The 57,671-nt window shown below is 22.6% G+C and carries 43 protein-coding genes and 4 tRNA genes (1 of these 47 only partly in view); 9 read left to right on the top strand and 38 right to left on the bottom strand.

Annotated features, from left to right (window positions below):
* From Q8777_RS00355 to thrS, 4 genes are all read left to right on the top strand, one after another.
* Positions 1 to 502, top strand: the end of a protein-coding gene (locus Q8777_RS00355; protein ID WP_318676269.1) for an extracellular solute-binding protein. It extends 1,073 nt beyond the left edge of the window; only the last 502 of its 1,575 coding nucleotides appear in the window; its start codon lies beyond the left edge, outside the window; it ends in the stop codon at positions 500 to 502.
* A gap of 130 nt (positions 503 to 632) precedes the next feature.
* Positions 633 to 1,616 (top strand): bifunctional oligoribonuclease/PAP phosphatase NrnA, encoded by a 984-nt coding sequence (locus Q8777_RS00350; protein WP_318676270.1) that lies wholly within the window; start codon positions 633 to 635, stop codon positions 1,614 to 1,616.
* Positions 1,617 to 1,662: 46 nt separating this feature from the next.
* The gene (gene mnmE, locus Q8777_RS00345; protein WP_318676271.1) at positions 1,663 to 3,030 is read left to right on the top strand and encodes a tRNA uridine-5-carboxymethylaminomethyl(34) synthesis GTPase MnmE; all 1,368 of its coding nucleotides are present in this window, start codon (positions 1,663 to 1,665) and stop codon (positions 3,028 to 3,030) included.
* 31 nt (positions 3,031 to 3,061) lie between these two features.
* Positions 3,062 to 4,993 (top strand): threonine--tRNA ligase, encoded by a 1,932-nt coding sequence (thrS, locus tag Q8777_RS00340; protein ID WP_318676272.1) that lies wholly within the window; start codon positions 3,062 to 3,064, stop codon positions 4,991 to 4,993.
* A gap of 62 nt (positions 4,994 to 5,055) precedes the next feature.
* Here the strand turns inward: thrS and Q8777_RS00335 are convergent, their stop codons facing one another.
* The 5 genes from Q8777_RS00335 to Q8777_RS00315 form a co-directional block, all read right to left on the bottom strand.
* On the bottom strand, positions 5,056 to 6,822 hold the full coding sequence (locus tag Q8777_RS00335; protein ID WP_318676273.1) for an ABC transporter ATP-binding protein: 1,767 nt from the start codon (positions 6,820 to 6,822) through the stop codon (positions 5,056 to 5,058).
* Complete coding sequence (locus tag Q8777_RS00330; protein ID WP_318676274.1) at positions 6,815 to 8,497, bottom strand: ABC transporter ATP-binding protein; 1,683 nt, start codon at positions 8,495 to 8,497, stop codon at positions 6,815 to 6,817. Before Q8777_RS00330 ends, Q8777_RS00335 begins: the two co-directional genes overlap by 8 nt.
* Before the next feature lie 261 nt (positions 8,498 to 8,758).
* A complete protein-coding gene (groL, locus tag Q8777_RS00325) occupies positions 8,759 to 10,372 on the bottom strand; it encodes a chaperonin GroEL (protein ID WP_318676275.1) in 1,614 nt (537 codons plus the stop codon).
* A gap of 60 nt (positions 10,373 to 10,432) precedes the next feature.
* Positions 10,433 to 10,693: a co-chaperone GroES gene (locus Q8777_RS00320; protein WP_318676276.1), complete on the bottom strand. Its 261-nt coding sequence runs from the start codon at positions 10,691 to 10,693 to the stop codon at positions 10,433 to 10,435.
* 283 nt (positions 10,694 to 10,976) lie between these two features.
* The gene (locus tag Q8777_RS00315) at positions 10,977 to 12,155 is read right to left on the bottom strand and encodes a malic enzyme-like NAD(P)-binding protein (RefSeq protein WP_318676277.1); all 1,179 of its coding nucleotides are present in this window, start codon (positions 12,153 to 12,155) and stop codon (positions 10,977 to 10,979) included.
* A gap of 705 nt (positions 12,156 to 12,860) precedes the next feature.
* Between Q8777_RS00315 and rny the strand changes: the two genes are divergently transcribed.
* Genes rny through efp form a run of 4 tightly spaced genes read left to right on the top strand, consistent with a single transcriptional unit; the run spans position 12,861 to position 16,740 of the window.
* Positions 12,861 to 14,438, top strand: a complete 1,578-nt coding sequence (rny, locus tag Q8777_RS00310) for a ribonuclease Y (RefSeq protein ID WP_318676278.1) — start codon at positions 12,861 to 12,863, stop codon at positions 14,436 to 14,438.
* A gap of 35 nt (positions 14,439 to 14,473) precedes the next feature.
* Positions 14,474 to 15,247 (top strand): TIGR00282 family metallophosphoesterase, encoded by a 774-nt coding sequence (locus Q8777_RS00305; protein ID WP_318676279.1) that lies wholly within the window; start codon positions 14,474 to 14,476, stop codon positions 15,245 to 15,247.
* A 41-nt stretch (positions 15,248 to 15,288) separates the two neighbouring features.
* Positions 15,289 to 16,164, top strand: coding sequence for a tRNA (adenosine(37)-N6)-dimethylallyltransferase MiaA (gene miaA / locus Q8777_RS00300; protein ID WP_318676280.1), 876 nt, complete (start codon positions 15,289 to 15,291; stop codon positions 16,162 to 16,164).
* Positions 16,165 to 16,740 carry an elongation factor P gene (gene efp, locus Q8777_RS00295; RefSeq protein WP_318676281.1) on the top strand — a complete coding sequence of 192 codons (576 nt, stop codon included), beginning with the start codon at positions 16,165 to 16,167 and terminating at the stop codon, positions 16,738 to 16,740.
* Positions 16,741 to 16,851: 111 nt separating this feature from the next.
* Here the strand turns inward: efp and tuf are convergent, their stop codons facing one another.
* The 23 genes from tuf to Q8777_RS00180 all read right to left on the bottom strand — a co-directional run bounded on the left by tuf (position 16,852) and on the right by Q8777_RS00180 (position 40,712).
* Complete coding sequence (gene tuf, locus Q8777_RS00290; protein WP_318676282.1) at positions 16,852 to 18,042, bottom strand: elongation factor Tu; 1,191 nt, start codon at positions 18,040 to 18,042, stop codon at positions 16,852 to 16,854.
* 59 nt (positions 18,043 to 18,101) lie between these two features.
* A complete protein-coding gene (fusA, locus tag Q8777_RS00285; RefSeq protein ID WP_318676283.1) occupies positions 18,102 to 20,171 on the bottom strand; it encodes an elongation factor G in 2,070 nt (689 codons plus the stop codon).
* Between the two features lie 60 nt (positions 20,172 to 20,231).
* The gene (gene rpsG / locus Q8777_RS00280) at positions 20,232 to 20,702 is read right to left on the bottom strand and encodes a 30S ribosomal protein S7 (protein WP_318676285.1); all 471 of its coding nucleotides are present in this window, start codon (positions 20,700 to 20,702) and stop codon (positions 20,232 to 20,234) included.
* Between the two features lie 38 nt (positions 20,703 to 20,740).
* Complete coding sequence (gene rpsL, locus Q8777_RS00275; protein ID WP_318676286.1) at positions 20,741 to 21,160, bottom strand: 30S ribosomal protein S12; 420 nt, start codon at positions 21,158 to 21,160, stop codon at positions 20,741 to 20,743.
* A gap of 223 nt (positions 21,161 to 21,383) precedes the next feature.
* Complete coding sequence (gene rpoC, locus Q8777_RS00270) at positions 21,384 to 25,478, bottom strand: DNA-directed RNA polymerase subunit beta' (protein ID WP_318676287.1); 4,095 nt, start codon at positions 25,476 to 25,478, stop codon at positions 21,384 to 21,386.
* Between the two features lie 15 nt (positions 25,479 to 25,493).
* Entirely contained in the window at positions 25,494 to 29,219 is a 3,726-nt protein-coding gene (locus Q8777_RS00265) for a DNA-directed RNA polymerase subunit beta (protein WP_318676288.1), read from the bottom strand.
* Positions 29,220 to 29,359: 140 nt separating this feature from the next.
* Positions 29,360 to 29,746, bottom strand: coding sequence for a 50S ribosomal protein L7/L12 (rplL, locus tag Q8777_RS00260; protein WP_318676289.1), 387 nt, complete (start codon positions 29,744 to 29,746; stop codon positions 29,360 to 29,362).
* A 55-nt stretch (positions 29,747 to 29,801) separates the two neighbouring features.
* Entirely contained in the window at positions 29,802 to 30,299 is a 498-nt protein-coding gene (gene rplJ, locus Q8777_RS00255; RefSeq protein ID WP_318676290.1) for a 50S ribosomal protein L10, read from the bottom strand.
* A gap of 73 nt (positions 30,300 to 30,372) precedes the next feature.
* Complete coding sequence (gene rplA, locus Q8777_RS00250) at positions 30,373 to 31,077, bottom strand: 50S ribosomal protein L1 (RefSeq protein ID WP_318676291.1); 705 nt, start codon at positions 31,075 to 31,077, stop codon at positions 30,373 to 30,375.
* An 84-nt stretch (positions 31,078 to 31,161) separates the two neighbouring features.
* On the bottom strand, positions 31,162 to 31,587 hold the full coding sequence (gene rplK / locus Q8777_RS00245; protein WP_318676292.1) for a 50S ribosomal protein L11: 426 nt from the start codon (positions 31,585 to 31,587) through the stop codon (positions 31,162 to 31,164).
* Between the two features lie 151 nt (positions 31,588 to 31,738).
* Positions 31,739 to 32,362, bottom strand: a complete 624-nt coding sequence (nusG, locus tag Q8777_RS00240; RefSeq protein ID WP_318676293.1) for a transcription termination/antitermination protein NusG — start codon at positions 32,360 to 32,362, stop codon at positions 31,739 to 31,741.
* A 19-nt stretch (positions 32,363 to 32,381) separates the two neighbouring features.
* The gene (locus tag Q8777_RS00235) at positions 32,382 to 32,783 is read right to left on the bottom strand and encodes a hypothetical protein (protein ID WP_318676294.1); all 402 of its coding nucleotides are present in this window, start codon (positions 32,781 to 32,783) and stop codon (positions 32,382 to 32,384) included.
* 25 nt (positions 32,784 to 32,808) lie between these two features.
* Positions 32,809 to 33,027, bottom strand: a complete 219-nt coding sequence (rpmG, locus tag Q8777_RS00230) for a 50S ribosomal protein L33 (RefSeq protein WP_318676295.1) — start codon at positions 33,025 to 33,027, stop codon at positions 32,809 to 32,811.
* A gap of 38 nt (positions 33,028 to 33,065) precedes the next feature.
* Positions 33,066 to 33,770 carry a 23S rRNA (guanosine(2251)-2'-O)-methyltransferase RlmB gene (rlmB, locus tag Q8777_RS00225; protein WP_318676296.1) on the bottom strand — a complete coding sequence of 235 codons (705 nt, stop codon included), beginning with the start codon at positions 33,768 to 33,770 and terminating at the stop codon, positions 33,066 to 33,068.
* Between the two features lie 96 nt (positions 33,771 to 33,866).
* Complete coding sequence (locus Q8777_RS00220) at positions 33,867 to 36,149, bottom strand: HAD-IC family P-type ATPase (RefSeq protein ID WP_318676297.1); 2,283 nt, start codon at positions 36,147 to 36,149, stop codon at positions 33,867 to 33,869.
* 74 nt (positions 36,150 to 36,223) lie between these two features.
* Positions 36,224 to 37,543, bottom strand: a complete 1,320-nt coding sequence (cysS, locus tag Q8777_RS00215; protein WP_318676298.1) for a cysteine--tRNA ligase — start codon at positions 37,541 to 37,543, stop codon at positions 36,224 to 36,226.
* Positions 37,544 to 37,601: 58 nt separating this feature from the next.
* A complete protein-coding gene (gltX, locus tag Q8777_RS00210; protein WP_318676299.1) occupies positions 37,602 to 38,939 on the bottom strand; it encodes a glutamate--tRNA ligase in 1,338 nt (445 codons plus the stop codon).
* Between the two features lie 48 nt (positions 38,940 to 38,987).
* A complete protein-coding gene (gene rpsI, locus Q8777_RS00205) occupies positions 38,988 to 39,380 on the bottom strand; it encodes a 30S ribosomal protein S9 (RefSeq protein WP_318676300.1) in 393 nt (130 codons plus the stop codon).
* Between the two features lie 6 nt (positions 39,381 to 39,386).
* On the bottom strand, positions 39,387 to 39,869 hold the full coding sequence (gene rplM, locus Q8777_RS00200; RefSeq protein WP_318676301.1) for a 50S ribosomal protein L13: 483 nt from the start codon (positions 39,867 to 39,869) through the stop codon (positions 39,387 to 39,389).
* A gap of 392 nt (positions 39,870 to 40,261) precedes the next feature.
* A tRNA-Gly gene (locus Q8777_RS00195) sits at positions 40,262 to 40,336 on the bottom strand.
* A 32-nt stretch (positions 40,337 to 40,368) separates the two neighbouring features.
* A tRNA-Pro gene (locus tag Q8777_RS00190) sits at positions 40,369 to 40,445 on the bottom strand.
* A 41-nt stretch (positions 40,446 to 40,486) separates the two neighbouring features.
* A tRNA-Arg gene (locus Q8777_RS00185) sits at positions 40,487 to 40,563 on the bottom strand.
* A gap of 73 nt (positions 40,564 to 40,636) precedes the next feature.
* A tRNA-Glu gene (locus tag Q8777_RS00180) sits at positions 40,637 to 40,712 on the bottom strand.
* An 830-nt stretch (positions 40,713 to 41,542) separates the two neighbouring features.
* On the opposite strand from Q8777_RS00180, the gene Q8777_RS00175 reads away from it, so the two are divergent.
* Positions 41,543 to 42,376, top strand: a complete 834-nt coding sequence (locus Q8777_RS00175; RefSeq protein ID WP_318676302.1) for a Bax inhibitor-1/YccA family protein — start codon at positions 41,543 to 41,545, stop codon at positions 42,374 to 42,376.
* A gap of 326 nt (positions 42,377 to 42,702) precedes the next feature.
* Here Q8777_RS00175 and Q8777_RS00170 read toward each other — a convergent pair whose 3' ends face one another.
* The 10 genes from Q8777_RS00170 to Q8777_RS00125 all read right to left on the bottom strand — a co-directional run.
* Positions 42,703 to 43,902: a cysteine desulfurase gene (locus tag Q8777_RS00170; protein WP_318676303.1), complete on the bottom strand. Its 1,200-nt coding sequence runs from the start codon at positions 43,900 to 43,902 to the stop codon at positions 42,703 to 42,705.
* 1,460 nt (positions 43,903 to 45,362) lie between these two features.
* Positions 45,363 to 46,955: an ATP-binding cassette domain-containing protein gene (locus Q8777_RS00165; RefSeq protein ID WP_318676304.1), complete on the bottom strand. Its 1,593-nt coding sequence runs from the start codon at positions 46,953 to 46,955 to the stop codon at positions 45,363 to 45,365.
* Positions 46,956 to 47,174: 219 nt separating this feature from the next.
* Positions 47,175 to 48,260, bottom strand: a complete 1,086-nt coding sequence (locus Q8777_RS00160; protein WP_318676305.1) for a DUF2130 domain-containing protein — start codon at positions 48,258 to 48,260, stop codon at positions 47,175 to 47,177.
* Positions 48,261 to 48,285: 25 nt separating this feature from the next.
* Positions 48,286 to 49,905, bottom strand: coding sequence for a glutamine--tRNA ligase (gene glnS, locus Q8777_RS00155; RefSeq protein WP_318676306.1), 1,620 nt, complete (start codon positions 49,903 to 49,905; stop codon positions 48,286 to 48,288).
* A 96-nt stretch (positions 49,906 to 50,001) separates the two neighbouring features.
* Positions 50,002 to 51,003: a tRNA (adenosine(37)-N6)-threonylcarbamoyltransferase complex transferase subunit TsaD gene (tsaD, locus tag Q8777_RS00150; RefSeq protein ID WP_318676307.1), complete on the bottom strand. Its 1,002-nt coding sequence runs from the start codon at positions 51,001 to 51,003 to the stop codon at positions 50,002 to 50,004.
* 184 nt (positions 51,004 to 51,187) lie between these two features.
* Positions 51,188 to 51,757: a tRNA (adenosine(37)-N6)-threonylcarbamoyltransferase complex dimerization subunit type 1 TsaB gene (locus tag Q8777_RS00145; protein ID WP_318676308.1), complete on the bottom strand. Its 570-nt coding sequence runs from the start codon at positions 51,755 to 51,757 to the stop codon at positions 51,188 to 51,190.
* Between the two features lie 21 nt (positions 51,758 to 51,778).
* Positions 51,779 to 52,288: a tRNA (adenosine(37)-N6)-threonylcarbamoyltransferase complex ATPase subunit type 1 TsaE gene (gene tsaE, locus Q8777_RS00140; RefSeq protein WP_318676310.1), complete on the bottom strand. Its 510-nt coding sequence runs from the start codon at positions 52,286 to 52,288 to the stop codon at positions 51,779 to 51,781.
* 124 nt (positions 52,289 to 52,412) lie between these two features.
* Entirely contained in the window at positions 52,413 to 54,926 is a 2,514-nt protein-coding gene (gene gyrA, locus Q8777_RS00135) for a DNA gyrase subunit A (protein WP_318676311.1), read from the bottom strand.
* Positions 54,927 to 54,988: 62 nt separating this feature from the next.
* Positions 54,989 to 56,905: a DNA topoisomerase (ATP-hydrolyzing) subunit B gene (gene gyrB / locus Q8777_RS00130; RefSeq protein WP_318676312.1), complete on the bottom strand. Its 1,917-nt coding sequence runs from the start codon at positions 56,903 to 56,905 to the stop codon at positions 54,989 to 54,991.
* Between the two features lie 317 nt (positions 56,906 to 57,222).
* On the bottom strand, positions 57,223 to 57,671 hold a 449-nt coding region (locus tag Q8777_RS00125), incomplete at its 5' end, for a hypothetical protein (protein ID WP_318676313.1).

Below are 57,671 nucleotides of genomic sequence, written 5' to 3'. Positions count from 1 at the left end.
TCAAGAAAATAAAAAAAATAAAGAAAAAAAACAAAAAAATATTGTCCAAGGCCCGAATATTAATTTATTTTATTCTAAAAATAAAGATGAAATGCTAGCTTCTTGGTTGCTTTTAAAACATTTAACATCTTTCAAATCATATAAAACATTATTAGAAAACGGGAAAATATTTAATATTTGTCATAAAATTAATGATACAGATATTAAAGAAATTGAAGAAATTGTTGAAAAAAATTATAGTTTCGATTCAACAACAAACCAACATTTAAAAAAAATAAACACAACAATTAAAGATTTTTTTAAAAAAATTATTATAGAAGATGCAAAAAGAGATGATTATTTTTTTATTAGTCCAATTTTTGAAAATTCTAATTATTTAAGAACTATTTTGAGAGATTTATTTGTAGATATTTTTTCAATAAAAGAAATTTCAGATGTAGAATTAAAAGAAAGAATAAAAAAAATATTTAAAGAGGCTTACGAAAGATTTCAAACAAATTAAAATATTTAATATAATTAATGAAGAATATAATTTACTAATTAAAAAATTTTAGAATTTTGAAGAATTAATGTATTTAAAAAATAATTAAGAAATATAATAATACTTTATCAAAAAAAGGAAGTTATAAAAAATGATAGAATCTATATCAGAAAAAATAAAAAATAAATTAAATTTTATTAAAGAACAAATTGAATCTTTTGAAACAATTATTATTCATGGTCATAAAAAACCTGATGGAGATTGTTATGGTTCTCAATTAGGTTTAAAAGATATGATAACAGCAACTTATAATAATAAAAAAGTTTATGTTGTCGGCGAAGAAGAAGAAAAAATATCTTTTTTAGGAAAAATGGATCATATAACAAATGATATTTACCAAGATGCTTTGATTTTTATTGTTGATTGTGGACAAGAAATTATTATTAGTGATTCTCGTTATAAGTTAGGTAAAATGATTATCAGAATTGATCATCATTTATTTATTAAAAAAATAGGAAATTATGAATGGATAGATAGTAATTTCAGTTCTTGTTCAGAAATGATTTATTATTTTAAAAAATATAACAATTTTCAATTAACTAAAGAAGGTGCTTTATCTATTTGTACAGGAATGATAACGGATACAGATAATTTTCGTTTTGACAGGGTAAACTCTAATACTTTAAGAATAGTCGCTTCCTTATTAGAATATGATGGCGTAAATATAACTGAAATAAACAAAAAAATAAATAAACAAAATATCGATATTTTAAAATTTAAAGGTTATGTTTGTAACAATTTTATATCTGAAGAAGGTTTTATTTATTTTAAATTTTCAGAAGAAATAATAAAAAAATTCAATTTAAATTTGGAATCAGCTTTTTCAATTGTTAATATTTTGAGTGATGTTGAACATCATTTAGTATGGGCTTTTATTTGTCAGTTAAACAACAGCATTCAATACAAATTAAGTATTCGTTCTCATGGACCGCAAATAAGTCATATTGCTAATCAATTTGGCGGTGGTGGACATCAAAAAGCTTGTGGAGTAATAGTTAAAAATATAAATGAAGTAAATAAAATTATTGAATTAATAAAAGAATCGATTAAAGAATTTAAAAACCAAAATAATTAAATAAATAATATAATATTTAAATTTCTAAAAATAAGGAAAATGAAATATGTTTCAAAACGACACTATAGCAGCTATTGCAACTCCATTAGGTAATGGAAGTATTAGTGTAATAAGAATTAGTGGGCCAGACGCAATTAAAGAAATAAATAAAATTTTTTCTAATAAAAAAAAAGATTTAAACAAAGTAAATGGACATACAATTCACCATGGTTTTATTTTAGATGAAAAAAAAAATATTTTAGATGAAGTTTTAATTTCTGTTTTTAAAAAACCTCATTCTTTTACTGGCGAAGATATTATTGAAATTCAAGGCCACGGAGGAATTTTAATAACTCAAATTTTATTGGAAAGAATTTTATCTTTAAATATTAGATTAGCCCAACCAGGAGAATTTAGCAAAAGAGCCTTTTTGAATAATAAAATAGATCTAATTCAAGCAGAATCAATTATGGATTTAATTTTTGCTCAAAACAAAAACGCTATTAAATTAGCTAATTCAGGTCTTCATAAAAAAACTTCTAAATCAATAGAAAATATAAATAAACAAATTTTAGAATTAATAGCTCAAATAGAAGTAAATATTGATTACCCTGAATATGAAGATATAACAGAAATGACAAATGAAATTATTTTACCAAAAACACAAAAAATAATCGAACAAATAAAAAAAATTTTAAAATTCTCTATACAAAACAAATTTTTTAAAAAAGGATTACAAACTTTAATTATAGGAAAACCTAATGTCGGAAAATCTAGTTTATTAAATATATTATTAAAAGAAAAAAGAGCTATTGTTTCTGATATTGCCGGAACTACAAGAGATTATGTTGATGGCCATGTTAACATAAAAGGTGTTGATTTGTTTTTAATTGATACAGCAGGAATTCGTAAAACTAAAAATATTATTGAAAAAATTGGAATAGATAATACCAAAAAACTAATAAAAAAAGCTGAATTGATTTTATTATTGTTAGATCAAAGTCATAATTTAGACGAAGATGATCGAATTTTATTAGAATTAACAAAAAAGCAACCTAGAATAATTATAACTAGCAAAGCTGATTTACCTCAAAAAATAAATTTATCAAATATCAAAGAAAAAACAATTAATGTTTCGCATAAAACCTACAAAGGAATAGAAGAATTAAAAGAAAATATTTTAAAAAAATTTAATTTAGATTCAATTCAAAATGAAAATTTTAATTACTTATCAAACGCTAGACATATTAAACAAATGAAAATATCTTTAAAAGCTCTTCAAAATATTATTTCTGATATAGAAAAAAAAATTTCAATTGATATTCATACAATTAATTTAAAAGAAGCTTTTGATGCTTTAAATAACATTTTAGGTAAAAATTCACCAGATATTTTAATAAATGAATTATTTTCTAAGTTTTGTTTAGGAAAATAAAAAAATAAAATATCAAAAATAAGGAAATTATATGATTAATATTCAATTTCATAATAATATGATTCAAAAATTTAAAAAAGAGACTACTATTTTAGAAATTATAAAAAAAAATAAAAATTTTTTTTCAAAAAGACCTATTGCGGCATATTTTAATGGTAAATTAATTGATTTAAATCAACCTTTGAAAGAAGACGGTTTTTTAGAAATAATTGATATAAAGCACGAAAAAAGCTTAGAAATTTTAAATTATAATACAAGTTTATTAATGGCTCAAGCGATTCAACGAAAATACCCAAATTCTCTTTTAGTATCAGGTTCAATCGAAAAAGAAGGTTTTTACTATGAAATTGATTTTCAAGATACAATTTTTTCTCATCATGATTTATCAAAAATTGAAAAAGAAATGTTTAAAATTGTTCAAGAAAAATTAGAAATTAAAAAAAAAAAAATTCCTTACAAAGAAACTTTAAAATTATTTGCTGATAATAAATATAAACAAACCATAATAAAAAAAATAAATCTTGATTTTATTGATATTTATTTTTGTCATAATTTTCAAGATCTTTATTTCCCGATGATTCATTTTATCAATACTAATATCATGCAATATTTTAAATTATTAAAAATATCAGGAACTTATTTTGAAGGAAATAGCCAAAACCCTATTTTAACCAGGATTTACGGTGTATCTTTTTATAATAAACAAGATTTAAAAGAATATTTAAAAATATTAGAAGAAAGAAAACAAAGAGATCATAAAAATATAAATAAAGAACAAAATTTCTTTATGATTGTTGCTAATGAAGTTGGATTAGGATTGCCATTTTGGCTTCCTAAAGGTGCCACAATTAGACGTATTATTGAAAGATATATTATTGATAAAGAATTAAATTATAATTATCAACATGTTTTTACTCCTGTCTTAGCAAATATTAAATTATATGAAATTTCAGGTCATTTAAAACTTTATAAAGAAAACATTTTTCCAATAATGGAATTTGATAATAAAGAAAAATTTGTTTTACGACCTATGAATTGTCCCCATCATATGATGATTTTTAAAAATAAATTACGTAGTTATAAAGAATTACCTTTGAAAATTGCTGAATTAGGTATGATGCATCGTTATGAACATTCAGGTGCTGTTTCAGGATTACAAAGAACTAGAGAAATGACTTTAAATGATGCTCATATTTTTATTAATAAAAATCAAATTAAAGAACAATTTAAAGAAATTATTAATTTCATTTTAGAAGTTTATAAAGACTTTGATATTAATGAATATAGTTTTAATTTAAGCACAAGAGACATTAAAAATAAATATAAATATTTTAATGATGATTTAATATGGAATAAATCAGAATCTTTGTTAAAAGAAATATTATCAGAATTAAAAATAAAATATAAAATAAAGCCAGGTGACGCTGCTTTTTATGGTCCTAAAATAGATATTCAAGTTTTAACAGCTTTAAAAAATGAAGAAACTTTATCTACTATTCAATTAGATTTTTTATTACCTCAAAAATTTGATTTAAATTATATTGGCCCTGATAACAAAGAACATCATCCAATTTTAATTCATAGAGCTATTATTTCTACCTTAGAAAGATTTATTTCTTATTTAATAGAAAAAAATAAAGGTTATTTTCCTCTTTGGCTTGCTCCAATTCAGATTATTTTAATTCCGATTAACAATCAATATCATTTACAATATACTAAAGAAATAAAAAATATATTCATTAAAAATAATTTTAGAGTAGAAATAAATGAAAAAGAATTCAGTTTAAACTATAAAATAAGAGAAGCACAAAAAAACAAAATTCCTTATCAGATTGTTATTGGTGATAAAGAAATAAAAGATAATTCTGTAACATTTCGAGAATATCAAAAAAATGAAAAAAAGACGATGACTGTTTCTTATTTTGTTCAAATGTTAAACCAAATTATTTTTAACAAAAAATAAAAAAATAATGTATAAAATAAAAAATAAATTAATCAAATTTATTAATTAATTTATTTTTTTTATTATTTTTGAAATTGACTTTGATAAAGTTTATAATAAAATTCTTTTTTTGCTATTAATTCTTCATGTGTCCCTTGTTCAATGATTTCTCCTTTTTTTAAAACATAAATCAAATCAGCATTAATAATAGTAGATAAACGATGAGCAATTATAAAAGAAGTTTTATTTTTAAATATTTTTTGAATAGATTTTTGTAAAATAGATTCTATTTGAGTATCAATGGTAGAAGTTGCTTCATCAAAAATTAAAATAGCAGGATCGCGTAATAAAGTTCTAGTAATTGTTATTAATTGTTTTTCTCCTTGAGATAAATTATTAAGTTCTTCGTTTATAAGAGTTAAATATCCTTTTTCTTTAGACATAACAAAATGATGAAGTTGAGTTTCTTTTGCCATTTGAATTGCTTCTTCATCTGTTTTTTCTGGATTACCATATTTAATATTTTCTAAAATAGTTCCTTTAAATAACCAAATATCTTGTAAAACTAATCCAACAATTTTTCTTAAATTTTCTTTTTTTAAATTTCTAATATCTACACCATCAATAGTTATTGCACCTTCGTCGACATCATAAAATCTAGTTAATAAATTAATTAAAGTAGTTTTTCCTGAACCAGTTGAACCAACAATTGCTATTGTTTGATTTTTTTTTGCAAATAAATTCATATTTTTAATAACAAATTTATCTTTATAATAACCAAAAGAAACATTATGAAAACCAACATTCCCTTCAACTTTATCCAAATATAAAAAATTATTACTCTGATCTTCTTTTTCTTCATATTCATATAAAAATTCATTTACTCTGGCAATAGCTGTTTTAATTGATTGGACAATAATAAAAATTTGACTTGAATTATTTATAGTATCACTAAAACGCCAATTATATTGAAGAAAAGCTTTAAAAGTTCCTAATTGAATAGTAACAAAACCTAATTTTCCTAAAAAACTATTAGAAGGAACTCCTTTGAATAACCAAAATCCTATAACCGCAATAATAGACATTATAAAATATGTAAAAGTAGTAATGATAGGAACTGCTAAACCAGATAAAAAATTAGATTTAAAAAATAATTCAGATAAATCTTTGTTAATTTTTTTAAATTGTTTAATAATATTTTCTTGTTGATTATATAAGATAATTTCCTTATAACCTGTTAATTGTTCTTGTAAAAAACCATTATATTCAGAAATTTTATTAAATCTTTGAATAAAAATATTACGTGATTTTTTATTAATTAATCTAAGAACAAACCAAGAAAAAGGCAAAATAAAAGAAATAATCAAACCTAAACGCCAATTAACCCAAAACATACAAACTAATAACATTGTTATATGTAAAAATGAGTAAATTAAAGTTCCAGTAGCTTGTTGTAAACCATTAGAAATAGTATCTATGTTATTAATTATTCTATCCATAATATTTCCACAAGGATTTTGATCAAAATATTTAATAGGTAATTTGTGAATTTTATTATAAATATCTTGACGCATATTTGTCACACTTTCATGAATAGAAATGATCAATATTTTATTATAAATAAATTTAATAACAGAACAACATAAATATAGAAGAAAGTTAATACCTAAAACTAAACAAATACGTTTAATAAAATGAGGATCAGAATTATGATCTTTAATATATTCAAAAATATATTTTCCTTCAAATAAAGGTAAAAAACATTGCATCGCAGAAAGAATAAAAATTAAAATAATACTTATGATTATCTTTTTTTTAAAAGGTTTTAAATAATGAAATTTTTTATTCATCTGTAATGACCTCTTCTATATTTTGTGAAATCGCTATACTTCTATAAACAGAACATTTTTTAATTAATTCTTTATGTTTACCTATATTAACTATTTCTCCTTTATCTAAAACAATAATTTGATCAGCTTGTAAAATAGAAGTAAGTCTTTGAGCTACTATTATAACAATAGCTTTTTTTTTATCTTCGAAAAAAGATTTTCTAATTGCTAAATCAGTTTCATAATCTAAAGCCGAAAAAGAATCATCAAAAACATAAACATCTGGTTGTTTTAAAAAAGTTCTTGTAATAGAAAGTCTTTGTTTTTGTCCACCAGACAAATTTGAACCTAATTCACTTACAGGTTCTTTTAATTTTTTTTCTTTATTTTGAATAAATTCATATGATTGAGATATTTTCAATTGATTTAAAATTTCATCTTCTTGGGCATCTTTTTTCCCAAATAATAAATTACTTAAAATAGTTCCTTTAAATAAAATATTTTTTTGAGAAACAAAACCAATTTTATCTCTTAATGATTTTAAATCATAATTTTTTATATCCATTCCATTAATTTCTATCTTTCCTTCGACAGGATCTATTAAACGAGGAATTAAATCAATTAAAGTAGTTTTTCCTGAACCTGTTTTACCTACAAAAGCTATAATTTCTGATTCATTTATCTTAAAACTAATATTTTTTAAAACTGATGCCACAGAATTATAGTATCGAAAGGAAACATTTTTAAATTCTAAAGTTTTTATTCTATCTAAATTTAAAACTTGATTTAAATTATTTTTAATAGAAGGTTCTATATTAAACAAAAATTCAATTTTTCTAACAGCAATTAAAGTTTTAGGCAACATCATAAATAATAATAAAAAACTCAAAATGGAACTTAAAATTTTGAAATTATAAGTAACAGTAATATATAAATCTCCAATAGAAAATTGACCATCTCTTATAAAACCCGAAGCTATAAAAATAGTTAAAATAATAGAACCATTTAATAATAAATAAAACAAAGGTTCGATAAAAATAATAGAAACAAATAATTTAATTATTAAATCTTTAAAACGAGAATTTATATTATGAAAATTTTTTTGTTCTTTATTCTCTTTATTTAAACTTCTTATCACTTTAGTTCCTGTTAAATCAGATCTAATTTTATAATTTAATTTTTCCAATTGAGCGTATTGCGACAAAGATAAAAAAAAATTTTTTTTAATGATTAAAATCAAAATAAAAATAAAACAAGGAGTAACAAATAAAATACCATAAGTTAAAGCAATGGAAAATTTTTGAATAATAAAAAAACAAGATACTATAACAATAGGAGTAAAAAAAGCTGTTTTATAAAAACTAACAATAAAATTAGTTATTTGATAAATATTATAAGTGATTCTATTTACAATAGCTGAAACACCTAAATTCTGTATTTCAGAAACAGAAAAAGTATTTATTTTCTTAAATAAATCATTACTTAAATCTTGAAATAATAATGATGATATTTTAAAAACAGAATAATTCATCAATAAATAACCTATAACAATGATAAAAATCATCAAAATAAAAAAAAGAATAATCCTAAAATATTCTGAATTATTACCTCCTTGTTGAATAATATGACGACCAATAATCCAAGGAATTGTTAATTCACCACAAAGAATTAATAAAAAAGAAAAAATATTTATCAAAAGAATCTTCTTATATTTAAAAATATATCTAAAAATTAATTTCATATTTTTTTTATAAAAACGCTTTCTTTTTTAAGATTGATTAATAAAATACTATAAAATTTCAATAATATTTCATTACTTCATCACTTTATTTTAACATTTTTTTTTCTTAGTAAAAAAGTTAATTAAATAAAAAATTTCTTTTTTTTGGAAAACAAAAAAGAAATTATTTTATTATAATTAACTTTTAAATTAAAAATTAAATTTAATAATATTTTTTTAAAAAGAATTGATATCTAAATTTTTAGAAATATTTTTTTTATCCTTTAAAGGAGCAACAGCAGCTTCAGTTGTAACAAAAAGAGATGCAATAGAAGCTGAATTTAAAATAGCTTGTTTAGTCACTTTAGTAGGATCAATAATTCCTTTTTTTAATAGATCAACATATTCTCCACTTTCAGCATCAAAACCAAAATTTTCTTTTTGTTGTAACTGTTCCTTAATAACAGAATCACCATCAAACCCAGCATTTTCAGCAATTTGATAAGTCGGAATCAATAAACTTTCTAAAACAACATTAATCCCTTTTTGAATATCAACATTTGGATTTTTTAAGTTATCTTTTAATTCTTTATAAATTTCTATTAAAGTCTTTCCGCCACCAACTAAAATACCTTCTGTAACAGCAGCTTGTGTCGCGTTTAAAGCATCTTCAATTCTTAATTTTTTTTCTTTTAATTCTGTTTCTGTAGCCGCTCCCACTTTGATAACAGCTATTCCGCCAGATAATTTAGCTAAACGAGATTTTAAATTATTTAATTCATAATCACTTTGGGTATTTTGGATATGATTTTCAATTTCTTTAATTCTTTTTGATAATTCTGAAGTTTTATCAGCTCCAATTAAAATTGTATTATCTTGTTTTACAACAGCTTTTCTTATTTTTCCTAAATCTTCGAATTTAACATCTTGCAATTGCATACTTAAATCTTTATCAATAAATTTAGATTTTGTTAAAATTGCAATATCTTTCATCAATTCTTTTTGATTGTCTCCGAAACCTGGAGCTTCTGTAATAGAAATATTCAAAGCTCCATGAAATTTATTTAAAGCTAAAATGTTAATAACATCATTATCAAAAGAATTAGCAATAATCAATAAAGGAACGGATTTATCCTTGACTTCCTCTAACAAACCACTAATTTCATTTATATTACTAATTTTATGATTGGTTATTAAAATAGATGCACCTTCTAATTCTGATGACATATTAGCAAAATTAGTAATAAAAACACTTGATAAGTATCCTTTATCATATTGCATTCCTTCTACTACTTCTAATTCTGTATCAAACCCTCTAGATTCTCCGATTGTAATAATTCCTTTTTTAGTAACCTTTTCCATAGCTGAAACTATAATTTGTCCTATTTCTTTATGACCTGAAGAAATAGTAGCAATATTAGCTATATCTTCCTGGGTTGAAATAGGTTTAGATTTTTCTAAAATCTTTTCTGCTACTCTTTTTGAAGCTTCTAATATTCCTTTTTTAACTAAAACAGATTTTGAACCAGAATTAACAGATTTAAAACCTTTATGAATCATACTTTGAGCTAAAACAATAGCAGTTGTGGTTCCATCACCAGCATTATCATTTGTTTTAGTTGCTGCTTCGCATAATAATTTAGCACCCATATTTTGAAAAACATTATCGATTTGAATTTCTTTAGCAATAGTAACTCCATCATTAACAATAGAAGGTAATCCATTTTCTTTTTCTAAAGCAACATTATTACCTTTCGGGCCTAAAGTGAGTTTAACAGTATCTGCTAAAATATCAACTCCTTTTAAAATTTCTTTTCTTGCATCTTTTCCAAAAAGAATAGTTTTGGCCATAATTATTTCTTCCTTTCTGATATTTATAATATTATGATTATTATATAATTTTTTATTTTATCAAACTAATAAAGCAATAATATCATCGTTTTTTACAATTAAATATTCTTCATTTTTAATTTTAACTTTTGTAAATGAATGATCTTGAAAAATAACTTCACTATTAATTTCGATTTCTTTAACTTTAGGACCACAACTTATAACAACTCCAATATTATCATTATCATTTTTATCATTTAATCCTAAGTAAATACCTTGATCAGTTTTGATTTCTTTTTTTTTATATTTTAAAACAATGTAATCATTTAATGGTTTAATCAATTAAATCAATCTTCCTTTCATTTTTTAAAAAAAATATATTTAAAAATAAAAAAATATAATAAAATTTTTTATTAATTTTGAAAATATATCCTTTTAATGATATTATTAAAAAATAAATACAGTTAAATTATACATAAATTTTATAAAAATATATTTGTTTATTTGTTAATGCGTATAAATAATGACTTATTTTTTATTTATGTAATTAACAGAATTACAATTTGTTAATTAGATTTTTTTAATTAAAACTTATTTTCGAAATAATTATTACTAAATGAGAAAATTATTTTCTAGTAACTTTAGTTTCAATAGCTTTAGCAGCTACTGATTCGGCTATTACTTTTGTTACTCTTTCATCAAAAATAGAAGGAATAATATTATTTTCATTTAATTGATCTTCTGGAATAATTGAAGATAAAGCATAAACAGCAGATAATTTCATTTCTTCTGTAATTTTAGTAGCTTTAGAATCTAAAGCTCCGCGAAAAATACCAGGAAAAACCAAAAGATTATTAATCTGATTAGGAAAATCTGATCTTCCTGTAGCAAATATTTTTACGTTTGATTTTTTAACTTCATCATATGAAATTTCAGGTATTGGATTAGCTAAGGCAAAAACAATAGAATTTGATCTCATTTGAGAAACCATTGAAGCATTTAAAATATTACCTCTGGATAATCCAATAAAAATATCTTTATCTTTGATTGCATCTGTTAAAGAACCAGTTTCATTATTTATATTTACATTTTTTTCCAAAGAAATTTTTCTTTGATATTCATTTAACCAAAGACAATCTTTTTGAATAATTCCTTGTTTATCAACTAAAATAATATTTTTTGGTTTTAAAGAAAGTAAAATTTTAGCTACAGATAAACCTGCTGCTCCAGCGCCCACAATAACTATTTCTACATCTGATATTTTCTTTTTAACAACTTTTAAAGCATTCAAAATACCCGCTGCTACAACAATAGATGTTCCATGTTGATCATCATGAAAAACAGGAATATTTAATTTTTCTTTTAATTTTTCTTCAATGTAAAAACAATCTGGTGCTTTAATATCTTCTAAATTGATTCCACCAAACATCAAAGAAATTTTAGAAACTATATTAATAAATTCTTCTGGTTCTTCAGAATCAATACAAATAGGAAAAGAATTAATATTAGCAAATTTTTTAAATAAACAAGATTTTCCTTCCATTACCGGAATAGAAGCTAAAGCACCAATATTACCTAACCCTAAAACAGCTGTTCCATTAGTAATAACAGCTACATTGTTTCCTTTAGTTGTATATTTATAAACATTTTCAGGATCTTCAACAATTTTATAACAAGGTTCTGCAACTCCTGGAGTATAAATCAAAGACAATTCATGTAAATTAGTAATATCCATTTTATTTTTAACTTCTAACTTACCTTTAAGTTCTTCATGAATTTTTAAAGATTCTTCTTTTGTATTCATAATAAATAATTTACTTAAAAACTTACTCCTAATTTAAATTTTATATAAAAAATCAAAAAATATTTAAATTTTTTATATCATCATTTTATTTTTAAAACTTCAAATGAAGATAAATTAATTTAATTTTTAAATTGAAAAATTATTAAGTTTTTATAAAAATTTTAAATATTCAATTTTTACTTTTTAATAAGCATTAAAAAATATTAAATAAAATAAGGATATATGAATATTTTTTAATAAATTTTTTAATAAATTTTAAAAAATAAAAAAAAAATGAAAATATTTTAATATTTAACACTACAATATTATTATATATCTATAAATATAAAATATAACTGTCAAACATGAATTTATAAAAAATAGTAATTTTTTTAAAATATATTTGTTTGAGTATTTTTTTTAAAAATCTAAATAAATTTAAATTAATAAAATGAAAGAATATTAATTATATAATATTCTTAGTTTTTATGTTTTTATATTATTAAAAAAAATCAATATTGTATCGTTGTACGCCATCTCATAAAAATAATAAAATAAAGTGAATAATTTTTTAATATAAATAACAAAATATATTTATAACATTTCAACCATAAATTAAATATTGAATATTCAAATAAAATATTATATTAATTAAAAAATCAATAAACATAAATAAAGATAAAACAAATAGATATATATAATATCAGAAAGTAAAATATTAAAAAAATGATATCTAAAGAATGCATTATTATTTTTCTTTATTTATTTTATTTTTTTATTTTATTGATCACATTACTTTATTTTCATATTACAAAAAAACAAATTAAAAAAAAAATTACAGAAACAGACGAAGAAATTAAAAAAAAAATATCAAAATCTAAATTAATTTCATCTCAATTAATTCAAGAAGTAGAGAAAAAAATTTCCTTATTAAAAAAAGAAAATGAAAAAGATTTAAATCAAAGAAGAAAAATAATAATTAATTTAGAAGAGCAAATGATTCATAAAGAAGAGCTATTAAATAAAAGAATTCAATATTTAGATGAAAAAGAAGAAATGTTGTATATTAAAGAAAATAAAATAAATACAAATAAAGAACACTTAAAAGAACTTAAAAATAAAATAGAAAAAATCATAATTCAACAACAAACAGAATTAGAAAAAATATCTAATTTGACAAAAAAAGAAGCTGAAAAAATTCTTTTTCTAAAAGCAAAACAAGAAATTCATAAAAAAATCATTGAATATGAAAAAATAAAAGAACAAGAATACAAATTTAAAATAAAAAATAAAGCAAAAGAATTATTAATTTCAACAATGCAAAAATTATCAAGAGAAGTCATTAGCGTTCATAACACCAGCATAATTTTTTTAGAACAAAATGAATTAAAAGGAAGAATCATCGGAAAAGAAGGGAGAAATATCAAATCTTTTGAAATAATAACAGGAGTTGATTTAATTATAGATGAAACTCCAAATACAGTTATTTTAAGTTGTTTCGATCCAATAAGAAGAGAAATTGCTAAAAGAACTTTAGAAAATTTAATTAACGACGGAAGAATAACACCTTCAAGTATCGAAAAAATTTTTCAAAAAAAATCTGAAGAAATTGATGATTTTATTCAAGAAACAGGTGAAAAAGCAGTTTTAGAAACTAAAATAGGAATAATAGATGAAGAATTAATAAAATTATTAGGAAAATTACAATTTAGAACAAGTTACGGACAAAATGTTTTAGAACATTCTTTAGAAGTAGCTTTTTTAGCAGGAAAATTGGCATCTGAAATTGGTGAAAACGAAATTATTGCTCGGAGAGCAGGACTTTTACATGATATAGGAAAAGCTTTAGATTATCAAATTGAAGGAAGTCATGTCAAAATTGGAGTTGATCTAGCGATCAAATATAAAGAACCTTTTGAAGTTATTGATGCTATCTCTTCTCATCATGAAGATGAAGAAGCCAAAACTTCCATAGCTGTTTTAGTTTCTATTGCTGACACAATTAGTTCAGCAAGACCAGGAGCACGTAGAGAATCAATAGAAAATTATATACAAAGAATAAATCAATTAGAAAATATTGCTAATAATATTCCAGGTGTAGAAAAATCTTATGTTATTCGTTCTGGAAGAGAAATAAGAGTTATTATAAAGACAGAAATAGTGGATGATTATAATACTTTTTTAATAGCAAAAAAAATAAAAAAACAAATTGAAGAAAATTTACATTATAATGGTATTATCAAAATTACCGTTATTAGAGAATTAAGAGTAATTGAATCAGCAGAAGTTAATAAAAATTCATAATTTTAAAATAAAATAAAAATAAAGAGAGATAAAAAATGAAAATACTTTTTATCGGAGATATTTGCGGAAAACAAGGAATCGATTATTTTATAGAAAAAATTAATTTTTTAAAAAAAAAATATCAATCTCATATTACTATTGTTAACGCTGAAAATGCTAATGATGGAGAATGTTTAAATTTCGATAATTATCAAAATTTAATTCTTTCTGGTGTAGATATGATAACAACTGGGAACCATTACTTAAATAAAAAAAATGTAGAAAACATAATTGGAATAGATAATATAATAAGACCTTTAAATTTAATTGATGAAAATATTGATAATTTTGGTTATAAAATAATAAAATATAAAAAAAAAAGGATTCTAATTATGAATGCTCTAGGAAAAGTTTTTATGAATAAAAAAGATAAATTAACTTGTCCTTTTAAAAAAATAGAAAATATTTTAAATATTTGTGATAAAAAATATGATTATTCTTTTTTAGATTTTCATGCTGAAGCTACTAGCGAAAAAATAGCTTTAGCTCATTATTTTGATGGAAAAATAGATGCTATTATCGGAACTCATACCCATGTTCAAACTAATGATGATACTATTTTGCCTAATAAAACTCTTTATATTTCTGATGCCGGAATGACTGGACCTTATGAAGGGGTAATCAGCAAAGATAAAGATATTGTTATACATAATTTTTTATATAAAAAAAAGAAAAAAAATAAAATATCTAAAGGAAAAAGACAATTAAATGGTGTTGTAGTTAATTTAGGAAATAATAAAAATATTAAAAAAATAAATTTTCGAGAATAATATTTTTTTAATAAATTAAAAAAATATTTATTTTGAATTATATGAAAAAAGTTATAGTTATCACCGGTCCTACATCATCTGGAAAAACTGATTTATCTATTGAATTAGCTAAATTATTTAAAGCAGAAATTATTAATGCTGATTCAGTTCAAATTTATAAAAAATTTGATATTGGATCGTCTAAAATAACATTAGAAGAAACACAAAATATAAAACACCATTTAATAAGTAAAATTAATCCTGAAGCATGTTATAATGTTTATAATTTTCAAAAAGATACAAGAAAATTAATTTCTAAAATTAAAGTTCCTTTTTTAGTTGGAGGAAGTGGATTATATATTAAAGCCGCTTTGTTTGATTACGAATTCGTAAAAGAAAAAAAAAATATAAAATCAAATAATTTAAATTTGTCACAAATGTTGAAAATAATAGAACAAAAAGATTCTAATTTAATTTTAGATAAAAGTAATCCTCATCGAATAATAAGAGCTTATCAACAAACATTTCAAAAAAAATTAAGATCACAAAAAAATGGCAAAAATAAACCATTATTTGATATTTTATTTCTTTATTTAGATATACCTAGAGATATTTTAAAAAAAAGAATTGTTGCTAGATTAGAAAAAATGATTCAAAAAGGTTTTATTCAAGAAGTAGAATATCTAGTTAAAAATCATCCTCAAGCAAATTTTAATATTATAGGTTATAAGGAAATAAAAGATTTTTTAGATAAAAAAAAAGATTTAATAGAAACTAAAAAAATAATTATTACAAAATCTATTCAATATGCAAAAAGACAAAAAACATGGTTCAAAAATCAAATACCATCTTTAAAATTAATTAACCCTTTAGAAAAAAATGCGAAAGAAGTTGCTAAAAACATTATAAAAAATTTTTTAAAAGAAGGAAATAAATAAATGATTAACACAAATGATTTTAAAACAGGTCAAACAATTAAATTAAATAACAATGTTTATCAAATTATAGAATTTTTACATGTCAAACCTGGAAAAGGAGCTGCTTTTGTAAGAAGCAAATTAAAAAATTTAGAAAATGGTTATATAATTGAACATGTTTTTAATGCAGGGATTAAAATTGAAAAAGCATTAGTTATTAAATTAAAATTACAATTTTCTTATGTTATCAATGATAGTTACTTTTTTTTAAATACTGAAGATTTTGAATTATTTGAAATACCAAAAAATAAATTAGACAATATCATAAAATACTTAAAAGAAAATATGTTGATAGAAGTTATTTTCGATGATAAAAAAAGAATATTGGGTGTTTCTTTAGATGATAAAATTTCTTTAAAAGTAACAAAAACAGATAATTTAACAACAACAAATACAAATCGCAAATCTACTTCTTATAAAGAAGCTACTTTAGAAACAGGTTTAGTTATAAAAGTTCCTCTTTTTATTAAAGAAGGAGAAAAAATCATAATTAATACAGAAACAGGTTTATACATTTCTCGAGATACTAATCTATAACCATATTAATAAAAATTTATTTAAAATTTAAATAAATAAAAAAAAAGATTAACTTTTGTTATAAAAGTTAATCTTTTTTATTATTAATCATTAAATTAATAATAGAAATTTTTATTCTATTATTTCAATAACTGTTCCTGTTCCAATAGTTTTACCACCTTCACGTACAGAAAAACTTGTTTCTTTTTCAATAGCAATAGGATGAATCAAAGTAATATCAAGTTCAACTGTATCACCTGGATTAACTATTTTATTTCCGTCTTTTAATTTAATAGATCCAGTTACATCTGCAGTTCTAATATAAAATTGAGGACGATAATCATCGGTAAAACCAGTTCTTCTACCGCCTTCTGAAGCTGTTAAAAAATAAATCTTAGCTACAAATTTACTATGGGGTTGTAGAGAACCAATTTTAGAAATAACTTGACCGCGTTGAATATCAGTATGACTGATACCGCGTAATAAAATACCAATACTATCTCCTGCCATTGCTCCATCTTTATCTAAATCTCTATGAAACATTTGTAACCCAATAACAACAGATTTTCTTTTTTCTTTAATTCCGACAATTTCTACTTCTTCTGAAATTTTTATTCTTCCTCTTTCAACACGACCAGTTGCTACCGCTCCTCTTCCTTTAACGTTAACAACTTGTTCGATAGGCATTAAAAAAGGTTTGTCTAAAGCACGAACAGGTTCATCTACATATGTATCTAGAACATCTAGCAATTGTCCTATACTTTCAAAATATTTTTGATCACCTTTCAATGCCATTAATGCAGAACCTCTAATAATTGGAATATTATCAGGATCTTTATATTTATATTTAGTTAAAATATCTCTTATTTCTGATTCTACTAATTCAAATATTTCTTCACTATCAACTTGATCACATTTATTTAAAAAAACTACTAATTGAGGAACACCTACTTGTTTAGCAAGTAAAATATGTTCTTGTGTTTGAGGCATTACACCGCTTTCAGCAGAAACAACTAAAATAGCAGCATCCATTTGCGCTGCTCCTGTAATCATATTTTTTATATAATCTGCATGTCCAGGGCAATCTATATGAGCATAGTGTCTTTTGGATGTTTCATATTCTACATGTGAAGTACTAATTGTAATTCCACGTTTTTTTTCTTCAGGAGCTTTATTAATTTGTTCATAATCCAATTTTTTTGCTAACCCTTGTTTAGATAAATAAGAAGTAATTGCAGCAGTTAAAGTTGTTTTTCCATGATCAACATGACCTATAGTACCAACATTTATATGTGTTTTATTTCTTAAAAATATTTCAGCCATTTTTATAATATTTCCTTTTTCTATATTTTTTTTATATTTCACTCTAATATTTTATATTATTAACTACGTTCTTTAATAATATTATCAGCAATGTTTTTAGGTGTCTTTGCATATTTAGCAAAATGCATATCAAAACTAGCTCTTCCTTGTGAATTAGAACGCAAATTAGTAGCATATCCAAACATTTCAGATAAAGGAACTAGACTTTTAATAACTATTGCATTACCACGGTTTTCTTGTGTTTCTAATTTACCTCTTCTAGAAACTAAATCACTAATAACGTTACCAACATAATCATTTGGTGTTACTACTTCAACATTCATAATTGGTTCTAAAAGAATTAATCCGCCATTATGTTTAGTTTCTTTAAGAGCAATAGAAGAAGCAATTTTAAAAGCAATTTCTGATGAATCCACATCATGATAAGAACCATCAAATAAAGTAGCCTTAACATCTATAAAAGGATAACCAGCTATGATACCACTATTTAAAGATTCTTCAAGTCCTTTTTTAACAGCTGGAATATATTCTTTGGGAATAGTTCCGCCAACAATTTTATTAACAAATTCAAAACCCTTACCCTCGTTAGGCTCAAAACGAATACAAACATGACCATATTGACCCCTTCCACCAGATTGACGTATGAATTTTCCTTCTGTTTCAGTGGTTTTAGTTAAAGTTTCTCGATAAGCAACTTGAGGTTTCGAAACATTTGCTTGAATTTGAAATTCTCTCCTCAAACGATCAATAATAATTTCTAAATGTAACTCACCCATTCCAGCAATTATTGTTTGACCAGTTTCATGATTGATAGAAACTTTAAAAGTAGGATCTTCTTCAGCTAATTTAGATAAGGCAACAGCTATTTTTTCTTGATCATTCTTAGTTTTAGGTTCAACTGCTATTTTAATAACTGGTTCAGGAAAATTCATAGATTTTAAAACAATAAAATCATTTTCTGAAGTTAAAGTATCACCAGTAGTAGTATTTTTCAATCCTACAACAGCAATAATATCTCCCGCATTAGCTATTTGAATTTCTTCTCTAGTATTAGCGTGCATTTGTAATAAACGAGCTACTCGTTCTTTAATATTTTTAGAACTATTTTTAATATAAGTTCCTGTTTTTAAAAATCCAGAATAAATTCTCAAAAAAGTCAAACGACCTACAAAAGGATCAGTCATAATCTTAAATGCTAAAGCAGTAAAAGGTTCATCGTTTAAAGGTTTTCTGATTAATTCTTTTTCATTAATATCTAAACCTACAATAGGGGGAACATCAATTGGAGAAGGAAGGAAATCAATCATAGCATCTAAAATCTTTAAAACTCCTTTATTCTTAAAAGAAGAACCACATAATACAGGAAAGAAAGCAACATCTAAAGTAGCTTTTCGAATAATTTTTTTTAAAAAATCTGCACTAATTTCTTTATTTTCAAAAAAAAGATTCATTAAATCGTCATCAAATTCAGATAAAGTTTCAATTAGTTCTTGTCTTTTGGTTAAAACTATTGGCAATAAATCCTTAGGAATTTCAATAAAAGTGCCATTTTCTGAAAAAGAATCATTTTCATATTGAAAAGCTTTCATTTCTAATAAATCAATAATTCCTATAAAATTACTTTCTTTACCTATAGGCCATTGAATAGCAGCTGTTTTTATTCCTAATTTTTGTTTTAAAGTATCTATAGCATAAGCAAAATCAGCACCTATTTTATCCATTTTATTTACAAATACAATTCTAGGAACTTTATATTCTGTAGCTTGACGCCAAACAGTTTCTGTTTGGGGTTCTACGCCTGCTTGTGCATCGATAATAGCTATGGCTCCATCTAAAACCCTTAAAGAACGAGAAACTTCAACTGTGAAATCTACATGACCTGGAGTATCTATAATTTGAATTTTATTATCTTTCCAAAAAACAGTAGTAGCAGCAGAAGTGATAGTTATACCTCTTTCTTGTTCTTGTTCCATCCAATCCATTTGAGATTTTCCATCATGAGTTTCACCTATTTTATGTATTTTTCCAGCATGAAACAAAATTCGTTCTGTTGTAGTTGTTTTACCAGCATCAATATGAGCCATAATGCCAATATTACGTAATTTTTCAATCTTAAATTGATTTTTCATAGTTAAAAAATCTCTTAACTTTCCTTAATGTTGTCTTATATATCTTGAAGATAATAAAAATTACCAACGATAATGCGCAAAAGGTTTATTGGCCTCTGACATACGGTGAGTATCTTCTTTCTTTTTTACTGAATTCCCTATTCCTACAGAAGCATCCATAATCTCTTTTGATAATTTTTCTTCCATTGTTTTTTCGTTTCTTTTTTGAGCACTTAAAATTAACCATCTTATTCCTAAAGATTGACGTCTTTCAGGACGAACTTCCGAAGGAACTTGATAATTCTGACTTCCGATAGTACGTGTTCTTACTTCTAAAATTGGCATAACATTATTCAAAGCTTCATTTAAAACATCTATCGGTTCTTTTTGTGTTATTTTTTTAATTCTTTCCATAGAGCCATATAAAATAGATTTTGCTACTCCTTTTTTTCCATTTTTCATAATAGTATTTATAATTTTAGTAACTAACTTTGAATTATAAACAGGATCAGGTGATATATTTCTTTTATAAACACTTTTTTTACGTGACATAAAAATCTTTTTTCTTTCTAAAAATTTAGATTAAAATATTATTTTTTATTAATAATTCTTTTCGAACCGTATTTAGAACGACCTTGTTTTCTATTAGAAACTCCTGTTGCATCTAAAGCACCTCTAACTATATGATATCGAACACCAGGTAAATCTTTAACTCTACCGCCACGGACTAAAACAACACTATGCTCTTGTAAAGAATGTCCTATTCCAGGAATATAAGCAGTAATTTCAGTTTTATTACTTAAACGCACTCTAGCAAATTTTCTTAAAGCTGAATTAGGTTTTTTTGGAGTCATTGTCGATACTTTAATACAAACTCCTGATTTTTGAGGAGAATTAGATTTATTAATTTTTTTTTTTAAATTATTGAAACTATATTTTAAAGCTGGTGATTTATTTTTAGAAATCTTATCAATTCTTCTGTGTTTTATTAACTGCGAAATAGTAGGCATTTTTAAAACTCCTTTTTTAGATATAAAAATTTTTATATATTTTATTATATTTCAATAATATAAAATATTTCATATTTCTAGAATGCATTTTTTAAAAAAACATAAATTATATACCTAATACAATATATACAATTATACTTTTTTTTTAAGAAAAAAACAATATATTTTCTTAATTTATAAAAATCAATTTAATAAATAAAAATAAAATATTTTTTATTTAAATTTATTTATCCTCTTTTTTTAAAGGATAATTGAATTCTTTAGAATTTAAAATTCCTGTTCCTGCTGGTATCAAACCACCTACAATAACATTTTCTTTTAAACCATATAAATAATCTGTTTGACCTTTAATAGCCGCATCGATTAAAATTTTAGTAGTTTCTTGAAAAGAAGCAGCAGAAAGAAAAGAATCACTCCTTAAAGAAGAACGAGTAATTCCTAATAAAATAGGTCTTCCTACAGCCATTTTTTTATTTTGTTCTATCATTTGTAAATTAACTTTTTTAAATTCTTTAATAGAAACTTCGGTACCTGGCAAAAAAGAAGTATCTCCTTCATAAATAATTAAAAGTTGTTTAAACATTTGAGAAATAATAATTTCAATGTGTTTATCACTAATCGAAACACTTTGTGATTGATATACTTTTTGAACTTCTTCTAAAATATATTTTTGTGTTTCTTGAACATCAGTAATTCTTAACAATTCTCTTAAATCAATAGAACCTGTTGTCAGTTGTTGACCTATATATACTTTTTCATTTTCTTTAACTAAAATTTCTGCATTAAAAGAAATACTATAAATATGTATTTTTGTTGGATCATAATCAGGAATAATAACAATTTTAGGAGAATAAGAATTTATATCTTGTATTTCTTTTACAATACCGTCATATTCATTAATAATTGCTTTACCTTTTGGCTTTCTAGCTTCAAATAATTCTTGAATTCTAGGTAAACCTTGAGTAATATCCGAAACTGATAAAACACCACCAGTATGAAAAGTTCTCATTGTTAATTGTGTTCCAGGTTCTCCTATTGATTGAGCAGCTATAACACCTACCGCTTCTCCAATTTCCACTTTTTTATTATTAGCTAAATTTAAACCATAACATTTTTTACAAATACCAAATTCTGTATTACAATGTAAAATACTTCTAATTTTAACTTGTTTAATGCCTAAAGAAACAATTTTATCTATAATCGATTGAGAAAGAAGTTCATTTTTTTTAACAATAATTTCTTTTTTTTCTGGATGAAAAATATCTTCAGAACTATAACGACTAAAAATACGTTGTGATAAAGAAATTATTTCTTTTCCATCTCTTTCGATAGCTTTTATATAAACACCTTTATCGCTGTTACAATCTTCTTGGGTAATAATTTTATCTTGTGCAACATCAATTAATCTACGAGTTAAATAACCAGATTCAGCTGTTTTTAAAGCGGTATCTGTAGATACCTTACGTGCTCCATGAGTAGAAATAAAAAACTCAGAAACAGTTAAACCTTCTTTAAAAGAACTTTTTACAGGAATTTCTAAAATTTCTCCTTTAGGACTATTCATTAATCCTCTCATTCCAGATAATTGAGAAAAATTAGAAGTATTTCCTCTTGCGCCACTATCGCTAATCATGAATAAATTATTGTCTTTATGAAATTCTGTCATTAAACCCTCTTGAATTTTTTCTCTAACATTTTTCCATTCTTGAATAACTAAACTTTTTTTTTCAGAAACTGTTAAAAAACCAGTATCATAAAAATTTTCTATTTTGATTATTTTATCTTCTGTTTCTTTTAATAATTCATCTTTTTTAGAATAAATATTAATATCACTATGAGAAATAGTTATTCCAGCAATAGTTGAATATTTAAAACCTAAATCTTTAATGTTATCTAACATTTTCGATGTTTCAGTAATATTACTTTTTTTAAAAACACGATCGATAATCATTGATAGAAATCTTTTTTTAAATGGTTCAATATATAAAGATTCAGATAAATATTTTTTTGGGTCTTGACCTTTAGAAATAAAATAATGATCTGGAACTTTGTTTTCCAAATTTGATATAGTTGGTTCTTGAATATAAGGGAAATCTGAAGGCAAAATATTATTAAAAATCAATTTACCCAAAGTAGTTACTAAATATTTATCTTTTTGTTCTGAAGTAAAATAAGAATTAATATTATTTGTTTTAACCAAAATTTTAGTATGAAGATGAATTTCTTTATTATAAAAAGATAATTCTGCTTCTTTTAAATCAAAAAAAATCTTTCCCTCATTTCGATGTTTATACTTATGTTCTTTTGTTCTAGAAACATAATCAAAACCTTCTAATAAACGATCTTTTTTTTCTTCAATAGTTAAATAATAATTACCTAAAACCATATCTTGAGAAGGAAATAAAACAGGATTTCCATTTTTTGGATCTAAAATATTATTAGAAATTAACATCAACAAACGAGCTTCTGCTTGAGCTTCTAAAGAAAGTGGTAAGTAAACAGCCATTTGATCTCCATCAAAATCGGCATTAAAAGCTGGTGTTACTAATGGATGTAATTTAATTGCCTTTCCGTCAATTAATTTAGGTTCAAAAGCTTGAATTCCTAAACGATGTAAAGTAGGAGCTCTATTTAATAAAACAGGATGTTCTTTTACTACTTCTTCTAAAATATTAAAAACATATTCATCCATTTTATCGTATAAAGAAGTAGCATTTTTTTTATCTATTCCTTTTTTTTCTTGTAATTTATTTAAAATAAAAGGTTTAAATAAAATAACAGCCATAATTCTTGGTAATCCACATTGGTGAATTTTTAATTCTGGCCCGACAATAATAACAGATCTTCCAGAATAATCAACTCTTTTTCCTAAAAGGTTTTGACGAAAACGTCCTTGTTTTCCTCTTAACATTTCTGATAAAGATTTTAATACTTTACTTTTTTCAATATTAAAATTTGTTTTTTTATTCATTTTAACATTATCAAATAAAACATCTACTGATTCTTGTAACATTCTTTTTTCGTTTTTAATAATTAATCTAGGAGCTTTTTGTTTTATTTGTTTTTTTAAACGGTTATTACGATTTAAAATTCTTCTATATAAATCGTTTATATCTGTAGTAGCAAAACGCCCTCCATCTAAAGGAACGATAGGTCGTAAATCAGCAGGTAAAACAGGAAGAACATCTAATACCATCCATTCAGGTTTATTATCAGATTGATTAAAAGATATTAAAATTTCTAATCTCTTTATTACATTATCTCTTTTTTGTTTAGAAATATGTTTTAAAATTTTTCTTAATTCTAAAATTTTAGCATCTAAATCTATTTGTTCTAATAATTTTTTAATAGCTTCTGCACCTGTTAAAGCTTCAAAAGTATCCCCGTATTCGTCTAAATAATTTCCATATTCCATTTCTGAAATTATTTGTTTTTTTTCTAATTTAGTTGAACCTGGAGAAATAACAATATAAGAAGCATAATAAACTATTTCTAATAATTCTTTTGTTTTAATCCCTAAAAGAACAGATAATCTACTTGGAGAACTATTTAAATACCAAGTATGCACTACAGGTGAAGCAAGTTCAATATGACCCATTCTTTCACGACGTACTTTTTGTTCTGTTATTTCCACACCACATTTAGGACAAATTTCAAATAGCTTTAATGTTTGTTTTTTTACACAAGAACAAGTTAAATCTTTAGAAGGACCGAAAATTCTAGGACAAAAAAGACCTCCAAATTCTGGTTTAGCAGTGCGATAATTAATTGTTTCATAATTAACAATTTCTCCATAAGACCATTGTCTTATCTCGTGTGGAGAAGCTAAACGAATTTTAAAATATTCATATTCTCTACTGCCGTATTTTTTATCAGAAAAAAACATTTTTGAAGGTGATTTAGCAAAAAAAGTATCTTCTTGAATATTTTTTTTGTCTTTTTTATCTTCTTTAGATTCATAATTATATAAATAAAAAAGATTTTCAATAGATTTATAATAAATAGGATTTTTATTTTCAAATAAATGAAATAAAAAATCTAAATCTGTTTCTAAAAGAACACGACAATTAATAATTTTATTTTCTAATAAAATTGGAATTGTATTTGGTTCTAAATCAAGATTTTCTAAACTTTCCGGTAAATAATATTTTTTTAAAATAGGAATTATTTCTAAAAAACAATCTTCATTTAATAAAGATTTTAATTCTTTTAAATTATAAGAATTAAAATCTTTTAAAAAATTAATTTCTATTGAATGCAAAGATTTTAAAGTTGAATCAGAAATAAGTAAATCTTCAATTTTAATATTTAAATTCATAATTATAAATATTTTCTACTCCTTGTTATTTTCAACCAAAGAATGGTAAACTTTATTTTCTTTAGTACTATCCTTTATCAATTCCACATGTAAACCTAAAGATTGTAATTCTTTTGAAAATACTCTAAAACTTTCAGGAATAGAAGGTTTAGGTAAAGTTAATCCATTAACTATAGCACTATAAGTTTTATTACGTCCTATCATATCATCACTTTTAACAGTTAAAAATTCTTGCAAAGTATGAGCTGCCCCGTAACCATACAAACTCCATACTTCCATTTCACCAGTTCTTTGTCCGCCTGGACCACTACTACCTTGTCCTCGAGTAGCTTGATTAGTTATTAAAGTATAAGGACCAACGTTTCTTGCATGTAATTTATCATCAACCATATGTGATAGTTTTATCATATATAACGTTCCTACAGAAATAGGATTATCATAAGGCTCTCCTGTTCTTCCATCATATAAAATCATTTTTCCATCTAATGATAAATTAGCTTCTTTCATAATATTTTCTAAATCTTCATTATTAACACCATCAAAAACAGGAGTAGCTACTTTGATACCTAATTTTTTAGCTGCAAAACCTAAATGCATTTCTAAAATTTGACCTATATTCATCCTACTTGGAACTCCTAAAGGATTTAGCATAATATCAATAGTTGTTCCATCAGACATATAAGGAAGATCTTCTTTTGGTAAAATACGAGAAACAACACCTTTATTTCCGTGTCGACCTGCTATTTTATCACCTTGTTTTATTTTTCTTTTTTTAGCAATATATACTCTAATTACTTCATTTACACCTGGAATAGATAAAGTATCACCTTTAGCAATAGATAAATGTTCTACACTTTGAACAATTCCTGCTTCACCAAAAGGAACTCTTAAAGAAGCATCTTTATAATCACGTACTTTTTCGCCAATAATAGTATGAATTAATTTTTCATAAGGGGATAATTCGAAAACTACTTGTGGAATAATTTTTCCTACCAAGATATCTCCTTCTTTGACTTCAGAACCTGGAATAATAATTCCATTTGCATCTAAATTGCTGATTGCCTCTTTGCTTACATTAGGAATTTCGCGAGTAATAATTTCTTTTCCGACTCCTTTTTTTAATTCTCTTGCAAAAATTTCATATTTATTTATATGTATCGATGTATAAACATCATCATGAACTAAACTTTCAGACATAATAATAGCATCTTCATAATTATAACCTTCCCAAGTCATAAAAGCTACAGTTATGTTTTTACCTAAAGCTAATTCTCCTTTATTAGTAGCTGGACCATCAGCTATGATATCGCCTTTTTTAACATATTCATTTTTTTTAACAATAGGTTTGTGCAATATAAAAGTATTTTGATTTGATTTTTCAAAAGTAGTTAATAAATATTCTTTTTTTTGTTTATCATGTTGAATAACAATTTTTTGAGAATCTACATAAGTCACATAGCCATCTTCTTCAGATAAAACCAAACAACCAGAATCTTTAACTACTCTGTGTTCGATACCAGTACCCACAATAGGCGATTCTGTTATTAATAAAGGTAAAGCTTGACGTTGCATATTTGTTCCCATTAAAGCTCTTGAAGCATCATTATGTTCTAAAAAAGGAATAGTTGAAGTTGCTACAGAAACTATTTGTTTAGGAGAAACATCAATATAAGAAACTTCTTCTACATTAAAAATACCTGTTTCTCCATTTTTTCTAGCTATAACTTTATTTGTTTTAAAAGTATTATCTTCATTTAAAGAAGTATCAGCAGAAACAATAACTTTATTTTCTTCTTGGATAGAAGTCAAATATTCAAATTCACTAGAAACCTTAGAAATTCCATTAGAATGAATAACTTTTAAAAAAGGTGTTTTGATAAATCCGTATTCATCTACTTGAGCATAAGTTGATAAAGAAGAAATTAAACCAATAGAAGGACCTTCAGGAGTTTCAATAGAACATAATCTTCCATAATAAGAATTATGAACATCCCTAACTTCAACACCAGCTCGATCACGATCTATTCCTCCTGCTCCTAAAGCAGAAATTCTTCTTTTTTGAGTTAATTCTGCTAAGGGGTTTATTTGATCCATAAAATGAGATAAACGTGAACTTCCAAAAAAAGTCTTAATAACTATCGCCAAAGAAGAAAAGTTAACTAATCCTCCAGGAGTAATAGAATCAAATTTACTAATAGACATTCTGTCTTTAATATTTTTTTCAGATCTAGTTAAACCAATTCGAAATTGATTTTTGAGTAATTCCCCGACTAGTCTTAATCTTCTATTACCTAAATAATCTATATCATCTATTTGTCCTATTCCATCATAAAGATTTAAATAATAACTAATACTAGCTATAATATCTGACAAAAAAATATTTGTTCTTTTTTCTGATTGATTATTGCCAATAATTTTCATAAAAGTTTTATTATTATCATCATCTAATACATAAATATGTAAAATTTCGTTTAAAACACTTTTTTTCTTGTTATTAAATTTATTTTCAAAAAAATTATCACTTTCTAAAAAAAAATTAATCACTTCTTCTTCTAAATTATCTTTATTATATTCCAATAAATTGATAACTTGAGAATCCACTAAAGTATCAGCATGTACTAAAATCTCACCTGTTAAAATATGAAAAATATGTTTTTTTATATAAAAATTTGAATTTTGACGAGATTTTTTATATACAAAATTAGAAATATTTTTCTTAAATTCATTTTCTAAATTTATTTCTGAACTTACTAATTCTCTAGTAAAATGTTTTCTTTTATTTTTTAATTCTTCGATAACATCTTTATTCAAAAAAGTATCTTTAGGAAATAAAATTTCATTTGTTTTAATATCTTTTAAATCATCAGCTAAATAAGTGTTTTTTACTCTTTTCAAAACATCTAATTTTTTATTTAATTTATATCTACCAACAGATGATAAATCATATTTTTTACGATCAAACAATCTTGTTCTTATAAATTCACGAGCAGAATTAACAGAAACTTTTTCACCTTGATTTAATTTAGAATAAAGTTCAACAAGCGCTTCTTCAATATTAGAATCATCATCTTTATTAAAACTTAATTCTAAAAGCTTATTTTTTCCAAATACATTTTCGATTTCTTCTTGAGAATTAAATCCTAAAACATGAATAAATTTAGTTAAAGGAATTTTTTTAGAACGATCTAATTTAGCATATAAAACATCTTTATTACTTTGTTCATATTCAATCCAAGCTCCTCTAGTAGGGATAATTTGAACTTCATAACGAATTTTATTTGATTTGGTATCGAATTTTTCAGTAAAATAAGTACCAGAAGAACGAATAATTTGAGATATAATTACTCTTTCGGTTCCGTTAATTATAAAAGTTCCAGAAGGAGTCATTAAAGGCAATTCCAACATTAAAACAGAATTTTTTTTAACTTCTTTGGTAATTGCGTTTTCTAATCTTACATTAACAAATAATTCTGCAGAATAACTAAAATCCATTTTTTTAGATTCTTTAGGACTTAATTTAGGTTTTTTTAAATAAAAATCATCAAAATATAATTTTAAACTACCATTGTAACTTTTTATAGGCGAAATATCAGCTAAAGCTTCTTTTATCCCTTTTGTCAAAAATAATTCAAAAGAATCCATTTGTGTTTTAATTAAATTCGGTAAAGGAAAATCATAATTCATTTTAGAATAATTACGACGTTCTACTATGCCATATTTAGCATTATAATATTTTTTCATATTTTTTTTTAAACTCCAAATTACCTATAATTTATTCATCTTAAAAATAAAAATTTGAATAAAAAAATTTTATAAATAAATAAAAAACCTAAGTAATAATTTATCTTAGGTTTTTTAAAATTATTTAAATTTAAAATTAATTATTTTAATTCAATAGTAGCTCCTAATTTTTCTAACTTGTTTTTTATACTTTCGGCTTCTATTTTATCAATATCTTCTTTAATAACAGCATTAGGTGTTTCTGTTAAAGTTTTAGCATCTTTCAAACCTAGACTAGTTATATCACGAATTTCTTTAATAACTGGAATTTTATTAGAACTATTACCAAAAGTTTTCATGATAACTGTAAATTTAGTTTTTTCTACCTGTTCATTAGCATTATTTTCATTCTGATTATTAGCAGTCATAATTGTGTTTGAAAGTTCAATATTAAACGTTTCTTTTATACCATCTACTAGCTCTTTAATTTCTAACAAAGACATTTTTTTTAAATTTTCTATAAAAGTTTCTTTATCTAATTTAGACATTGTTTTCACTCTCTTTACTTAACTATAATAAATTTAAAAATATAATTAAAAATAATTATTTTTTCTGTTCTTGTAAAATATTTAAACTCATAACTAATTCTCTTAATGGCGACATCATAGTTGAATATAAAATCGCTAATAAATGTTCCCTAGAAAACAGAAGAGACAATTCATTAATTGTATCTTTAGAACATTCTCTATTTTCAATCAAACCCATCACAACTTTTACAAAAGTATTCTTTTTAGCAAAATTCGATAAAACTCTAATAGGTTGAATAGGATCATTTTGAGAACTTAATAATAAAGCTTTAGAACTTTTAAATAAATCAGCTAATTGTTCATGTTCAATAATTCGAAAAGCTCTTCTAAATATGTTGTTGGAACATATTTTAACTATACTATTAATTTTTTTTAATTCCACACGTAAATCTGTTAAATCAATTACTTTTGAACCTTGATATTCAAATATAATAACAGTTTCAGATTCTTTAATATTTTGAACTAATAAATCTACTTCTTTTTTTTTTTTATCAATAACAACTTGATTTGCCATAAATCAAAATCCTTTCTTTATTACGAAGATAATTTTATATTAGTAAATATTATTTCATAGTAAATTAAGTATATTAAACCACCGAACCCATTTTTATTGATGAAAAATCAACCTTAACACCTGGCGACATAGTTGTAGAAAGAGTCATAGATTTAATAAAATCTCCTTTTACTGTTTTAGGTTTAACAGAAATTAAATGTTCATATAAAAATTTTAAATTATTTGATAAATAATCTTTTTGAAAAGAAATTTTTCCTAAAATAATATGCAAATTAGAATTTTTATCTAATTTATATTCTATTCTTCCTTTTTTAACATCTTTAACTATTTGAGAAATATTATTGGTTACAGTTCCTAACTTAGGATTAGGCATTAATCCTTTAGGACCTAAAATACGACCTAATTTGGCAACTAAAGGCATCATATCAGGAGTAGATATTAAAACATCAAAATCTACCCAATTTTGAGAAATACGTTCTATTAAATCTTCTTCTCCAACATAATCTGCATTTGCATCTTTAGCTTCTTTAAATTTCATCCCTTTTGCTAAAACAGCAACTTTTAAAATTTTACCTGTTCCATGCGGTAAAATTAAAGAACCTCTTAAATTTTGCTCTACTTTCTTAGGATCTAATTTAAGAGATAAATCACATTCTACAGTAGCATCAAAATTTGCTATTTTAGTTTTTTTTATTAATTCTATCGCTTCTGTAAATGAATACATTTTATTCAAATCTATCAATTTAATAGCTTCTAAATATTTTTTACTTCTTTTCATAATTCTAAATATCTAACTATAAATTATTTATTCTCTCTATAAAATTCGAAAAAAAATTTTTTGTAAAATAAAAACAACAAAAAATCAATCAACTATTTCTATTCCCATACTTAATGCAGTTCCTTTGATTATTTTACAAGCATTTTTTAAATCATAAGAATTTAAATTAGAAGATTTCATTTGTGCTATTTCCTCTATTTGTTTATTATTAAGATAAGCTGCTTTTTCTTTTTTAGAATGAGATGAACCTTTTTGAATATTAGCTGCTTTTTTTAAAAGATCACTAGATGGTGGTGTTTTAGTAATAAAAGTAAAACTTCTATCATCGTAAACAGAAATAACAACAGGAATAATAAAACCAATTTTATCTTTAGTAATATCATTAAATTGAGAACAAAATAGAGGAATATTAACTTGAGCTTGCCCTAAAATTGGTCCCACTGGAGGAGCTGGATTAGCCTTACCTGCGGCAATTTGTAATTTAATAGTTTTTACAATCTTTTTAGCCATTATAACAACTTTAAAACCTCTTTTGATAAATTGATTATTTTTTTATGTAAACAAATAAAAAATATTGAAAAAATTCGCAAAATAAAATAAAAATAAATCTTTCAAATTATATCATATTTATTTATTTAAAAAACACTAATTTTATAAAAAATTATTTAGTCTCCTTAAAAGAAGAAAAAGGAATTTCAATAGGAGTATTGCGACCAAATAAATCGATTTCTACTATTAATATATTTTTACTATGATCTACAAAAGTAACAATACCTTGTTTTCCTAAAAAAGAACCTTGTGTAATCTCAACTTTTTTTTTCATTAAATGATTATAATTAGGTTTTTTGATGATTCCTATTTGAATTAAAATGGGTCTTATCTCATTTTCTCTTAAAGGAACGGGTTTGGCATTACTGCCTTTAGAAGAACCTAAAAAACCAGTAACTTTAGGCAAATTACGAACCACAAACCAAGAATAATCAGTAACAATCATTTTTACAAAAACATAACCAGAAAACATTTTTCTTTCTTTTTCTTGCTTAGTTCCATCAGATTTAATTTTAAAGTATTTCTCTTTAGGTAAAATAACTTCAAAAATCAATTTGGAAATTTTAGAACTACTATTCATAAGTTTTAATAAATCTTCTTTTACAGAACTTTCATAACCTGAATAAGTTTGAATAATATACCATTCTGCTTGTTCATGCGAAATTTGATCTGATTTTAATAATTGTTCTTCTGAATTATTTTTATTTTCTACTATTTTTTTTTCTTTTTTTTTCATGGAATACCTTAAAAAATATTTATTTTTTGGATTGAAAAGGATCTAAAAAGTATTTATAAAATTCTTTAAAAGAAATAATCAAACAAATTAAAATAAAAGTAAAAATAATAACTTCAATACATTTAAATAAAACTTTTTTAAATGAAGGCCATGTAATCAAAAAAAAATCTTTTGTTATTATTTTTATAAAAGGAATAAAACTGATAACCAAAATGATAAAAGAAAATAAAAACCCTATAATAGATAACCAATAAAACAAATGTTGACCTTCTTTTTTATATTCTGACAAAAAAGAACTAAAAATACCCATAAATAACATGGAAAAAATAAGAAAAAAAATATTTCTTAAACGGTACTCTTGCTGGATAATTTCTAATAAAGGAATAATATTATTTTTTTCTGAATTATTTTTTAATACCACAAAAAAATTCCTCTTCTTTTATATTTTATATTGATTCTTCGTGTAAAACATGCTTTTTACATTGAGAACAATATTTTTTCAAACTTAATCGATTACTTCTGTTAATTTGTTTAATATGATAATTACGACTTAAACATATATCACAAATCAAAATATTTTTTTTCATTATCAATAATGAACCAACTTCTTCTTTTCTTCTTAAGAAATAAAAAAAATTATAATCTTTATCATAAAAATAAACCACTTTATTTATTTTATCATAAACTTTAAAATATATAAAATTTAATATTTAATTTGAGATATATACATTACCAAAGCTGCAACTACACTTACATTTAAAGAATTAATTTTTCCTTTCATCGGAATTTTAATCAAAAAATCACAATTTTTTTTTAATAAAAAACGAATTCCTAAACCTTCATTTCCTAAAACAATTGCAAAAGAACGATTATTGTATTCTATTTCATCAAAAGAAAGATTAGCTTTTGAATCTGTTCCAATAATTAAAATATTATTTTTTTTTAATTCTATAATTGTTTGATATAAATCATCTACTAAAAAAACATTAACATATTCTAAAGCTCCACTAGCAGATTTTGCCACTGCTCCTGTTAAAAAAACTTGATTTTTTTTGGATATAATGACACCATCAAAATCAGTTGTCTCCATAGTTCTTAAAATAGCTCCTAAATTATGAGGATCATGAATTGAATCTAAAATTAAAAATTTTTTTAATTTATCTAATTTTAAAAAAGAATATAGATTACTATATTCATAATCTTGAACTTTCGCTACCACTCCTTGATGTTCTTTATTTTGAACTTTTTCATTCAAATTATGTTTATCTGTTAATTGATATTTAATTTTATTTTGAGATAAAAATTTTAAAAAAAACTTATCTTTCATTTTTTTATTTACATATATTTCATAGATTTGTCTTTTGTTTTTAACTACTTCTTTTATAACATTTTTTCCATAAACTATCATTTTATAAATCTTTCTTATTTAAAAACTATTATCAATTAATGAAAAAAGACAAAATATTAAAAAATATTAAAATATAAAAATAAAAATTTATTTGTATTATAAAAATCTGAAAGAAATAATAAATCCTAAAAACATAGTAATAGATAATATAATTTTTCTTTTATTAAAAGGAAAACAATTAATAATAAAAAGAAAAAAGAAAACAATAGAACAAAATAAAGTTAAATAATAAGAAATACTTTGTATATCATTAAATCCAAAAAATAATAATAATAAAGAATAAAAAAAAACAATTAAAAAAGGATACAAAAAAACTTTTTTCCAGATACTTTTAAAAAAATTCTTATTTATTTGTTTATTATTATTTTCCAAAGATAAAAAAAAGGAAGGTATACCAATAAAAAAAGTATCAAATAAATTAAATTGTAAGGGTTTTAAGGGGAAAGGAAAAAAAACATTTTTTTCTTTTAAAAAATAAAATAAATTAAAAAATATATTAACAATCGCTAATAAAAAAAACAAAATATTTTTTACTAAAAATAAAACAGAAATTTTTTGTAAATTATTAATAACTCTTCTTCCTTCAGAAAAAACTTTAGTTAAAGAACTAAAACGAGAATCTATCAAAACTAAATTAGCAACATTTCTTGAAGATTCATTGCCTGATGCCATTGCTATAGAAATATCTGCTTCTTTAAAAGCTAAAATATCGTTTACTCCATCTCCGATCATTCCGATTCTGTGATTATTTTTTTTTAAAATTTGGATAATATTTTTTTTTTGTTCTGGTGTAGCTCTTCCAAAAACATTATATTTAAAAGATATTTTTTCTAATTCTTTTTCATCTAAATTCATTAAATTAATTGCTTGATCTTTTTTATTAATAATATTAAGTTTTTTAGCGATATGAAAGATTGTTTCTGGATTATCTCCTGAAATAATTTTGATTTTAATACCGTTTTTAACAAAATAATTAATTGTTTCTAAAGCGTCATCTTTAATATTATCTTCTAAAGAAATTAAAGAAATTACTTTATAATTAGTATTATCATTTATTTCAGACAAAGGAGTATCAGTTTGAGCTAATAATAAAACTCTATATCCTAATCGGGCTTGATGTAAAAAATCTTTTTCAATACAAAAAAATTGTTTTTTTAAAATAAATTCAGGAGCGCCTAATAAAAATGTTCCTAAATTTTCAAATTCTATAGCGCTATATTTTTTAACACTTGAAAAACTTTGAGTTTTTAAAACTTTATAATTAGATTTTTTTTTTTTGGAATCCGAAGAGACAAATTTTTGATATAAAGCATGTTGAGTAGGGTTATTATCAGGAAAAAAATCTATTATTTGAGAGAGAAATTGTTCTGAAATAAGATTATAATCTGGATATTTAATAATATTTACAACAGACATTGTTCCATCTGTAATAGTACCTGTTTTATCTAAACATAAAATATCAATGTAAGGCAACATTTCTATACCAAAAAGATCTTTGATATAAGCTTTCTTTTTTACTAATTTTATAAAACCAATAAACAAAGTTATATTGGTTAAAAGAAATAACCCAGATGGCATCATTCCTAAATTAAAACCACATATCCCTAAAATAAAATCATCCTTGTTTTTTGAATCTAAATTTTTTGTATAAAAAAAATATAAAATAAAAACAATAGGTATTAATAAAAAAGTAATAATACGTACCAATAATCTAAAAGTTTTTATTAAAGGAGTATTTATTTTTTTGTATTTTTTAGATTCTTTTAATAGTTTAGAAATATAAGTTTTTTCGCCCACATTAAAAACATAAGCACAAGCATTGCCGCTTGTAACATAACTACCAGAATAAAGAATATCTCCCTCTTTTTTTAAAATAGGGTTGGATTCTCCTGTTAATAAAGATTCATTAACTTCTATGATTCCTTTTTTAATTATAGAATCAGCAAAAATCTGTGAACCTAATTCTAAAAATAGAATATCTTCAAATACAATATTTTCAATAGGTATTTTGTATATAAAGTTTTCACGAATTACTTTAGTATAATTCAATTTCAATAAATCAATTTTATCTAAAGTTTTTTTTGCCTTTATTTCCTGAAAAATATTAATAAAAATATTAAAAGAATTTACAAATAAAAATAACAACTGTTCATAATGTTTAATTTTTAAAATAATAAGAGTTATTATCAATAATAATAAATTAAATAAAGTAAAAATATTATTAAAAATAATATCAAAAAAAGTTTTATTCAACTTATCGTAATATACATTATTTTGATTATCTCTGATCTTTTTTTTTACTTCTTCAAAACTTAATCCTTCAATATTAGACCAAATATTATTTGGGCTAATTTTTAAAATTTCTTTTTTTTTATTCATATTATCCAATATACACGCCATAATTTTAATATTTTAAATTAAAAAAATTTTTATTTTTTATATAAAATTATATATTAAATAATTTGTTCTTTTTGCAAAATATTTCTTAAATAATCAGATTTTTCAAATTCTTTATTTTGTTTAGTTTTTAACCATAAATTATAAATTTCAATTTTTTCTTTTGTTACATCTTTTAAAACAATAAAAATATTTAAATTTTTTAATAAAAAAATCAAAGTATTTTGAAATTTTGATAACTTATTCAAATCCAAAGTTTTATTAATTTTTTTTAATAATTCTTCTATTAAAGTTAAAATATTAGGGGTATCAAAATCATTCTCTATTAATTTAAAAAACTTTTTTATATAAAAAGAATCTGTTATTTCATTATTATTAAAATTATGTAAAATTAATTTAAAATTATTTTTATTTAAAATATAAAGGATTCTATCATATTTGATTTTAAAATTAAAAATTAATTCTACATTATAATCAATAGGTTGAAGATAATGATAAGATAAAAAAAATAACTTAATGATATTAGGTTCAAATGTTTTCAATAAATCTTTGACTAAAATAACATTTTTTAAAGATTTACTCATTTTATTTTTTTTATAATTAACATAGCCAATATACATAAAATAATTTGCTAATGTTTTTTTATTTATAGCCCAAAATTGAGCTTTTTCATTTTCATGATGAGGAAATTTTAAATCATTGCCTCCTCCATGTATATCTATAGTATTGTGAAAAATATTTTGAATCATTGTAACACATTCAGTATGCCACCCTGGTCTACCATAAAACCAAGGACTTTTATATTGAATTCCATTTTCAGTTTTTTTCCACAAAACAAAATCTTCTACATTTATTTTGTCCGTTTTTTTTTGTTTTCTATCGCTTTTTTTTAATTTATTTATTTTTTGATTACTTAAATCCCCATAATTTGAAACTAAACTGGATTTAAAATAAATACCTTCTGATGTTGTATAAGTATAACCTTCTTTAATTAATCTTTCAATATATGAAACTATTTCAGGAATGTAATTTGTTACTAAAGGAAATTTATCAATTAGTTTAATTTCTAAAAATGAAAGTAAATTAAAAAAGTAAGTAGTATATTTTTTTGATATATCTGTTTCTGACACTTTATTAGTAATTGCTTTTTGAATTATTTTATCATCAATATCAGTAATATTAACTACTAAATTAACTTTCATACCTAATAATAAAAAATATCTTTTAACGAAATCAAAAAAAATTAAAGGTCTTATATTTCCTATATGCAAATGATCATAAACTGTAGGGCCACAAACATAAATGTTAACTTTTTTTTCTTCTAAAGAATGAAAAAGTTCTTTTTTACCATTTAAAATATTATAAATTTTTAACATAAAATCCTTTTTTTATATTTTAAATTATTTAAAAGTGTTCTAAAAATAAAAAAATGAATTATTTACAAACAGTGTGATTCAAATTTTTTTGAATATTATCCAAAATTTTCTCTTTCCCTAATATTTCTAGAGAAATGATTAAAGATGGACCATGTAATTTTCTAGTACAAATTATTCTTAAAGTTGAAAAAAGTTCTTTTCCTTTCAAAAGAGTTAACTCACTAAATTTGTTAAAAAGTTCTTTTATTGAAATGGAATCAAAATATTTCAATGACATAAATAAATCGTTTAAAATTTGAATAAAATTAAAATTTTTTTTATCTCTTAAAAAAGAAAAAACTTCTTCTTCAATTTCATCTTTCACAAAAAATTCTATATATAAATCAACTATTTCATCAATATAATTAATTCTACTACGAAATAAAGTAACTACTTTTTCTAATTTTGCATATTTCAAAAAAATATTTCTTTTTTCAAAAAATTCTTTTGCTTTAGCGACTAATTCAGAAAAAGAAATTTTTTGTAAATATTGATTATTGATAAAAAATAATTTTTGTTCATCAAAAATAGCTGGAGATGGAGAAATTCTTTTTATATCAAATAAATCAATAATTTCCTCTGGTAAAAGAATTGTTTTATTATTTTTTGGAGAAAAACCCAAAAGAACTAAAAAATTAAATAAAGCTTGAGGTAAATAACCTAAAGAAATATATCTTTTAATCAAATGAAAATTTTCATCATCTCTTTTACTTAATTTTTTTTTATTCTTATTTAAAATTAAAGAAAAATGACCAAAAATAGGAACCTTCCAACCAAAAGATTGATAAATCATAATTTGTTTTGGAGTATTTGTAATATGTTCTTCTCCTCTTAAAACATGAGAAATTTTCATTAAGTAATCATCAATAGATACAGCATAATTATAAGTTGGATATCCATTTTCCTTCATGATAATCCAATCTTCAATGTGGGAACTGTCGAAACATACTGAACCTCTTATAATATCATTAAAATTATAATTAATAAAAGGAGGAACTTTAAATCGAACTACAAATTTATCATTATTTCTTTGAAATTCTTTATAAGCTAATTTTTTTTCTAATAAAATTTGAGTATATTTTTTGTAAATAGATAATCTTTCTGATTGTCTATAAGGCCCAAAAGGTCCTGCATGTCCTGGTCCTTCATCCCAATCAATACCTAACCATTTCAATTGTTCTAATTGAATAACTTCACTATTTTTTACATTTCTTGCTAAATCAGTATCTTCAATTCTAATAAGAAATTTGCCTTTACAATGTCGAGCGAATAAATAATTAAATAAAGCAGTTCTAGCGTTACCAATATGTAAAAAACCAGTTGGGCTTGGTGCATAACGTACTCTTATATCTTTCATATTTTTCCTCATTAAAAAATAATAAAAAAATATACTATAATTTGAAAATTAACGTTTAGAAAATTGAGGAGCACGACGAGCTTTTTTTAAACCATATTTCTTACGTTCTACACAACGAGAATCTCTTGTCAATAAACTTGCTCTTTTTAAAATAATCCTTAAATTTGGTTCTGCTTTTAATAAAGACCTAGAAATTCCTAATTGAATAGCACCTGCTTGCGATGATAAACCGCCACCATAAACATTAGCAAAAATATCATATTTATCTAAATTCTTAGTTAATTTTAAAGGTTTTATAGTTTCAAGACGAATTTCTTTAAAAGGAATATAATCAACAAAATCTCTTTTATTAATTTGTATATTCCCAGTACCTTTAACTAAAAAAATTCTGGCTACTGAACTTTTACGTCTACCTGTTCCAAAATATTGATTTTTATTCATTTCAAATTATACCTCTAAATTTTTCGGTTTTTGAGATTCATGTTTATGAAATTCATTAGGATAAACAAACAATTTTTTACGCATCTTACGTCCTAAAGAATTATGTGGCAACATTCCAAAAATAGCTTTTTCAACAATACGAGTCGGAAATTTTTGCATCATTTCTGAAGCAGTTATTTTAAATAAACCACCTGGGTAACCTGAATGTCTATAATAAACTTTTTTTTTCCATTTTTTACCGGTTAACTTAATTTTAGAAGCATTTATAACAACTATATAGTCACCATTATCTATATTAGGCGTGAAAAAAGTTTTATTTTTTCCTTTTAAAATAGAAGCAATTTGAGTAGCGCATCTACCTAAAATTTTGTCTTTAACATCTACTAAAAACCATTTTTTTTTGACTTCTTTTTCATTAAAAGAAAAAGTTTTATTATTCAGTTCACAATTTTCTTTTCGATTTTTATTAATATCATTAATATTATTCATAAACACACACCCATGTTCTATTTTTTTAAATAATTTTAAAGTAATGTTTCACATTATAATTGAAAAATATAAGTAATTAAAAAATATAACAAAATTCTTTCTTTATTTGTTATTTGTTGATTAAATAAACAAAAAATTATTTTTAAATATAAATAAAATATAAATAAATATATAAATAAAAACTTCAAAAGAAATTAAAAAGTTTTTTTAAAAAAAACATAATAATTAACATATTAATTTTATAAAAAAATTTAAAACTGAAATAAAACATTAACTTACATAAAGAAATAACACTAATTTAAAAAATTCAAAAAATATTTGTTTAAAAAAATTTTATCTCTTTATCTAAATTATTATATTTGTTCTTTGAAAAATAATTCAAAAATATTTTTTGGAGCGAATGATGGGAATCGAACCCACATCTCTAGCTTGGAAGGCTAGGGTAATAGCCATTATACGACATTCGCCATTTATTATTAATATTCAAATTTATAATAAATGGTCGGGAAAGCAGGATTTGAACCCGCGACCTCCTGGTCCCAAACCAGGCGCTATACCAAACTAAGCTATTTCCCGTTTTTTTGTTTCAAAAATAAGAAATAAAATATTAAAATATATGGCACACCCAAGAGGATTCGAACCCCTAATCTTCTGATCCGTAGTCAGACGCTATGTCCAATTAAGCTATGGGTGCTAATAAATCATTTTTTGTAGATAAAAATAAATAAAAAAATAAAATGAGTTAATTTTTGTTTTAATAATTATTATGGTGACCCGTACGGGATTCGAACCCGTGAATGCATGCGTGAAAGGCATGTGAGTTAACCGTTTCTCCAACGGGCCATTATTTTTAAAACTGTTTTTGAAAAATGTATAAAAATAAATATAAAGACAGATAAAAAAATATTAAAAAAGGTAAAAATTGAAAATTAATTTCTCAATTTTTTTAAATTACAAAAAATTACAAAAATAAAAAGTAATTCTTAAAACATAAAAATGAAATTCAAAAACTACACATAAACAATTTTAACATAAAATTGAAAAATAAGTAAAATTAATATATTTTTGTAATTGGATTTATTTTTTTAATAAAGCTAAAATTTAAAATGAAAGAAATAATTAACAAATAGAAATTGAATTGAATTTGTTTTCGATTGCGAAAGATAAGTATTATTTTAAATTTTTAATAAAAATTCTTATTTAAATCTAAAAATTAAAACTAAATTATATTGCATATAATTAAAAAAATAAAAATTTATTTTGATAATTTATCTGATTAAATATTTTTATATTTTAGAATAAATTTTGTATACCTAATCCTATTATTTTAAATTTTAACTATATTTTTTTATGTTAAAATATACTTGTGTAAGTTATTTTTTAATGGAAAAGAATTTATGAAATTTGATTTATATTTCGTAAATCGACCAGATGAGTTAAATTAATATAAAAAATTCAATATAAAAATTAAAATTGTTAAATAAAAATTTAAAATTATAAACTATTTATAAATAATTATTTCATATTTTTAATAATATAATACAAATGAACTAATTTAATTTTTTAAGTTATTTTTTTGTAAATATGTAAAAATATTTAATCTTTGAATAATTTGTTTTTATATTATCAAATATAAAAGTAAAAAATATAAGAAAGGATTTTCGATATATAATATGTCTTTTTTTAAACAGAATAGTAAAAATAATAAAAATATAAAAAATAACCCTATAATAGAAAACATAAAATCAACTGTAACTAAAGAATATGGTGTTATGTATAATTCAGATATAATCTTCCAAACTTCGAAACTTTCTTCAATAGGTTTAAAAACAGCTTTTTTATTTTTATGTACCTTTATATCTTCTTTATTAAGTGGTATTTTATTTTATAAATTTCCAGTTAAAATATTAATAGAAAATCACTATTTGTTACTATTAGTAATAACTTTGACACAATTGATTTTGTTATTCAGATTATCTTTTTTGAGTTTTAAAGGTAGCATAGAAAAACAAAAAAATTTGGTTATTGCTTATGCTTTAATTGAAGGTATTTCTATCGGTATTTATATATCTATTTTAAAAATGGCAGGATATACAAATGTTTTTGAATCAGTAATGATAGCGTCTTTAACAACTTTTATTTTATTTATGATTACACATTTTCTATATTCAACAAATTTAATAAAAGTAAATAAAAAATTATATTTGTTCGCTTTCTCTTCTATAATAACTTTATTTTTTATAAACTTGGGAATATCAATTTTAGAACGTTATACAGTCACAACAATTCCTAAACCCTTTTTAATTTTTGTAGCTTTTTTTTCTTTGTTAATAGGTTGTATTTTTCTTGCCATAGATTTTCATGATGCAGAATTTTTAGTAGAAAATAGATTACCAAAAGAATATGAATGGAATGCTGCATTAGGTTTTCATATTACTTTAATTTTTATTTTTTTTCAAGTTATGCGTTTATTAAAATATTTTGGTTTTTTAAGAAGAGAAAATTAAAAAATTAATAAAAAATAAATTTAAAATATCTTTTTAAATATTGATAACATATATAATATTTTCAAAAAAGATATTACCATATTTTTTAAGAAATAAATAAAATTTTAATTTCTTAAAATAGTTATGTATTTATAAAAAAAAATATTTAATAAAATTTCTTTTTAAATTAAATATTTTTTTTTTTATAAATATAAAAATCAAAAAAATTTTATAGAATTTGATAATAAAAAAATATTATTTTATTTATCAACTGCTGTATACTTTTTAAATTATAAAAATAAGATTTGCATTAATTAACATATAAATAATAAAATTTTTTTAAATTTTTATAAAATACTATATACATCTTTTATTTTTTGTAAAGTATGTATTAATATTTCAATATCCATTTCATTATTATAAATACCTATAGAAATACGAACAGCATTGGTTTTTTTAATCTTATCCATAATTAAATGAGCACAATATCTTCCTGTTCTCACATAAATATTATTTTTCTGTAAAAAAGTTTCAATATCATGAGCATGTATTTTTTCGAAATTAAATAAGATAGTATTATAAGAAAAAGGATTCAAAATTTTAATTTTCGTCATTGATTGTAATTTTTTTTGGATTTTAATAATCAAACTTTGATTATGTTTTTGAATATTTCTAATTCCTATTTTATTTATTAATTCTAAACTTTTACCAAAAGCAATAATACCACTAATATTTAAAGTTCCTGGTTCAAATTTATTAGGCAAATCACTAAAAATAAAATTTTCACTAGTTACTTCTTGAACATTTCCACCACCCACATGAGGTGAAGAATATTTTTGAAGTAATTTTTTTTTACCAAATAAAATTCCAATACCAAAAGGTCCATACATTTTATGAGCGGAAAAAGCCATAAAATCGATATCTAATTCTTGAACATCAATAGGAATATGACCTACAGACTGAGCCGCATCCAAAATTAATATAATGTTTCTTTTATGTGCGATCTCAGTTATTTTTTTTATAGGTGTTTCATATCCAAAAGTATTAGAGATATGAGATAAAACAATAATTTTAGTTTTAGAAGATAAACTTTTGTAAAAATTAGAAATATTAATTTTATAATTTTGATCTAAATCGATAAAAACCAATTTAGCTTTTTTAACTTGAGCCAATTTCATCCAAGGCAACAAACATGAATGATGTTCTAAAACAGAAGTAACTATTTCATCTCCTTCTTGGATTAAATCATATAATATCTGTGCTATCATATTTAATGATTCAGTAGTACCTTTAGTAAAAATAATTTCTTTTTCTGTCCGAGCATTAATAAAATTAGCTATTTTTTTTCTAGTTTTTTGAATATCTTTTAAATTTTGAACTGTTTTTTTGTTTAAAGATCTTATATTCATACCATTATTAGTGTAAAAATTTAATAATGAATCAATCATAATTTGAGGTTTTAAAGTGGTAGCTGATGAATCAAAATAAACTAATTCAGGATTACTTTTAAAAATAGGGAAATATTTTCTAAATTTATTATTTGTCATAACAATAACCTAATTATTAAATTTATTTTTTAAAAATAAAATAAAATAAAATAAAAATAAAATAAATTAATTATTATATTATTTTGAAATGTTTTAATTATTTTATTTTTAAAGAAATTTAAAAAATGCACAAAATAGTTAAATAATTTCTTCTGTTAATTGAAAAAATAAAATATGTTAATTATGAATATATCCGAATTTGATTAACTTACTTATTAAATTAAGTAAATGAATAATAGGGCTCCAAAGAGCCCTCTTTATCGTATTATTTAACCCATCACAAACAAGTGATGACGATAAACACTGAAAAAAGGATAGAAACAGTTCATTAAACAAAAAAATAATGAATTACAACAGTTCCTAAAAGCGGATTTAGACGAAGTAGTTAGTCAAGATAATACCGCACAAACAAATCATTCTATGGAAAAACCTGCAATGGTCTAAGAAGAAAAGTAGATGTAATGTTCAAACCTGTTTCGCAAACTAATGAAATCGAACAGTCCAGAGTCTATCAATATAATTATTATGTATTGGATAGTTTATCAACAAATAAACCTGGAATCTCACCAAAAGTCAGGAAAGACATTAAAACATAAGTGGTTACTTTCCCTAAGGAATGAAGGTAGATAAATAGAGGAATTCGGATATTCCTAAAAGCCATTAAAGCGGAAATAAAAGACCACTCTTGCTCAAAGAAAAAGAGAATTTTAGTAATTGGGGGGAACCTAAAACATTGCGTGGAATAAAAATGCTAATTGCACTCCTGCGGATCTTAGGAAAAATAAGAACAAGGTGAAGATAAGTCAGTGACCTTTTCATAATAGGCATAAAGTGGATACGTGTTATCCAACGAGAACAGAGTCACAAGGAGAACATAGTTCAGAGGTAGTAAAACAAACCTAACAATAGAAATATTACAGGTTGCTAAATAAAAAATTATAATAGATAAACCGCGAACTAAGAGATGAAACAAAGTGATTCCAATAACTCTAAGCACTTGTTTATGATTATGTTATGACAAAAATTAAAAATTTTTTGCAAAGGACATAGAAAGCCGTATGCTTGGAAAATTGCTAGTACTGTTTAGACAGGGGGCCTTGTTTGTAATAGAGAGCAGAAAGACAAATCCTGCTTTAAAACGCAAATTATCTATCCATATAAAAAAATAATATAAAAACAAAAAAATAATCATTAATTAAATATATTTTAAAAAATAATATTTTTTTTATTTGTATATTATAAAAATGGAAATAAAGATAGCATAAAAAAACTATCTGTTAAAAAAATAATAAAATAATTTATGTATAAAATTAATAAATAAGTAAATTAAATTCTTTATGATAATTTTTCTAATAAAGTAATAGTCAATAAATATTGAAATGTAAAATATAAAAAATAATAAGATTAATTTATTTAATTAAAAAATATAAAAATATAAATAATCGATTTTTTTCATTAAATTATTTATCTAAAATAACTTCAATTACTTTCTTTTTAGCAAATTTATAAATAGGTAAAAAAGTAGATAAAAAAACAACAATTAAATTAAATACAAAAATAAATAAAATTAGCAAAAATTCATTACTCCAAAATTTATATTCTTTTTTTAAACTTTCGAACCAAATATTTAAATCAGAATTATCATTAATATTAAAATCATCTTTTATTCGTGAAATAAAATCTTTTATGAATTTCTCAAAACTTTCTGATTTTATGTTCAATATTCTAGTCCAATTAATTCTCGGCTCTGGTATAAAAATTATTATACTTAATAAGAAAGTTATTAATAAAGAAATAACAAAACCTTCAGTAAAAAAAATTTTAAAAATATCAATTCTTCTGGCTCCTAAAGCCCTTAAAATTCCTATATCTTTTTTCTTGAAAATAATAGTTTTTTTAACAAAACCACCTATTGTAAACGAAGAAATAAATAAAATAACAAAAACTAAAAAAAATAAACCAATATTAAATTGTCTGATACTTTTTGTGAAATAATTGTCCACTACATTAGAAGAAAAATTAGGGTAAAATTTAAAAAAAACATTTTTAGTACAATTCATAATTATAGAAAGCAAAGCTAAAAATAACCAAATTTGATATAAAAAAATCGAATTTAAAATATTTATAAATAAAGAAAATTTCTTTTTTTTAAAGAAACTAGTACCCATTTTCAAAGATAATGATAAAGGTAAATGACTAGAAATCTTTTTTAAACTTTTAGTTTCATAATTATTTATATTTTGATTCGTCGGGATAAACATTTTTTTATAATTATCTAAACTACTACTTTGACTAATTTTTTTTAATAATTCTTCTGTAATAACTTGACCTTTTAAATTATTTAATGAATCTGTCTGTTTTTCTTTTTCTAAATTATAATCTTTAGATAAATCAGATATAATTTTTCCATCTTTCATTTCTATTACTCGATCACCAAATGAAAAAGCACTTTCAATATCATGAGTAACTATTAAAATTAATTTATTTTTAGACATTTCTTTAAATAATTTAAATATTTTTTCGCTAGTTTCTGAATCTAAATTACCTGTGGGCTCATCACATAAAATAAAATTTGTATCTTTGATCAAAGCACGAGCAATAGCTACTCTTTGTTGTTGCCCACCTGATAACTCGTTAATAAATCTTTTTTCGAAACCTACTAAATCAACACTTCTTAATATTTTTCTCACTAAAGAAAAATCTGCTTTTTTTCCTTGCAATTCTAAAGATAAAGTGATATTTTTTTCCACTGTTAAATCAGAAATAAGATTATAATCTTGAAACACAAAACTTATATTTCCGTTACGATAGTTATCATAATCAACATATTTAAAACTACGAACAGAATTATTATGAACTAAAATATCTCCTTGATCAATAACATCAAGGCAACCTAATAAATGTAATAAAGTAGTTTTACCTGAACCTGACTTTCCTAAAAGGAATATTAACCCTTTTTCAGGTAAATCTAGAGATATATTATTTAAAATATTATTAATATTTTTAGACTTAGAATGTATATAACTCTTACTTAATTTTTCTATCTTAATCATATAAGATATTCCTTCTTTCTATTATTGAAAAAAAATAATTTTTTAATTTATAAATATTAAAAATATTTTAATATCAAAAAATAAATAACCATTCTCATCTTATATTTTATTATATTATATTATTATCTTATTTTGAAAAAAATTTTAATTTATTAATCAAAAAAAATTATTAAAAATAATAAAATAGAAAAAATTTAAATTAAAAAGTAAATAAAAAAATTATTTTTTATTATCATAATTTTCAAAATTATTTATTTGATTAATAATTTCACTTATTTTAAAATTTTTTATTTCATTAAGAAGAACTTGAAAATGATGTTCTAAAATAATTTTAATTTGTCTTTGTATATACATATAAGAATTAAGTAATGCATCTGAATTTTTTTTAATTTTTTCATTTTCTTCATAAACATTAATTAAATTTTTCTCTATTTTATTTAATAGATCATTTAAAATTTTATTTTTCATCTTTTGAAAATCAATTTGAATTTTTTTTTCTTCTTTAAATATTTCTTTTTTTTTAGATAAAGCTAAAATTAACTCTTTATTTTTATATCCTAAAGAAGTTATTACATTTAAAAAAAAAGTTAAATAAGCAGGACGAACAATAAACATATTTTTATATTTATTAACTTTTTGAATCGGAACATCGTTTTCTTGATTATATTCTAATTCGCTAACTAAAATAGCAAATTCTAAATTTTTATTATTACGATCTTTATTTAATTTTTTAAAATATTGTTCGTTTTTTTGTTTAGAAATATTATTTAATGTTTTTACTTCTGTTTTCATTTCCAAAAGAGCAGAAATCAAAACTTCGTTTTCTTTTTTATCACTATTCAAATATAATTTATAAATAAAATCTCCTTTTGTTCCGTTGATAATTTTGTTATCTTTTTCCCAAGAAATATCATTCATAATCAAAATTTGATTTTTGATTTCATTATCACACCATTTTTCTAAATTTTCTCCTATTATTTTTATGTTAAAATTAGATCTTTTTAATTGAAGTTGAAAAATTTCATCATTTTTTTTCTTTTCTAATTGAAAAAGTGATAAATTTTTTTCATATATTAATTTTTTTATTTTTTCTTTATATTTTTGTTTTATTTTCGATAAAACATCATCTTTTTCTTTTTCTAAAGATAATTTTATTTTATCTATTTCTTCTTGTTTCATTTTTTTTTGCAAAAAATTCATATCTAATTCTAAACATTCTTTTAAATCAATAATATCTCCTTTTTGGCCATCTTCTTTTAACTCTAATTCATATAAATTTTTAATAAAAACTTTGATTTTTTTCATATTCTTGAATTCTTTTAATTATTTTTTAAATAACTTTTTTTAATGAAACAATTTCGTTGAAATATTTTTTTTTATTTTTAGTTAAAATAAAAGAGAAATAACCTTTTCTAATAAATTCAAATTTTTCATATTTTGTATTAATTTTTAAACCGCCTTCGACTAAAACTTCTTTTTGAATCAAAGAATTTTTATTAAATTCTAAATGTAAATTTTTAGGAACATCCGTTTTAAAAAGTGGTTGATAAAAATTAAAAAAGTTTTTTTGAGCTGTATTCATTTCTACAAAGTGAATAGTTCCGTTAGGTTTTCTTTCTTTAAAAGAAGTACCACTTTTTGTTTGAGGATCATAAGTAGCAAAAATTTCTGTAATCTCTCCGTATTCATTTTTATTGAAACCAATAGCTTTAATAAAATAAAAATATAATAATCTTACTTCTCCATTCAAAAATAATTTTTTAGATTTTTCATCTTTTTTTTGAATTTGAAAATCTTTTTTTTCAATATAAATATGTTTAGAAAAAAAAACATTTCTAGAACCTAAATTCAAATTACTATGAAAAGGAACTTCTCTTGTTTCTATTTGTCCCTCGGGATAATTTATTATTGTTACTTTTAATGGTTCTTCAACTGCCATTACTTTTTTAGTTTTTTTACGTAAATCATTCCTTAAACAAGAATTTAACATATTTTGATCAACATAATTATTATTCTTAGACAAACCAATTTCAAGTATAAATTTTTTGATAGATTCAGGCGTAAAACCCCTTTTTTTTATACCTATCAAAGTTGGTAATCTAGGGTCATCCCAACCTTGAACTAAATTAGAATTAATTAAAAAATTTAAATTTCTTTTGCTTAAAACTGTTTTGTTAATATTTAATCTTCCGAATTCTATTTGAGATGGTTGATGTTCCATTTCTGTTTCTTTTATAATCCAATTATATAAAGGTCGATGATCTTCAAACTCTAAAGAACATAATGAATGTGTAATTTTTTCAATTGAATCTTCCAAAGGATGAGCATAATCATATGAAGGAAAAATAAAATAATGTTTTTTTTTTAAAGTATATGCATCTAGAATTCGATATAAAACAGGATCTCTTAAATTAATATTAGGATTTTTCATATCAATTTTAGCTCTTAATACTCTTGAACCTACTTTAAAAAATCCTTCTTTCATTTTCATAAATAAATATAAATTTTCTTCTTTACTACGTTCTCTATAAATAGAATTATGACCTGGTGTAGTTAAATCTCCTCTTTGTTGTTTTATTTCTTCTGCACTAGAATCATCAACAAAGGCTAATCCTTTTTTTATTAATAAAATAGCTCTTTTAAAAAATTCTTCAAAATAATCAGAAGCATAAGAAATTTTATGAGGTTTATAACCTAGCCATTGAATATCTTTTAAAATAGCATCTGCATAATTTTGTTTTTCATTTAAAGGATTAGTATCATCATATCTTAAATAAGTTTTTCCGCCAAAATAAAATGCTAATTCAAAATTAATAACAATCGAACGAGCATGCCCTAAATGAAGAAAACCATTTGGTTCTGGTGGAAAACGAGTAATAACTGTTTGATATTTTTTATTTTTTAAATCTTTTTGAATAATATTTTTGATAAAATTATTTCCTTGGAACATTTTTTATAAAACAATACCTTATTAATATTTTAAATTTTCATAATTAAAAAATATTTTTTCCTATAAAAATTATATTATCTTTCATAATTATTATTTTTAAAAATTACTTAAAGATAAATTAGGTTTACCAGTTAAATCATATCTTTTCATTCCTTTATAATTACTAAATATATTTTGAAAATAAGCAGCAATACCAATCATTGCAGCTTGATCTGTACAATATTGAGGAGAAGGAACCACTAATTCTAAATTTGAAAAATTTTGTCGAAAACTTTCTTTTATAAATTTATTAGAAGCTACTCCACCAACAATTACTAATTGATTAGAAGGGAACAATGATAAAGCTCTCTTTGTTTTATGAATCAAAACATCTGTAATACTTTTTTGAAAAGAAGCACAAATATCATTGATAAATGGCTTTATATCTTTTTTTTCATTAATAAAATTAATAATTTGACTTTTTAAACCTGAAAAACTAAAATTTAAATTTTTATTTTTCAAATAAGGTCGAGAAAATGAAAAAATATCTTTACCTTTAAGAGATAATTTTTCAATAGCAGAACCGCCAGGATAACCTAAATTTAAACTTTTAGCTATTTTATCATAAACTTCTCCTACAGCATCATCTAAAGTTGAACCAATTTTTTTAATTTTAAAATGTTGAGTAAGATACAATAGCTCAGTATGACCACCTGAAATTAAAATAATTAAAGAAGGAAATTTTAATTCATACTCTATTTGAGCAGCATAAAGATGTCCTATTAAATGATTAACTCCTATTAAAGGTTTATCGTGAATATATGCTAAAACATTTGCAGCATTAATACCAGCAAATAAAGAACCAATCAAACCAGGACCTTCTGTAACAGCTATTAAATCAATTTGTTGAATGGTAATTTTAGCTTTCTTTAAAGCTTCTTTAAAAATAAAATTAATAACTTCTACATGTTTTCTAGAAGCTATTTCGGGTAATACACCACCAAATTTTTGATGATATTTAATTTGAGAAAAAACAACATTAGATAAAACTTTTTTTCCGTTTTCGGTAACAGCGATACTAGTTTCATCACAACTAGTCTCAATTGACAAAACAATCATATACAGATAAAAACCTAATCTCTATTTTTTAACTAAGCATAAATATTTATTTAATTTTGTAATGTAAAATATTACAAAAAATTAATAAAATAAAAAAAATATAAGTTATAAAGAAATTAATACTTTAATTAACATCTTTATAATGTATCATTTTTAATTATTTTTTTATTTATAAAACAATTTTTTAATAATGAATATAATAATTAGGAGTTAAAAAATAAATATTTTTCACTTTTTTCATATGAATAAAAATTTCTGAAACAGAAATATTAAACTTTTGGGATCCTAATAATAAATGATTTTCAAAATTATCCAAAAAAATTTTTTCATAAATATTTTCAGATAAAATAATTTTTTTATTTTCTAAACTTAAACTATAAAAAAAATTATTTTTAGCATAAATCATAGGCGTTATTTTGTTTTCTTTATACCCGCTTGATAAAAGTATTAAACTACTAATTTTAAATAAAGGGATCTTTAATTCTAAACTTAAAAATTTAGAAGTCAAAACTGCTAATCTACTCCCGACATAAGAACCTGGCCCAATTCCAACAATAATACCTGCTAAATCTCTTAAAAAAAAATTGTTATCTTTTAATATATTTGAAATTAAGACAACCATTTGAGAAACAAAATTTTTTTTAATTAGATTAGTTTTTATATCAATTATTTTTTCTGATGTGCTTAATATTACTAATTGAAAATCAGCCGAAACATCTAAAATAATATATTTAGATTTTTGAAAATGATTCATAAAATAAAAACCTAATTTTTCTTAAAAAATTTCAAATTTTGATAATTGTGTATTTTTTTTTATGGAAAAATATCTTTTTGTACTATTTAAAAAATCAATTTTGACATAAAAAAACCAAAATGGTAAAAAAGAATTCATATCTTGATCTGTCTCAATAACTAAAATATCTCCTTTTTCTACATTTTCTAATATTTCTTCTATTTCCATTAAAATATTATTATTTTTTTTACTTTCATTATTTAAAAGTCGATATAGATCTAAATGATGTAATTTATGTCTATTATTTTGATAAGTTTTGAACAAACAAAAAGTAGGACTATTAATATTTTCCCTAATACCTAATTGTTTCGCTATTCCCTTAACAAAAACAGTTTTTCCTGAACCTATTTTTCCTTCTAAAATAATAATATTTTTTTGTTTTTTTTGATTATTGGTATTTATAATTTTTTGACATAAAAAAAAACCTAATCTGCGAGTTTGCAAGGCGGAAAATGTTTTTTTATAAAAAAAATCTTTTTTAATATTTTCCATATTTTTAAGAACCCTATTTATTTGAAACAAATAATAAAAAAATCATATTTATATAAAAAAATAATATGATTTTTTAATATTTTAAATCAAAAAAATATAAATTATTTTATATTAATATAAAAATTTAAATTATATCTTTTTCTTTTTTGATAACTACAACATTAACTAATTTATCACTTTTATTTAAATCAAAAAGCTTAATTCCTTGAGTTAATTTAGATTTGCGAGTTGGTATTTTATCATCATTAACTAATCTAATAACTTTACCACGATCAGAAATTAAAATTAATTCATCATTAAAAGAAACAGTTTTTAAAGCAATTAATTTTCCATTCTTATCAGTAATTTTTAAAGTTTTAATACCTTTGCCAGCTCTTTTTTGAATTCTATATTCGCTACTTTTATTTTTCTTTCCATAACCGAATTCAGTTACAACTAAAATATCTTGTGTATCGGAATAAACAACAGCTGCTCCTACTATATTTTCATCAGCTCCCAAACGCATCCCAATAATACCGCTTCCTGTTCTACCAGTTTTTTTAATAGATTTTTCATTAAAACGGATGGCTTTTCCTGAAGAACTAGCTATAATAATATCTTGATTACCTAAAGTTTTCAAAACTACTAAAACTTCATCATCAGGTTTTAAATTAAAAGCGATTTTTCCATTATTTTGAATTTTATCATAATCTTTAATGCTGTTTCTTTTTATTAACCCTTTTTTAGTTATAAAAATTAAATAATTATAATCTTGTTCATTGTATTCACTTATAATACTAGTTATAGAAGTTAAAAATTCATTTTTGTCCAAATCAATAAGATTAATTAAAGGCAAACCTTTGGATTGGCGAGAATAATCAGGTATATCATAACCTTTCATACGATAAACTTTACCTTTATTAGTAAAAAACAATTGGTAATCGTGAGTGGAGGTAATAACTAAATGTTCAACAAAATCATTTTCATTCATTACTATTCCGATGACACCTTTACCGCCTTTTTTTTGTTTTTTATAAGTTTCTAAATTTAAGCGTTTAATATATCCTTTATTGGTAACAGTAATTAAAATACGTTCTTTATTAATTAAATTTTCATTAGATATATTCAAATCTATATCTTTTCGGATTATCGTTTTTCTTTCATCTTGAAAAATATTTTTTAATTTAATTAAATCTTTTTTTAAAATTTGTTCTTTTTTTGTTTGAGAATTAATAATATCTTCGCATTCTTTAATTTGGAGAATTAAACTTTTTTCTTCTTTTTTAATTTTTTCTATTTCTAAATTAGTTATTTTTTGTAAACTCATTTCTAAGATATATCTACTTTGAGTTTCATCAAAATTATATTTTAAAATTAACTTTTCACGTGCTTCTTTAACATTAATAGAATTTTTAATTAATTCAATTGCTTCATCAATATCATTTAAAACAATGACAGCTGCTTGAATTAAATGTTTTTTATCCAAAGCATTTTTTAATTCAAACTTTTTTTGACGATTAATAATATCAATTCTAAAAGAAAAAAAAGCTTCTAAAATTTGTTTTAAATTAACTAATTTAGGTTTTTTATCAATTAAAACAATCATATTAAAATTAAAAGAAATTTGAGCTCGAGAATGTTTATATAAATTATTCAAAAAAACTTTGGGATTAACATCTTTGCGTAATTCAATAACAATTTTAATACCTTGACGACTAGAAGATTCATCTCTTAAATCAGTTATGCCATCTAATATCTTATTTTTATGTAAATAAAAAATATTTTCAATCAAATTACTTTTTTTAATTTGATAAGGAATTTCGGTAATAATTATTGAACTTTTATTTTTTTCAGAAGTAACAACATTTATTTTGGCACGAAGAATAACCCTTCCTCTGCCTGTTTCATAAATTTCTTGTAAATTATCAATATCTAAAATTTCTCCTCCTGTAGGAAAATCAGGTCCTTTAATATGTTTTAATAAACCAGAAACCGAAATTGATTTATCATCAATATAAGAAACTAAAGCATCAATAACTTCGCCAAAATTATGAGAAGGAATATTAGTCGCCATTCCTACTGCAATTCCTGTAGAACCATTAACTAAAAGATTAGGAAAACTAGTAGGCAAAATATTAGGTTCTTTTTCACTATTATCATAGTTATTTACAAATTCAATCGTATTTTGATCTATTTCTCTCATTAATTCTGTTGCTAATTTAGACATACGAACCTCTGTATAACGCATAGCTGCAGCAGCATCACCATCAATCGAACCAAAATTACCATGACCATCCACCAAAGGATAACGATAATTAAAATCTTGCGCCATTCTTACCATAGCTTCATAAATACTAATATCTCCATGAGGATGATATTTACCTATTACATCTCCTACAACCCTAGCAGCTTTTTTATAGCTAGATTGATGAGAAATGCCTAATTCTTTCATACTATACAAAATTCTTCTTTGTACTGGTTTGAGACCATCTTGAATTTCGGGTAAAGCTCTAGAAATAATAACGCTCATAGCATAATCTAAAAAAGATTTTTCCATTTCTTCGTTAATATTTACTTTTTGAACATTCCCGATATTTTGTTCCACATTAACTAAATCTAATTCATTAATAATAGAATCGTTTTTTTTTTTATTTGACATAATTTATTAATATCGCCTTTTTTATATATTTAATATTTCGTTAGGTAAATAAAAAACCAAATTTAAATATCTATATCCGCTTTATAAGCATTTTGTTCTATGAATTCTTTTCTTTGATCCACTAATTTACCCATTAATTTATCGAAAACTTCATTAGCTTCTTTAATATCTTCTAAATGTATTTTTAACAAAGTTCTTTTTTTAGGATCCATAGTAGTTTCCCAAAGTTGTTCAGGATTCATTTCACCTAATCCTTTGTATCTTTGAGAAGAAATTTTTTTATTTTTAGATTGAAGTTGTGTTTGATATTTTTTGTATTCTTTTTCATTATAAAAATACTTAATTTCTTTATTTGATTCTACTACTTTATATAGAGGCGGTTGTGCAAAATAAATATAACCATTTTCAATCAAAGGTTTTAAATTTCTGAAAAAAAATGTTAAAAGTAAAGTTCTTATATGAGCACCATCGACATCAGCATCAGTCATAATAATAATTCTATTATAACGAGCTTTACTTAAATCAAATTCTTTATCAATTCCTGTTCCAATAGCCTGTATTAAAGAAATGATTTCGTTATTACTTAAAACTTTTGCCAAGTTTGATTTTTCTACATTAATAATTTTTCCTCTTAAAGGTAAAATTGCTTGAAATCTAGAATCTCTTCCTTGTTTAGCTGAACCACCAGCTGAATCACCTTCCACAATATATAATTCAGATGTTTTAGGATCTTTATTATAACAATCAGTTAATTTAGAATTAAAATTTAGTAATTCTAAAGAAGTTTTTTTTCTAGTTATTTCACGCGCTTTTTTAGCAGCTATTCTTGCTTTCATAGCTAATAAACATTTTTCAATTATTTTCTTAGCTTCGTGCGGATTTTCTAATAAATATGTCTCAAAAACATCTCCAAATGTTTTAGATATAAATTGTCTAATTTCGGGATTTCCTAATTTATTTTTTGTTTGTCCTTCGAATAAAGGATTAGGATGTTTTAAAGAAATAATAACTAAAATTCCTTCTAAAGTGTCTTCACTGATTAAACTTGTTTCTTTTTTAAGAATATTTTTATCTTTAGCATATTTATTTAAAATTCTATTTAAAGCTATTTTAAATCCTTCTTCATGTGTTCCGCCTTCTTTAGTAGGAATGTTATTCACAAAAGAATAAATATTTTGACTATAATTTTCAGAATACTGAAAAGCAATTTCATAAAAAAAATCATCACTAAAATATTCTTTATAAAAAATATTATTCAAGTTTTTTTTATTTTTATTTAAATACTCAATATATTCTTTGATTCCGTTTTTGTAATGAAAGTGAAATTCTTGATGAGGTTGCGTTGTTTGATCGATAATATTTAATTTTATTTTTTTATTTAAAAAAGATATTTGTTGAATTCTTTCTTTTAAAACATCCAATTTATAACGAAATTTTTCCATATTTTCAAATATTGCCGGATCAGGAGTAAAACTAATTATAGTTCCTCTTTTTTGAGTAACTCCTTTTTTTTCTAAAGGAGTAATGGGAATACCTTTTTCATACATTTGAAAATATATTTCATTATTTATATGAATTTCTACACTAAACCAAGAAGACAAAGCATTTACAACAGATGCACCTACTCCGTGTAATCCACCTGAAATTTGATAATTTTGTTTATCAAATTTTCCGCCTGCATGTAAAGTAGTTAAAATGGTTTCAACAGCTGGTTTATTAGTCTTAGGGTGAATATCAACAGGAATACCTCTCCCGTCATCTGAAATACGAATAACATTATTATCTAAAATTTCTAAAGTAATTTCGCTTGCAAATCCTTCTAATGCTTCATCAATAGAATTATCTATAATTTCCCATACTAAATGATATAACCCTTTTTCAGAAGTACTACCGATATACATTCCAGGTCTCATTCTGACAGCTTCTAATCCTTCTAAAATTTGAATGCTATCAGCATTATATTTCTTATTGTTTATCATTTATTAAATATTAAACTCTCCTTTTGAATTCAATGAGCAATTATAGCATTATTTTTTTATGATATTTAAAATATTTTAAATATATGCCACCATTATAACATAAAAAATAATCTTCTAAAAAGGTCTTTATAATTTATTATTAATATATATATTAAACAAAAAAATAGACAATATCATAATATATCCTAAAATATAAATAAATATTGTCTATTTATAATTTTTTATTATTATCTATTTTAAAATTGTTTTTTTAATTCATTATTAAGATCAAAAAATTTTGAAAATAATTTTATATAATACCGTAAAAAAACATTTATCTATTTCCAAGAGAACAATTTCCTAATACTAAAATTTTCTTTAAATTGAGTAATTTCATCTTTTATTCTTTGCACTATAGATTCCTTTAAATTTTTTATTTCTAAACTTATTTCATCCGAAATTTGGTCTTTTTTGTCATTTATATTAACAAATAAACTATCAACGTTTAAATTCAAATTATCAGTAATAGAATCAAATTTTTCTTGTAATAAATCTTTTGTCTTTTGTGAAATTTCATTAATTTCTTTTTCTAATTTTTGATCGTATTTAGAAACTTTTGATTCTAAAATTTTATCATATTTTTTGACAAATTCTTGAATATTTAAATTCAAATTATCAGTAATAGAATCAAATTTTTCTTGTAATAAATCTTTTGTCTTTTGTGAAATTTCATTAATTTCTTTTTCTAATTTTTGATCGTATTTAGAAACTTTTGATTCTAAAATTT

Source organism: Candidatus Phytoplasma stylosanthis (assembly GCF_032886435.1).
Lineage (GTDB): Bacteria > Bacillota_I > Bacilli_A > Acholeplasmatales > Acholeplasmataceae > Phytoplasma > Phytoplasma stylosanthis.
Note: the sequence above shows the minus strand (reverse complement) of the source record. Positions and strands in the feature narration are given on the sequence as shown.

Excerpts from the sequence above, each read along its gene's own strand:
- Q8777_RS00350 (WP_318676270.1), top strand. The coding sequence starts at position 633 with ATGATAGAATCTATATCAGAAAAAATAAAAAATAAATTAAATTTTATT.
- mnmE (WP_318676271.1), top strand. The coding sequence starts at position 1,663 with ATGTTTCAAAACGACACTATAGCAGCTATTGCAACTCCATTAGGTAAT.
- thrS (WP_318676272.1), top strand. The coding sequence starts at position 3,062 with ATGATTAATATTCAATTTCATAATAATATGATTCAAAAATTTAAAAAA.
- Q8777_RS00335 (WP_318676273.1), bottom strand. The coding sequence starts at position 6,822 with ATGAATAAAAAATTTCATTATTTAAAACCTTTTAAAAAAAAGATAATC.
- groL (WP_318676275.1), bottom strand. The coding sequence starts at position 10,372 with ATGGCCAAAACTATTCTTTTTGGAAAAGATGCAAGAAAAGAAATTTTA.
- Q8777_RS00315 (WP_318676277.1), bottom strand. The coding sequence starts at position 12,155 with ATGAATACAAAAGAAGAATCTTTAAAAATTCATGAAGAACTTAAAGGT.
- rny (WP_318676278.1), top strand. The coding sequence starts at position 12,861 with ATGATATCTAAAGAATGCATTATTATTTTTCTTTATTTATTTTATTTT.
- Q8777_RS00305 (WP_318676279.1), top strand. The coding sequence starts at position 14,474 with ATGAAAATACTTTTTATCGGAGATATTTGCGGAAAACAAGGAATCGAT.
- miaA (WP_318676280.1), top strand. The coding sequence starts at position 15,289 with ATGAAAAAAGTTATAGTTATCACCGGTCCTACATCATCTGGAAAAACT.
- efp (WP_318676281.1), top strand. The coding sequence starts at position 16,165 with ATGATTAACACAAATGATTTTAAAACAGGTCAAACAATTAAATTAAAT.
- tuf (WP_318676282.1), bottom strand. The coding sequence starts at position 18,042 with ATGGCTGAAATATTTTTAAGAAATAAAACACATATAAATGTTGGTACT.
- fusA (WP_318676283.1), bottom strand. The coding sequence starts at position 20,171 with ATGAAAAATCAATTTAAGATTGAAAAATTACGTAATATTGGCATTATG.
- rpsG (WP_318676285.1), bottom strand. The coding sequence starts at position 20,702 with ATGTCACGTAAAAAAAGTGTTTATAAAAGAAATATATCACCTGATCCT.
- rpsL (WP_318676286.1), bottom strand. The coding sequence starts at position 21,160 with ATGCCTACTATTTCGCAGTTAATAAAACACAGAAGAATTGATAAGATT.
- rpoC (WP_318676287.1), bottom strand. The coding sequence starts at position 25,478 with ATGAATTTAAATATTAAAATTGAAGATTTACTTATTTCTGATTCAACT.
- Q8777_RS00265 (WP_318676288.1), bottom strand. The coding sequence starts at position 29,219 with ATGAAAAAATATTATAATGCTAAATATGGCATAGTAGAACGTCGTAAT.
- rplL (WP_318676289.1), bottom strand. The coding sequence starts at position 29,746 with ATGTCTAAATTAGATAAAGAAACTTTTATAGAAAATTTAAAAAAAATG.
- rplJ (WP_318676290.1), bottom strand. The coding sequence starts at position 30,299 with ATGGCAAATCAAGTTGTTATTGATAAAAAAAAAAAAGAAGTAGATTTA.
- rplA (WP_318676291.1), bottom strand. The coding sequence starts at position 31,077 with ATGAAAAGAAGTAAAAAATATTTAGAAGCTATTAAATTGATAGATTTG.
- rplK (WP_318676292.1), bottom strand. The coding sequence starts at position 31,587 with ATGGCTAAAAAGATTGTAAAAACTATTAAATTACAAATTGCCGCAGGT.
- nusG (WP_318676293.1), bottom strand. The coding sequence starts at position 32,362 with ATGAAAAAAAAAGAAAAAAAAATAGTAGAAAATAAAAATAATTCAGAA.
- rlmB (WP_318676296.1), bottom strand. The coding sequence starts at position 33,770 with ATGATAGTTTATGGAAAAAATGTTATAAAAGAAGTAGTTAAAAACAAA.
- Q8777_RS00220 (WP_318676297.1), bottom strand. The coding sequence starts at position 36,149 with ATGAATAAAAAAAAAGAAATTTTAAAAATTAGCCCAAATAATATTTGG.
- cysS (WP_318676298.1), bottom strand. The coding sequence starts at position 37,543 with ATGTTAAAAATTTATAATATTTTAAATGGTAAAAAAGAACTTTTTCAT.
- gltX (WP_318676299.1), bottom strand. The coding sequence starts at position 38,939 with ATGAAAGATATAAGAGTACGTTATGCACCAAGCCCAACTGGTTTTTTA.
- rpsI (WP_318676300.1), bottom strand. The coding sequence starts at position 39,380 with ATGAATAAAAATCAATATTTTGGAACAGGTAGACGTAAAAGTTCAGTA.
- rplM (WP_318676301.1), bottom strand. The coding sequence starts at position 39,869 with ATGAATAATATTAATGATATTAATAAAAATCGAAAAGAAAATTGTGAA.
- Q8777_RS00175 (WP_318676302.1), top strand. The coding sequence starts at position 41,543 with ATGTCTTTTTTTAAACAGAATAGTAAAAATAATAAAAATATAAAAAAT.
- Q8777_RS00170 (WP_318676303.1), bottom strand. The coding sequence starts at position 43,902 with ATGACAAATAATAAATTTAGAAAATATTTCCCTATTTTTAAAAGTAAT.
- Q8777_RS00165 (WP_318676304.1), bottom strand. The coding sequence starts at position 46,955 with ATGATTAAGATAGAAAAATTAAGTAAGAGTTATATACATTCTAAGTCT.
- Q8777_RS00160 (WP_318676305.1), bottom strand. The coding sequence starts at position 48,260 with ATGAAAAAAATCAAAGTTTTTATTAAAAATTTATATGAATTAGAGTTA.
- glnS (WP_318676306.1), bottom strand. The coding sequence starts at position 49,905 with ATGTTCCAAGGAAATAATTTTATCAAAAATATTATTCAAAAAGATTTA.
- tsaD (WP_318676307.1), bottom strand. The coding sequence starts at position 51,003 with ATGATTGTTTTGTCAATTGAGACTAGTTGTGATGAAACTAGTATCGCT.
- Q8777_RS00145 (WP_318676308.1), bottom strand. The coding sequence starts at position 51,757 with ATGAATCATTTTCAAAAATCTAAATATATTATTTTAGATGTTTCGGCT.
- tsaE (WP_318676310.1), bottom strand. The coding sequence starts at position 52,288 with ATGGAAAATATTAAAAAAGATTTTTTTTATAAAAAAACATTTTCCGCC.
- gyrA (WP_318676311.1), bottom strand. The coding sequence starts at position 54,926 with ATGTCAAATAAAAAAAAAAACGATTCTATTATTAATGAATTAGATTTA.
- gyrB (WP_318676312.1), bottom strand. The coding sequence starts at position 56,905 with ATGATAAACAATAAGAAATATAATGCTGATAGCATTCAAATTTTAGAA.